This window comes from Bacillus sp. SSR7 (assembly GCF_055902415.1).
Map to the genome: position 1 here is coordinate 57,672 of NZ_JBVVXV010000008.1, position 57,671 is coordinate 115,342.

The 57,671-nt window shown below is 35.5% G+C and carries 53 protein-coding genes, 3 riboswitches and 1 other annotated feature (2 of these 57 cut by a window edge); of the genes, 14 read left to right on the forward strand and 39 right to left on the reverse strand.

What is annotated here, in order from left to right:
* On the reverse strand, nt 1-1,049 hold the 5' portion of the coding sequence (gene cax / locus AC0NJG_RS15855; protein ID WP_000482144.1) for a calcium/proton exchanger. 7 nt of this gene lie to the left of the window's left edge; the window shows 1,049 of its 1,056 coding nt (coding positions 1-1,049); the start codon lies at nt 1,047-1,049; its stop codon lies off the left edge, out of view.
* 179 nt (nt 1,050-1,228) lie between these two features.
* Between cax and AC0NJG_RS15860 the strand changes: the two genes are divergently transcribed.
* The 3 genes from AC0NJG_RS15860 to AC0NJG_RS15870 all read left to right on the forward strand — a co-directional run bounded on the left by AC0NJG_RS15860 (nt 1,229) and on the right by AC0NJG_RS15870 (nt 2,521).
* Nucleotides 1,229-1,645, forward strand: a complete 417-nt coding sequence (locus AC0NJG_RS15860) for a pyridoxamine 5'-phosphate oxidase family protein (protein WP_000550219.1) — start codon at nt 1,229-1,231, stop codon at nt 1,643-1,645.
* 155 nt (nt 1,646-1,800) lie between these two features.
* Nucleotides 1,801-1,947 carry a BH0509 family protein gene (locus tag AC0NJG_RS15865; RefSeq protein ID WP_000817786.1) on the forward strand — a complete coding sequence of 49 codons (147 nt, stop codon included), beginning with the start codon at nt 1,801-1,803 and terminating at the stop codon, nt 1,945-1,947.
* 145 nt (nt 1,948-2,092) lie between these two features.
* A complete protein-coding gene (locus AC0NJG_RS15870; protein ID WP_474063215.1) occupies nt 2,093-2,521 on the forward strand; it encodes an EamA family transporter in 429 nt (142 codons plus the stop codon).
* A gap of 8 nt (nt 2,522-2,529) precedes the next feature.
* Here AC0NJG_RS15870 and AC0NJG_RS15875 read toward each other — a convergent pair whose 3' ends face one another.
* Nucleotides 2,530-3,126, reverse strand: coding sequence for a DedA family protein (locus tag AC0NJG_RS15875; RefSeq protein ID WP_208735200.1), 597 nt, complete (start codon nt 3,124-3,126; stop codon nt 2,530-2,532).
* A gap of 462 nt (nt 3,127-3,588) precedes the next feature.
* On the opposite strand from AC0NJG_RS15875, the gene AC0NJG_RS15880 reads away from it, so the two are divergent.
* A complete protein-coding gene (locus tag AC0NJG_RS15880; RefSeq protein WP_087994755.1) occupies nt 3,589-6,351 on the forward strand; it encodes a tetratricopeptide repeat protein in 2,763 nt (920 codons plus the stop codon).
* 191 nt (nt 6,352-6,542) lie between these two features.
* On the opposite strand, the gene lepB is transcribed toward AC0NJG_RS15880, so the two are convergent.
* Nucleotides 6,543-7,079, reverse strand: coding sequence for a signal peptidase I (lepB, locus tag AC0NJG_RS15885; protein WP_173602260.1), 537 nt, complete (start codon nt 7,077-7,079; stop codon nt 6,543-6,545).
* A 186-nt stretch (nt 7,080-7,265) separates the two neighbouring features.
* On the opposite strand from lepB, the gene AC0NJG_RS15890 reads away from it, so the two are divergent.
* The gene (locus AC0NJG_RS15890) at nt 7,266-7,550 is read left to right on the forward strand and encodes a hypothetical protein (RefSeq protein WP_000867043.1); all 285 of its coding nucleotides are present in this window, start codon (nt 7,266-7,268) and stop codon (nt 7,548-7,550) included.
* Between the two features lie 53 nt (nt 7,551-7,603).
* Here AC0NJG_RS15890 and AC0NJG_RS15895 read toward each other — a convergent pair whose 3' ends face one another.
* Both AC0NJG_RS15895 and AC0NJG_RS15900 read right to left on the reverse strand, forming a co-directional pair.
* Nucleotides 7,604-8,284: a lysoplasmalogenase gene (locus AC0NJG_RS15895; protein WP_087952033.1), complete on the reverse strand. Its 681-nt coding sequence runs from the start codon at nt 8,282-8,284 to the stop codon at nt 7,604-7,606.
* A gap of 122 nt (nt 8,285-8,406) precedes the next feature.
* The gene (locus AC0NJG_RS15900; RefSeq protein ID WP_087952032.1) at nt 8,407-9,357 is read right to left on the reverse strand and encodes a DMT family transporter; all 951 of its coding nucleotides are present in this window, start codon (nt 9,355-9,357) and stop codon (nt 8,407-8,409) included.
* Nucleotides 9,358-9,627: 270 nt separating this feature from the next.
* Between AC0NJG_RS15900 and AC0NJG_RS15905 the strand changes: the two genes are divergently transcribed.
* Nucleotides 9,628-11,553, forward strand: a complete 1,926-nt coding sequence (locus AC0NJG_RS15905; protein WP_087994756.1) for a heavy metal translocating P-type ATPase — start codon at nt 9,628-9,630, stop codon at nt 11,551-11,553.
* Between the two features lie 185 nt (nt 11,554-11,738).
* Here the strand turns inward: AC0NJG_RS15905 and AC0NJG_RS15910 are convergent, their stop codons facing one another.
* The 3 genes from AC0NJG_RS15910 to AC0NJG_RS15920 are packed head-to-tail and all read right to left on the reverse strand — an operon-like array spanning nt 11,739 to nt 13,648.
* Complete coding sequence (locus AC0NJG_RS15910; protein WP_001226533.1) at nt 11,739-12,608, reverse strand: YihY/virulence factor BrkB family protein; 870 nt, start codon at nt 12,606-12,608, stop codon at nt 11,739-11,741.
* Between the two features lie 6 nt (nt 12,609-12,614).
* On the reverse strand, nt 12,615-13,130 hold the full coding sequence (locus tag AC0NJG_RS15915) for a DUF4075 domain-containing protein (RefSeq protein WP_001085393.1): 516 nt from the start codon (nt 13,128-13,130) through the stop codon (nt 12,615-12,617).
* Nucleotides 13,131-13,183: 53 nt separating this feature from the next.
* Complete coding sequence (locus AC0NJG_RS15920; RefSeq protein WP_000250910.1) at nt 13,184-13,648, reverse strand: low molecular weight protein-tyrosine-phosphatase; 465 nt, start codon at nt 13,646-13,648, stop codon at nt 13,184-13,186.
* A 173-nt stretch (nt 13,649-13,821) separates the two neighbouring features.
* Between AC0NJG_RS15920 and AC0NJG_RS15925 the strand changes: the two genes are divergently transcribed.
* Both AC0NJG_RS15925 and AC0NJG_RS15930 read left to right on the forward strand, forming a co-directional pair.
* On the forward strand, nt 13,822-14,046 hold the full coding sequence (locus AC0NJG_RS15925) for a DUF1128 domain-containing protein (RefSeq protein WP_000366197.1): 225 nt from the start codon (nt 13,822-13,824) through the stop codon (nt 14,044-14,046).
* A 189-nt stretch (nt 14,047-14,235) separates the two neighbouring features.
* Complete coding sequence (locus tag AC0NJG_RS15930) at nt 14,236-16,902, forward strand: cation-translocating P-type ATPase (RefSeq protein WP_143880749.1); 2,667 nt, start codon at nt 14,236-14,238, stop codon at nt 16,900-16,902.
* A 35-nt stretch (nt 16,903-16,937) separates the two neighbouring features.
* Here the strand turns inward: AC0NJG_RS15930 and AC0NJG_RS15935 are convergent, their stop codons facing one another.
* From AC0NJG_RS15935 to AC0NJG_RS15965, 7 genes are all read right to left on the reverse strand, one after another.
* Nucleotides 16,938-18,020 (reverse strand): toxic anion resistance protein, encoded by a 1,083-nt coding sequence (locus AC0NJG_RS15935; RefSeq protein ID WP_001064409.1) that lies wholly within the window; start codon nt 18,018-18,020, stop codon nt 16,938-16,940.
* 18 nt (nt 18,021-18,038) lie between these two features.
* On the reverse strand, nt 18,039-19,670 hold the full coding sequence (locus tag AC0NJG_RS15940) for a YceG family protein (protein WP_087952025.1): 1,632 nt from the start codon (nt 19,668-19,670) through the stop codon (nt 18,039-18,041).
* A gap of 108 nt (nt 19,671-19,778) precedes the next feature.
* Nucleotides 19,779-20,570 carry a TerC family protein gene (locus tag AC0NJG_RS15945; protein WP_000025699.1) on the reverse strand — a complete coding sequence of 264 codons (792 nt, stop codon included), beginning with the start codon at nt 20,568-20,570 and terminating at the stop codon, nt 19,779-19,781.
* A gap of 72 nt (nt 20,571-20,642) precedes the next feature.
* Entirely contained in the window at nt 20,643-21,221 is a 579-nt protein-coding gene (locus tag AC0NJG_RS15950) for a TerD family protein (protein ID WP_001007533.1), read from the reverse strand.
* Nucleotides 21,222-21,282: 61 nt separating this feature from the next.
* The gene (locus AC0NJG_RS15955; protein ID WP_000146722.1) at nt 21,283-21,867 is read right to left on the reverse strand and encodes a TerD family protein; all 585 of its coding nucleotides are present in this window, start codon (nt 21,865-21,867) and stop codon (nt 21,283-21,285) included.
* A 23-nt stretch (nt 21,868-21,890) separates the two neighbouring features.
* Complete coding sequence (locus AC0NJG_RS15960; protein WP_087952024.1) at nt 21,891-22,487, reverse strand: TerD family protein; 597 nt, start codon at nt 22,485-22,487, stop codon at nt 21,891-21,893.
* A gap of 128 nt (nt 22,488-22,615) precedes the next feature.
* Entirely contained in the window at nt 22,616-23,494 is an 879-nt protein-coding gene (locus tag AC0NJG_RS15965; protein ID WP_143880748.1) for an ROK family protein, read from the reverse strand.
* A 202-nt stretch (nt 23,495-23,696) separates the two neighbouring features.
* Between AC0NJG_RS15965 and AC0NJG_RS15970 the strand changes: the two genes are divergently transcribed.
* A complete protein-coding gene (locus tag AC0NJG_RS15970; RefSeq protein ID WP_474063216.1) occupies nt 23,697-24,671 on the forward strand; it encodes an LPXTG cell wall anchor domain-containing protein in 975 nt (324 codons plus the stop codon).
* Between the two features lie 117 nt (nt 24,672-24,788).
* On the opposite strand, the gene proS is transcribed toward AC0NJG_RS15970, so the two are convergent.
* Together proS and AC0NJG_RS15980 are read right to left on the reverse strand one after the other, a co-directional pair.
* Complete coding sequence (gene proS / locus AC0NJG_RS15975; RefSeq protein WP_087952021.1) at nt 24,789-26,219, reverse strand: proline--tRNA ligase; 1,431 nt, start codon at nt 26,217-26,219, stop codon at nt 24,789-24,791.
* A 47-nt stretch (nt 26,220-26,266) separates the two neighbouring features.
* Nucleotides 26,267-26,473: a binding site (T-box leader), on the reverse strand.
* 93 nt (nt 26,474-26,566) lie between these two features.
* Nucleotides 26,567-26,860, reverse strand: coding sequence for a YesK-like family protein (locus AC0NJG_RS15980; protein ID WP_140168513.1), 294 nt, complete (start codon nt 26,858-26,860; stop codon nt 26,567-26,569).
* Between the two features lie 154 nt (nt 26,861-27,014).
* Between AC0NJG_RS15980 and AC0NJG_RS15985 the strand changes: the two genes are divergently transcribed.
* Nucleotides 27,015-28,328, forward strand: coding sequence for an alkaline phosphatase family protein (locus AC0NJG_RS15985; protein WP_087952019.1), 1,314 nt, complete (start codon nt 27,015-27,017; stop codon nt 28,326-28,328).
* A gap of 108 nt (nt 28,329-28,436) precedes the next feature.
* Nucleotides 28,437-29,720 (forward strand): MFS transporter, encoded by a 1,284-nt coding sequence (locus AC0NJG_RS15990; protein WP_087952018.1) that lies wholly within the window; start codon nt 28,437-28,439, stop codon nt 29,718-29,720.
* A gap of 36 nt (nt 29,721-29,756) precedes the next feature.
* Here AC0NJG_RS15990 and AC0NJG_RS15995 read toward each other — a convergent pair whose 3' ends face one another.
* From AC0NJG_RS15995 to AC0NJG_RS16030, 8 genes are all read right to left on the reverse strand, one after another.
* Nucleotides 29,757-30,149 (reverse strand): hypothetical protein, encoded by a 393-nt coding sequence (locus tag AC0NJG_RS15995; RefSeq protein WP_131101333.1) that lies wholly within the window; start codon nt 30,147-30,149, stop codon nt 29,757-29,759.
* Nucleotides 30,150-30,161: 12 nt separating this feature from the next.
* Complete coding sequence (locus tag AC0NJG_RS16000) at nt 30,162-30,413, reverse strand: helix-turn-helix transcriptional regulator (protein WP_087952017.1); 252 nt, start codon at nt 30,411-30,413, stop codon at nt 30,162-30,164.
* 56 nt (nt 30,414-30,469) lie between these two features.
* On the reverse strand, nt 30,470-31,702 hold the full coding sequence (locus AC0NJG_RS16005; protein WP_087952016.1) for an MFS transporter: 1,233 nt from the start codon (nt 31,700-31,702) through the stop codon (nt 30,470-30,472).
* 65 nt (nt 31,703-31,767) lie between these two features.
* Nucleotides 31,768-32,349, reverse strand: coding sequence for a TetR/AcrR family transcriptional regulator (locus tag AC0NJG_RS16010; RefSeq protein WP_087952015.1), 582 nt, complete (start codon nt 32,347-32,349; stop codon nt 31,768-31,770).
* Between the two features lie 80 nt (nt 32,350-32,429).
* Nucleotides 32,430-32,573: a histidine kinase gene (locus tag AC0NJG_RS16015; protein ID WP_087952014.1), complete on the reverse strand. Its 144-nt coding sequence runs from the start codon at nt 32,571-32,573 to the stop codon at nt 32,430-32,432.
* Nucleotides 32,574-32,698: 125 nt separating this feature from the next.
* Complete coding sequence (locus AC0NJG_RS16020; RefSeq protein ID WP_087952013.1) at nt 32,699-32,941, reverse strand: hypothetical protein; 243 nt, start codon at nt 32,939-32,941, stop codon at nt 32,699-32,701.
* Between the two features lie 13 nt (nt 32,942-32,954).
* Complete coding sequence (locus AC0NJG_RS16025; RefSeq protein ID WP_087952012.1) at nt 32,955-33,269, reverse strand: thioredoxin family protein; 315 nt, start codon at nt 33,267-33,269, stop codon at nt 32,955-32,957.
* A gap of 10 nt (nt 33,270-33,279) precedes the next feature.
* Nucleotides 33,280-33,651, reverse strand: a complete 372-nt coding sequence (locus tag AC0NJG_RS16030; protein WP_087952011.1) for a DnaJ family domain-containing protein — start codon at nt 33,649-33,651, stop codon at nt 33,280-33,282.
* Nucleotides 33,652-34,172: 521 nt separating this feature from the next.
* Here AC0NJG_RS16030 and AC0NJG_RS16035 point away from each other — a divergent pair.
* Nucleotides 34,173-36,197, forward strand: coding sequence for a glycosyl hydrolase family 18 protein (locus AC0NJG_RS16035; protein ID WP_087952010.1), 2,025 nt, complete (start codon nt 34,173-34,175; stop codon nt 36,195-36,197).
* 451 nt (nt 36,198-36,648) lie between these two features.
* Here AC0NJG_RS16035 and AC0NJG_RS16040 read toward each other — a convergent pair whose 3' ends face one another.
* The 7 genes from AC0NJG_RS16040 to AC0NJG_RS16070 form a co-directional block, all read right to left on the reverse strand.
* Nucleotides 36,649-38,199, reverse strand: a complete 1,551-nt coding sequence (locus tag AC0NJG_RS16040) for an ABC-F family ATP-binding cassette domain-containing protein (RefSeq protein ID WP_087952009.1) — start codon at nt 38,197-38,199, stop codon at nt 36,649-36,651.
* Between the two features lie 304 nt (nt 38,200-38,503).
* Nucleotides 38,504-39,277, reverse strand: coding sequence for a hypothetical protein (locus AC0NJG_RS16045; protein ID WP_087994762.1), 774 nt, complete (start codon nt 39,275-39,277; stop codon nt 38,504-38,506).
* A 66-nt stretch (nt 39,278-39,343) separates the two neighbouring features.
* Nucleotides 39,344-40,093: an ABC transporter ATP-binding protein gene (locus AC0NJG_RS16050; RefSeq protein ID WP_062822011.1), complete on the reverse strand. Its 750-nt coding sequence runs from the start codon at nt 40,091-40,093 to the stop codon at nt 39,344-39,346.
* Nucleotides 40,090-41,088: an ABC transporter substrate-binding protein gene (locus tag AC0NJG_RS16055; RefSeq protein WP_087952007.1), complete on the reverse strand. Its 999-nt coding sequence runs from the start codon at nt 41,086-41,088 to the stop codon at nt 40,090-40,092. The genes AC0NJG_RS16050 and AC0NJG_RS16055 overlap by 4 nt, the downstream gene beginning before the upstream one ends.
* Nucleotides 41,085-41,858 (reverse strand): ABC transporter permease, encoded by a 774-nt coding sequence (locus tag AC0NJG_RS16060; protein WP_001057149.1) that lies wholly within the window; start codon nt 41,856-41,858, stop codon nt 41,085-41,087. The genes AC0NJG_RS16055 and AC0NJG_RS16060 overlap by 4 nt, the downstream gene beginning before the upstream one ends.
* Complete coding sequence (locus tag AC0NJG_RS16065) at nt 41,830-42,150, reverse strand: MTH1187 family thiamine-binding protein (RefSeq protein ID WP_000082897.1); 321 nt, start codon at nt 42,148-42,150, stop codon at nt 41,830-41,832. Before AC0NJG_RS16065 ends, AC0NJG_RS16060 begins: the two co-directional genes overlap by 29 nt.
* 100 nt (nt 42,151-42,250) lie before the next feature.
* Nucleotides 42,251-42,352: riboswitch (TPP riboswitch) on the reverse strand.
* Between the two features lie 61 nt (nt 42,353-42,413).
* On the reverse strand, nt 42,414-44,153 hold the full coding sequence (locus AC0NJG_RS16070) for a methyl-accepting chemotaxis protein (RefSeq protein WP_429680540.1): 1,740 nt from the start codon (nt 44,151-44,153) through the stop codon (nt 42,414-42,416).
* A gap of 142 nt (nt 44,154-44,295) precedes the next feature.
* A riboswitch (cyclic di-GMP riboswitch) is annotated at nt 44,296-44,380 on the reverse strand.
* Between the two features lie 283 nt (nt 44,381-44,663).
* Here AC0NJG_RS16070 and AC0NJG_RS16075 point away from each other — a divergent pair.
* Entirely contained in the window at nt 44,664-45,977 is a 1,314-nt protein-coding gene (locus tag AC0NJG_RS16075; protein WP_000498715.1) for an anaerobic C4-dicarboxylate transporter family protein, read from the forward strand.
* Between the two features lie 58 nt (nt 45,978-46,035).
* Here the strand turns inward: AC0NJG_RS16075 and AC0NJG_RS16080 are convergent, their stop codons facing one another.
* The 3 genes from AC0NJG_RS16080 to thiM form a co-directional block, all read right to left on the reverse strand.
* The gene (locus tag AC0NJG_RS16080; RefSeq protein WP_474063217.1) at nt 46,036-46,971 is read right to left on the reverse strand and encodes an alpha/beta hydrolase; all 936 of its coding nucleotides are present in this window, start codon (nt 46,969-46,971) and stop codon (nt 46,036-46,038) included.
* A gap of 79 nt (nt 46,972-47,050) precedes the next feature.
* Nucleotides 47,051-47,710, reverse strand: coding sequence for a thiamine phosphate synthase (gene thiE, locus AC0NJG_RS16085; protein ID WP_087952004.1), 660 nt, complete (start codon nt 47,708-47,710; stop codon nt 47,051-47,053).
* 16 nt (nt 47,711-47,726) lie between these two features.
* Nucleotides 47,727-48,542 (reverse strand): hydroxyethylthiazole kinase, encoded by an 816-nt coding sequence (gene thiM, locus AC0NJG_RS16090; protein WP_372514557.1) that lies wholly within the window; start codon nt 48,540-48,542, stop codon nt 47,727-47,729.
* A 64-nt stretch (nt 48,543-48,606) separates the two neighbouring features.
* Nucleotides 48,607-48,716: riboswitch (TPP riboswitch) on the reverse strand.
* Between the two features lie 275 nt (nt 48,717-48,991).
* On the opposite strand from thiM, the gene topB reads away from it, so the two are divergent.
* On the forward strand, nt 48,992-51,181 hold the full coding sequence (topB, locus tag AC0NJG_RS16095) for a DNA topoisomerase III (RefSeq protein WP_071716475.1): 2,190 nt from the start codon (nt 48,992-48,994) through the stop codon (nt 51,179-51,181).
* A gap of 40 nt (nt 51,182-51,221) precedes the next feature.
* Here the strand turns inward: topB and AC0NJG_RS16100 are convergent, their stop codons facing one another.
* From AC0NJG_RS16100 to AC0NJG_RS16115, 4 genes are all read right to left on the reverse strand, one after another.
* The gene (locus tag AC0NJG_RS16100) at nt 51,222-54,137 is read right to left on the reverse strand and encodes a YhgE/Pip domain-containing protein (RefSeq protein ID WP_087952002.1); all 2,916 of its coding nucleotides are present in this window, start codon (nt 54,135-54,137) and stop codon (nt 51,222-51,224) included.
* 305 nt (nt 54,138-54,442) lie between these two features.
* Complete coding sequence (locus AC0NJG_RS16105) at nt 54,443-55,234, reverse strand: endonuclease/exonuclease/phosphatase family protein (protein WP_087952001.1); 792 nt, start codon at nt 55,232-55,234, stop codon at nt 54,443-54,445.
* A 4-nt stretch (nt 55,235-55,238) separates the two neighbouring features.
* Entirely contained in the window at nt 55,239-56,876 is a 1,638-nt protein-coding gene (locus tag AC0NJG_RS16110) for a PTS transporter subunit IIBC (protein WP_029437299.1), read from the reverse strand.
* A gap of 205 nt (nt 56,877-57,081) precedes the next feature.
* Nucleotides 57,082-57,671, reverse strand: the final stretch of a protein-coding gene (locus AC0NJG_RS16115; protein ID WP_143880739.1) for a glycoside hydrolase family 13 protein. The gene runs 1,075 nt beyond the window's last position; only the last 590 of its 1,665 coding nucleotides appear in the window; the start codon falls outside the window, past its right edge — the gene reads right to left on this strand; it ends in the stop codon at nt 57,082-57,084.

Consider the following 57,671-nt stretch of genomic DNA (forward strand, 5'->3'; position numbering starts at 1 on the left):
AAATAAAAACCAATTCCCATAATGACATACGCTGCTAATAAAGTACCACCTTCAAACCAATTTGTATCTCCATCATTTGAAATCGCAATCGTTAAAAAAACAGCTGTAATCATAGAAACAAGTTCTGGTATCGTAAATACTAAAGGCATCCTTTGCGTGAAAAACATAGAAAGCAGTACTAATACAGGAGCAACAAACATGGCAATTTGTAATGTAGAACCTATTGCAATCTCAACTGCAATATTTACTTTATTTTTATACGCCATAATAATTGCAGATGCATGTTCCGCTGCATTACCAACAATTGCGACGATAATAACCCCTATAAATAGTTCTGACCAACCAAATGATTTTGCAACTGTCTCAAATGTATGCACGAGCGCCTCTGATACATACGCTACCGCAATTGTTGCTATCGCTAAAATGAGTAGTGCTTTCCCTTTCGACCACTCTGGTTCTTCCTCATGAGCGACTTCATCACTTTTATGCTGATATACACCACGGTGCGTAACTAACTTAAATAGCAATGCAGCAAGGTACATAATAATCATAATAATCGAAACACCAATACTTAACTGATACGTCTTTCCAGCGTCCATCTTCATTGAAAAAATCTCTGGAATAACAAATGCTACTACTACAGCAAAGATTAATAAAGCTGAATTATGCCTTGCATCATACACATTAAAACTTTGTCTTTTATATTTAAGCCCCCCTACAAAGAAGGATAGCCCTCCTACTAATAATAAATTTCCAAGTACAGAACCCGTTAAAGAAGCTAACACCACCTCAATTAATCCTGCCTGAAGTGCAAAAATTGAAATGATTAGTTCAACAGCGTTACCGAAAGTAGCATTTAATAATCCACCTATTCTAGGACCAGATACAATTGCCAAACTTTCTGTCGCTCTCCCCATAAAACCCGCTAATGCGATAATCGTAATACAATACACAGCGAACATAATTGTTTGAGGCCAATGTAGTGTTTTCCCAAGTACAGACAGTGGTACACCTATAAGCGCTACTATAAGAAATATTTTATTAAACATGCTTTTCATCCTTCCATCGTATGTATTTCTCCTCGATATTATTATTATTCTTCTCCTAACTTGTCCGATTTCATCACAATTGCGTTTAAAAAATCGGATTGAAGAAAACAGTATGAAAGATATTTAAATTATCTTGTTGAAACAGACAGAATTATAAATTATGAAAAGGGGTTAAAATTATGCACTTAAAAGAAAAAATCGCAACTATTATTCAAGGTCAACGTACCGGTGTATTATCTACAGTACGAAATGAGAAACCTCATAGCGCCTTTATGATGTTTTTCCACGAAGATTTTGTACTGTATGTTGCAACAGATCGACAATCAAAAAAGATAACAGATATTGAAAACAATCCAAATGTACATGTACTACTTGGTCGTGAAGGAAAAAAATTAGATGAAGATTATATCGAAGTGGAAGGCTTAGCCTCCATCGAGGAAGACTCCACATTAAAAAACAAGTTTTGGAATAATAGCTTAAAGCGTTGGTTACTCGGTCCTGAAGACCCTAATTATGTACTAATTAAAATCAACCCCGATACAATTTATTACATCGATGGTGCCGGCACGACGGAGCCCGAGTTTTTACGACTATAAAGTGAAACAAGCCCCCCTTTAGGTGGGCTTGTTTTGTCGAAAAGTTCTTCTGAAAAAAACAATAAAATAGGTGGAACTTTCTAAAGATTCTGTTATATAATAGCAGTAACTTAAATAAACTGTATTAAAACAGATTGAGAGGAGAAATAAAATTGATGAAAAGAGAAGAACGTAAAAACATGATTGAGTTTATCGAAAAGAAAAAAGGGATTGAGCGTGACGAATTATTGTTTATGACAGATGATGAAGTAGAACATATTTATAATGTAACGTACTTTTTATATGAAGAAATTGCAGAGTAGTATAATAATCCCCACCTTATGAAAAATATAAGGTGGGGATTATTTCGTTATCTATCCAGCTCTTTGCGAGGCGGTAAAACCCCATTTACTTTATACATGAGAATGATTTTCATGTATAATAATGTAAGATTGGAGGAATTTTACTATGAGTTCATGGCTCTTATTCGCACTATTATCAGCAATTGCTGCTGCCCTTGTATCTATTTTCGGTAAGATTGGTTTAGATGGAATCGATGCCAATGTTGCTACGACGGTTCGTTCTATTATCATGGCATTATTTATGGTAGGCGTTATTATTATACAAGGTAAATTTCAAAATATTAGCGACGTACTTCTAAATAAAAAAGCACTGCTTTTTATCACATTAAGTGGAGTTGCAGGTGCTTCGTCATGGCTATTTTATTTTCTTGCCCTTAAAACAGGAAAAGTTTCACAAGTAGCTCCTGTCGATAAATTAAGCGTCGTATTTTCTATCATTCTCGCTATGATTATACTCGGCGAAAAATTAAACTTTATGACTGGTATTGGTGTTGTCTTTATTACAGCTGGTGTACTATTTATTGCTTTCAGCTAAAAAAACCGCTACTCGCGGTTTTTCTTTTTCTTTATGTAAAACCATACGACACATGTAACAACTACTGAAATGGATAAAATCCATATTCCATAATGATGCAAACTATACTCAACGAAACGCCACTTCTCTCCTAACTTCCAGCCAAGTCCAATAAAAACACTTATCCAAATAAACGCACCACCGTAAGCGTACAAACAAAAACGCCAAAGTGTTAAATTCGACATCCCAGCAAAATATGCTGTTAAATGACGTACTCCTGGGATAAAATAACCAACTATTAAAAGAAATGGGCCATATTTTTCAAATAAAATATGTGTTTTTTCAATGTGATGTTCCTTAATTCTAATTTTCGGTCCATATTTTTTTAAAACAGGGAGTCCAAGTTTTAAACCTAATATGTAGCTTAATGTAATGCCTAACATCGCACCAGCCATCCCACTTAAAAAAACAGCAGTTCCTGACATAACTCCTTTTGAAACGTTATAACCAACGAAAGTCAATAAAAACTCGTCTGGTATCGGTAATCCAACAATCCCACCGGCCAAAGCTATAATAATTCCAAAATACCCATAATGTGCGATTAACTCGCCAATATGTTGTTCCATTCGGAAGACACATCCTATACACGATCGTTATTCCATATTGTGCCCTTTCTATCTTTCAGACAAACATGGTATACATATTCACTATACATTGTTTTTATAATGAACTCTACTTCTATCCATTCCTTTAGCAGGAGGAAATTGAACTATTAATCAGTGACCTCTCTCATTCTTAGTACACATCAATCATGCGCTAGACTCCCGCCTTCTTCCCTTATATCTATCTCTTCTTGAAGGGCTAATCTTACTATCCACAAATACCGGGATTAAAAAATAAAAATTCATATGCTTATTTTTTTGTTACAATAAAGGAAAGTTACTTTTCGCAACGGTTTAACTCTCAGGAAAAATGATATACCTAGCAAAAACATAGTTTGGTCGATATAATGCAACTTCTACCTATTAAAAGAACATGCACCCTTTACATACAACATCATTTTTCTAAATTATACAGGGGGAACGAACATGACCATTGAAAATCAATTTATCCAAAAGGTTTACTATAAAACATTTTTAACAGAAGAAACTTCTACTCCAGTATCAGAAGTACTCGGTGAAGCATATATAAATGAATCTACAAATGAATTCTCCAACATTTCTAATATTCGCTTTGCTCAAGGTGAATTGTATTACCAAAATAAAGACTTTGAAGCAGCGATATTTAAATGGGAGAAAGTAAATAACGAACTTGCACTTTGGGCAACCAAAAATATTGCAGATGCTTATTTTGAACTAGGATTCTTACCAAAAGCAGAAGAAATGTATCAATCTATCCAAACGGAAGATACCACTCTTACAATGGAAGTTTCCTTACAACTTCTTTCTCTTTATATCGAACAAGATCGTTTAGGTCTAGCATTTAAGACGATTAGTGAAGCTGTTGCATTTCAACCTGACTATCCAAATATTACTTCAATTGCTCGCTCGTTCTATGAAAAACAAGAAGATTGGAATAACGCCATCGAACTTGCCGTTCAAGAAGGAATTCGAACAAAATCATTACATTGGTTCGATACTTTAATTAATTATGTGAATCAAGGATTTACGAAACAAATCAAACCAGAATATTTCTATGAATCTTTAAAAGCTTTATATGCAATTGATCAAGTCCAATTTAAGGAACTTGTTATCGCTCTTTGGAATAGCTATCAAAATGAAAAATCGCATCTACCTTGGATTCAAACAATAAATCATTTATTCTTACATATTGAAACAGACAACAATGACGATTGGCATGAAATTGTTGAACGCTATCAAGATACGTACTTTGAATTAATTACTGGTGAACATTTCATGCATGAAATGCAAGGACTTGTACCTGACTTATTAACAAATTGGTTTAGTTTAACGAGAGCAAAAGACGCCCTATTCGTCTCTGCTGCAGTGTTAGCGTGGAATGAAGTTTCACCTACAACTTTAGAGTCATTACTCGTAAAAAGTGCAGGAGCCCTACTCTCTAATTCAACAGCTGAAACAAATGTGAATATGGAAACTGTTTCTCATTTATTCGAAACAATTGCTGTATGGGCTGAAAAAAATGATGTAGATTTAAGTCATCAATTTACGTTACTCGTTCATGAACTATGTGATTTAAATGTTACAAAATTACTAATTGCGGGAACTAGTGACCATGATAAATTATCATTCGTCAATTCAATATTAGGAGAGAACATCTTAACTGAAACTATAACAACTCCTATTCTATTTAAAGATGATAGCCAAACTGAAATAACAGAATTCACTGCGTTAGATGTGCACAATATACCAAACTTTGATGAATTCCATCAAATAATGGCTACACCTGAACAATCAGAACTTGAAAACAAATGTATAGAAATTAAATTACCAAGTAGATTTTTGAGAAAGAATAAATTTGCATTTCTTGTTACACCATCTGTTCAAGGACAAGTGGATAAAAACAGCTCATATTTTGAATACTTACAAGCCGCAGATAGCCTTATTTACGTATTAAATTCTGCTTCATCGTTACATGGTGAAGAACTTGATACATTACTTTATTTACGTGAACAAGTACCGAACTTACAAATTCATTTCGTATTACACACAAATAGTGCGGATACGAACGAAAAACTAATGAGTAAGATGAAAGTCCATTTCCCAAATGCGCAGTTCTTCCCATACTCTCCTTCACAAGAGGGGAGCCAACAACTTGGGGACGTGACAGAGTCTATTCTTTCTAATCTAGCAGAACGCGATATAGAACAAGAACGTATCGAAAAACTAATATGGTTTACTCAAAAGACCATCGCATACCTTGTAAATGAACGTGTGGAATTAGAAAATACATTAGTCAAATCAGTACGTTGGAATAAACATATCTCAGTAAAACTAAACGGATTTATTAACAATCTCACTGCTCTTGAAAAAGATAAAATTCGTTCTATTACAGAATCTTATCTTTTAACGAAAGAAGAAATCACACGAGATATTCATTCTCAAATTCCTGAATTATTACAGAGCTGCTCTGACCTTGTTCAAGAAGATAGTGATTTCAAATTAGTTCATGAAGAATTAAATACTGCGATGAACGAACGAATTCAAAAACATGTACAGCAAGTGCTTCTCCCTAAATTTACTGGATTTATTCAAGAGTGGATTGAAACAGCTCATAATGAATTTATTCAAGCTCAATCTTATTTAGATGAAATGAGTGAAACGTTTAATAAATTATATAAAGAAGAACGTATGAAACTTCCTTGCGATTTCAAATTACTAGATGATTGGCATCGAGATGTTGTACGTATGACAAATAGAATTACAGTATCGAACATCAATATTTTATTACGCTTTACACCGACACAATTTTTCTTAAAGAGTGCAGGAAAACTGTTTGGTAACATGCAAAAAAATCAATCTATGCTTGCAAACAAATATAAACAATACATTGAAACGGAAGATTATACGGAAATTGCTCAAACAATCTCAAAACAATTCTTCCTTCAATTTGAAGTATTTGAAGGCGCATTAGAACGAGATATCATGATGTTCTTTAAAGATCCACTTAGCATATTGAAGCAAAATGTAGAAGCCGCTCAACTTGAAATACAGGAAGACGAGCAAACATTAGCAACGCTAAGAAGCAACCCAGAAACTTATCACGATCCGTTAGCATTCTTTAAACTGCAACTATTGCAGCACAAATTCGTTTTAAGTACGAACAAAAACAATGAAGACGTCTATGAATTTAATGAGTCTCCTACGATTTAACATAAAGTGAAACTTTAATCAGTGGGGGGCTTCATCCCCCACTGATTATTAGTTGAACCAATCGGACTTTAATGGGCAGCCCGACCCCCACCTAACTTCCTTGCTTTCACTGAATTTTGAGGTGAGGGTCTTACTGCCCATTAAAGCGGGATAAAAAACCAAGCAAACTGAAATTTGCTTGGTTTTTTACTTTAATTCATTATTTTCATATGTTCAAATGGATAATAAATTGCCGCTAATTCTCCTAATACATCCGCTTTATCAATGAGTCCTAAACCATTTCTACTATCTCTGCTTATTAAGCGATTATCTCCCATAACAAAAATCTTATTTTTAGGAACTGTAATCGGTCCAAAGTCCTCCGTTAAATTCATAAGTTTTTTTTCAGCCTGTTTTTTATTACTATACAAATACGCTTCCTCTATCACTTCATGATTCACATATAATTGATCATTTCTCACCTCAATAACATCGCCAGGCAAACCAATAACCCTTTTCACATAAAAATTATCTGTCTTTACAACAATAATATCTTCTCTCCCATAACTTTCAAATTGCTTTGCCAACTTATTCACAATCACCTTATCCCCATCTTGTAACGTTGGCTTCATAGACGCCCCTTTTACAGTCGTAGGAAAAAACACGAAAATTTTCGCCAAAGACACGAGCAAACAAGCAATTGCAATTGTTCCAAAGAATTCACGCAAACGTTTTTTCTTTTGCATCATTCCACCATCTCATTATCTTTTTACTTTTATTATAAAGACTTCAACCATGTATTTTCCACAAAATTCTGAATTACACAATTATAATATTACAAAAATACAAATAATAATATTCAAGAATGTATTATTTTGATATACTATATCTTGCATTTATCATTATATTTTTAGTTACTTAGGAGGATTTTTTCTATGAAAGTTATGCTTAAAAATGAAAATACCGGTCAAATTAAACAAGCAAAAATTGGTTTTAGTTGGACTGTATTTTTCTTTGGTTTCTTCCCTGCTATATTCCGTGGAGACTGGAAATGGTTTTTAATTATTTTAGTCGCTAGTATGTTTACATTCGGATTCTCTAACTTAGTCTTCTGCTTTATTTACAACAAGCTTTACATCAATGATTTATTATCCCAAGGTTATAAAGCAGCAGATGAATACAGCCTTTCTGCTCTACAACAAAAAAATATTGTAGCATAGTAACAAAAAAGATACCCTTCAAATAGTCTATACACTATTCGAAGAGTATCTTTTTATATTCCCACATATACAATACACATTTGAGCCGCTACATATGTAAACCAAATCCAAAGTGGTTCATACTTTAATTTGCGCCCTCCAATATCTGTTACGCCAATAATAAAATCAGAAATGACAAATAGTAAGCCACCAAAAGCTGGTATCCACCATATTCCTGTATTCTCATAGTATAAGGCGAACGCAAAGCAAGCCATTCCTCCAACCCACAATCCGTAAATTAGCGCTCCTATCGTAAACAATTTATCTTGTTTCTCATTTCGAATAAAGAAGAACCATCCTATAATGAGAAAAAGTCCGTATACGAGTAAACCAATCCAAAAACCATTCCATGAAATGCCTGTTTGCAAAAATGCTTTTACATAAAAACAATGCGCAAGCGCGAAAGTAATCATCCCTCCAATTAGCCTGTGACCAATTGGAATTAAACCTGCCATAAATAAATCCCCTACAGTTGATAACGTCATACCTAGTGCAACCCACGTACTATAATCTACTGATGGATCTTGTAACCATATCCAAATTGCACTTGCTGTTAAAGAAAAACTAAGAATAAGACGTACCGCTAAAGGTAACGGCATATTATTTCTTGTCTTTTTTGTCTGCCCTATTGCGTACATTGCACCCATTAAAAAAAGAATGATTTGTCCAATTAACACCATGTAAAGTAGATTCATAATATGTTCTCCCCAATAAATGCTTTTTGTATCTTTTTTCGTGACACCTAGTCTATTATCCTTTTTCTATACAAAAAAAGAAGAACAGTACTGTTCTTCCATTGTAATCGTCTTCCCTTTGTCTATGCTACTTGTTTTTCTTGCTCTATTTTTTGCTTAGCTGGTGTCCGATTCACCACAATAATTCCCGCAGCTACACACGCTAAACCGAATAGTACGAATGAATGAATCGCTTCTCCTAAAATCATGCTCGATAATAACACACCAAATACGGGTATGAAGAACATGTACATTGATACTTTTCCAACCTTGTTATACTTCATAATTGTATTCCAAATGCAAAATCCTGCTGCGGATAAGAAAGATAAGTAAATCAGCATAAGTATTGCATGTATATTAAATGTAAATGGCATGACTCCAACTTGCAAAACACCTATACATAATAGTCCGATAGAACCAAAAATCATTTGGTAGGCTGTCATATAGCCAACATCTAATGTTTTACTTCCTTCTTTCGCTAATATATTCCCATATGAATACAACATTGCTGCACTAAGAAGTAATAAACTACCGATTCCGAAATGGAATGACAAACTACCATCACTCGGTACATTTACTAAAACGACACCACAAAATCCGATAGAGACTCCAATTATTTTTCTCATATTGAGAGCATCATCTTTATATAAGAAGTGCGCGAGTAAAATTTGAAAGAATGATGATGTTCCTGAAATGATAGCTCCTTCAATACCAGAGCTATAACTCATCCCAATATAAAAACATATATATTGAAGAAATGTTTGAAATAAACCAATTTGTACTAACTGCTTCCCCGTTCCTTTTTTAAAGTTCATATCTTTTCCTAACACTTTAAAGAAGAATAAAAGCATAACCCCAGATAAAAAGAAACGATAGCCAGCAAATAATATTTGCTCCCCAACTTCTTGTGGCTGAATTCCAAGTTCAGCATAACTTAATTTAATAAAAGGAAATGCGCTTCCCCATAAAAAAGTTGCTACTATTGCAGCAATAAACACGCCAATCGGATGGGTAAAAAATTTCTCTGTCTTCACTTGTTGTCTTCCTTTCCGACCTTTTTATGAACAGTATTCATATATACCAAAGGAATTGAGAAAACACAAGTTTTCAGTTTCTAAACAAACAAAAACATATCATCTAACGAAAACATGTGCTATACTATAGAATAATTACAACATAATAACTATTAAAATCAGTTTCAACAGAAATGCTGCTATCCATTATGGATGGCAGCTTTCGTCGTTTTATAGGGGTTTCGATTTTGATTCTTTTTCTCAATAAGAATTTGGAAGGAGCGAGTAGTAATGAACTCAGAAGTAAAAACATTACAAGTACAAAAGTCTATTTCTCATCCCTCTTTATGGGATACATTAAAGAAACATTATGAACTTATATTTGCAATCGCATCTGGTATTTTCATTTTAGCTGGCTGGTTATTCACAAAGAACAATGTAATGAATGTAGGCATTACTTGCTATATCCTTGCTTATATAGTTGGTGGATATGCAAAAGCGAAAGAAGGTATTGAAGATACCATCGAAGAGAAAGAGCTAAATGTCGAAATGCTTATGCTCTTTGCTGCTATCGGCGCTGCAATCATTGGCTACTGGGCAGAAGGTGCAATTTTAATCTTTATCTTCGCACTAAGCGGTGCGATGGAATCTTATACATTAAGTAAAAGCCAAAAAGAAATTTCAGCGCTTCTTGATCTACAACCTGAAGAAGCATTACGTATTTCAAATGGAACCGAGGAACGTGTTCCTGTTGGACGATTACAAATTAACGACATTATTCTAATTAAGCCAGGTGAGCGCGTTCCTGCTGACGGTACGATTCATAGCGGTGAAACAAATATCGATGAGGCGGCGATTACTGGTGAACCTATTCCAAATGAAAAAAAATATGGTGATGAAGTATTTGCTGGTACTGTAAATTTACGCGGTGCTATCGAAGTTAAAATTACCAAGCCGAGCGATCAAACATTATTCCAAAAGATTATTCGTCTCGTTCAAAGTGCACAAAGTGAAAAATCACCATCACAACTATTCATCGAAAAGTTTGAAGGAACATATGTAAAAGGTGTACTACTCGTTGTTGCGCTTATGATGTTCGTCCCTCATTTCTTGCTGGATTGGAGCTGGAATGAAACGTTTTATCGCGCTATGATTTTACTTGTAGTCGCATCTCCTTGTGCACTCGTTGCTGCCATTACACCAGCAACGTTATCTGCTATTTCTAACGGCGCAAGAAACGGAATTCTCTTTAAAGGTGGCATACATTTAGAACGTCTCGCTTCAGTAAAAGCAATTGCCTTTGATAAAACAGGAACATTAACAGAAGGAAAACCTACTGTAACAGATGTATATGTTAGAGAAAATATGACAGAAAAAGAAGTACTTTCTATTACAGCAGCAATTGAAAGTCATTCTACACATCCTTTAGCTGAATCTATCGTGAAATATGCAAAACATGCGTATGACATTACATTACAAAAACCAGAAAACGTTGAAGATGTAACTGGTTTTGGGCTAAAAGGAATATTCGAAAACAAAGCTTATAAAATAGGTAAAGCTGATTTTATCGGTGAAGAAACAAAGACATTTCATAATGGTATTTCTGCCTCACTTGAAAAAGAAGGTAAAACTGTCGTTTATATTAGTGATGAGGATGGCATCCTTGGACTTATCGCTTTAAAAGATACTCTTCGCCAAGAGACAATAGCTGCTATTCGCGAATTACAAAGCATCGGTGTCGAAGCCATTATGATTACTGGAGATAATGAAGAAACAGCAAAAGCTATTGCCTCTGAAAGTAACATAAAGGAGTATTACGCATCATGCTTACCAGAAACAAAGGTTGAAACGATTAAAAAGCTAAAAGGAAAATACGGGACAGTAGCAATGGTCGGAGATGGTATAAATGATGCCCCTGCACTCGCTACCGCTAGCATTGGTGTAGCGATGGGAGAAGGAACAGACGTAGCTTTAGAAACGGCAGACGTTGTACTTATGAAAAATGAGTTATCTCGACTTTCACAAGCAATCCGTTTATCAAAGCGAATGAACCGTATTGTAAAGCAAAACGTGATCTTTTCACTAGCTGTAATTGCAATGCTCATTTGTTCAAACTTCTTACAATTTTTAGCTCTTCCATTCGGTGTTATCGGGCATGAAGGAAGTACGATTCTTGTTATTTTGAATGGCTTACGATTATTAAAAGGAAATAAATAAGAACGGGTCCCTCATAGAGGACCCGTTTTTTCTAATGGTAGCTATTATGCCCATTCGCACTACCACTCGTTTTATGCTTTGGATGCGAACTACTCTTTTGTTTATTGTTATTTTTATTGTTGTGATTCTTTTTATTATTACTCATGAAATATCCCCCCTGTTCCTTATTATTATGGAACAAAAGCTCACTTTTCATTACGGGAATTATTGTCACCGGTCCTATAATGATGGAGTAAACCATTAATTTCACCGCCAAGCAAAATTACCCATCCAGTTAAATAAAACCATAACATTAAAATAATAATACCACCGAGACCACCATATGTATTCGCGTAATTCGCAAACTTATCTACATAATATGCAAATGAGTACGATACCACAATCCATCCTACAGTAGCAAATGTTGCTCCTGAAATGACTTCTCTTCTTTTCAACTTTCGATCTGGTGCAAATGTATATAAAAAACTAAACAACGCAAATAGTACGAAGAAACTCGCTACTAATCGTGTAATGCTCCACACGTAAGAAAAACTATCCGATAAACCAATTGCTTTAAATACCGCTGCCCCAATGACTTGTCCAAACACTGGAACAATTAACGCAAACACAATCATAAAAATAATCGCTAATGTAAACACAATTGATAACGCTCTCGTTTTAATAAAAGAACGCGTTTCTGTTACATCATACGCACGGTTAAAAGCATTCATAACCGCATTTACCCCGTTTGAAGCAAACCATAACATCGATAATAAACCAAATGATAATAAACCACCATTTTGCTGGTTTACAACTTTATCAACGTTTACTTCAATTAAAGACATTGCATCTTCGGGTACGTACGGTTCTAATAAATTGAGCACACTTTCTGTTTGAAGGTCAATGAATCCAAGAAGCGTAATTAAGAAAACAAGCCCAGGAAAAATCGCAAGCAAGAAGAAATAAGCGAGCTGTGCTGCCAAGCCCGCTACATCATCGCGCATCGTCCGGTCATACAAATCTTTACCAAACGAATACGTACGATTTCTTCTCACCTTTTCTAAAATTTTTCTCATATATGGTTAAACGCTTTTCTTCTCTTCTTTATCTTGTTTCAACTCAATGTACGCTTCAGTTTTTTTTTCCTCTACATTGGAGTCTTTCATAAATAGTTCACGCGCTTCTTTCATACCGCCATCTTCAGCAACTACTGGCTCTTCTTCTGCTTTCAATTCATCTACTTTTGGAGATACAGCTTGAATTTCAATCGTTTCTGGCTTCTCTGCTGGCTCAACCTTTTTCTTACTAAAAATTTCTTTCGTTTCTTTTAACGTCTCTACAACAGACGGCGTCAATTTTTTAATTTCTGCTACTTTCGCTTTCACTACATTTAAATCAGCAAGTTCGCGCCCTTTATCTGTAACAGTTTGCACTTTTTCTTTGATCTTTGCATTTTCACCAATTTCAATCATCTTTGTTTTTGCTTTTTCTGCAGTATTTTTTACTTTTTCACGGTTTTCTTTCTTCAACATAGATACAGCTACACCTGCAGCTACACCAATCGCAATGTTTCGAGCAATATTATTTTTCTTTGCCATATTCCTTCACCCTTTCATTTCTTATGTTAGAAAGTATTTCTTTCTAAGCTTCCTCATATTCCTTGTTCATTTCGAATGAAAGCTAATAGCTTTGCACACCCTTCTGTTACAAGGTCATACACTTCTTGGAAATTCCCTGTATAGTAAGGGTCGGGAACGTCTGTCCAGCCACCGTCTGGAACAAAATCGGACAGCCTACCAATATAGCCTCCAGTTTTACCTAAACTTTTTAAATCTGCTATATTCTTGTTGTCCATGGCAATAATATAATCAAACTTTGTTAAGTCTTCTTTTTCTACTTGCCTTGCTTTAATTCCTTCAAAAGTGACTGCATTTTCTTTTAAAATTTTTTGTGTTCCTTTATGTGGCGGATGGCCAACATGCCAATCTCCAGTTCCTGCAGAATCAATGACAATTTTCTCTTCGAGTCCCTCTTTTACGACAAGATCTCGAAAAATCGCTTCTGCCATCGGAGAACGGCAAATGTTCCCAAGACAAACAAACAATACTTGAACCATATTTTGTTTCTTCCCTTCTTGGTGCATTTCTTTATATATACTTATAGTATAAACAACCAATTAGTGAATATAAAGGAAATTCCTACTAATTTAATAGGATTGAAAAGATTCATTAACGAAAATGATAAAAAATGTTAAGATAGCCTTATGTTATTTTAAAGGGGGACACTTCGGTGGATTTATCCGTAAAGTCAGAAGAAAACGTTGAATATATGGTCGAAGCTATTAAAGAAAAATTACGTATGGTTAATGCTGGAGCGATGAGAGCTGCTAGCTTTAATGAAGAAATGTACGAAGACTTACGTGACATTTATGAGCATGTTATGAAACGTGAAACATTCAGCATTAGTGAAATGCAAGCTATTACAGAAGAATTAGGTACATTAATTAAAAAGTAAAAAGCCTCCTTATGAGGCTCTTTTTTATTTCCAACAAATTCATGACAACTCTTCTCTTTCCCTCAACCAACTGTAAAATATTGTACAATAGAAGTAGAACCCCACCTTAGATTTTTTCCTCCATACATACTACTCACAAATAATAGCAACACTACCATTGCTAACTGTTTTTACTGGAGGTGCTTACTTATGAGCAATTGGTACAGTAAGACGAAAGATCAAACATTAATCGACCTAGAAACAAATGAACAACACGGTTTAACAGATGAAATTGTAAATGAACGTTTAAAGCAATATGGTTTTAATGAATTAGCTACAAAACAAAAACGCACTTTATGGCAGCGTATTTTCGCTCAAATTAATGACGTCCTCGTATATGTCCTTATTATTGCTGCCCTTATTTCAGCCTTTGTAGGTGAATGGGCTGATGCAAGTATTATTGCGCTCGTTGTCGTTTTAAACGCTGTTATTGGCGTCGTCCAAGAATCAAAAGCGGAACAAGCTTTAGAAGCATTGAAAAAGATGGCGACACCTAAAGCTATCGTCAAGCGAAATGGTGAACTAAGAGAAATTCCATCTGAGCACGTCGTTCCAGGTGATATCGTTATGCTCGATGCCGGACGATATATCCCATGTGATTTACGCCTAATCGAAACCGCAAATTTAAAAGTTGAAGAATCTGCTCTAACTGGTGAATCTGTCCCTGTTGATAAAGATGCAATCTACCACCCTTCCATGCAAAGTGATGAACAAGTACCACTCGGCGATCAAAAAAATATGGCCTTTATGTCTACTCTTGTAACATACGGAAGAGGCGTCGGTATTGCTGTTGAAACTGGTATGAAATCACAAATTGGTAAGATTGCAACCCTTTTACATGAAGCAGACGATGATATGACACCACTTCAAAAAAGCTTAGCACAAGTCGGAAAGTATTTAGGCTTTGTTGCTGTAGCGATTTGTATCGTGATGTTTCTCATCGGCTTTTTACAAGGACGAGATACACTAGAAATGTTTATGACTGCAATTAGTTTAGCCGTTGCAGCTATTCCGGAAGGTTTGCCAGCTATCGTTTCCATCGTTCTTGCAATTGGTGTGCAGCGCATGATTAAACAAAACGTTATTATTCGTAAACTACCAGCTGTTGAAGCTCTCGGTTCTGTCACAATCATTTGTTCAGATAAAACAGGTACGTTAACGCAAAATAAAATGACCGTTACTCACTTTTATAGTGATAACACATATGATTATTTAGAAAATTTAAATGCAAATAATGATGCGCAACGTCTATTGTTAGAAAATATGGTGCTATGTAACGATGCGTCTTACAATAACGAATCACAAACCGGAGACCCGACTGAAATTGCTCTTCTCGTTGCTGGAAGCACTTTTAACATGCAAAAAGATCATTTAGAAAAGATACATGAGCGCATTAACGAGATGCCTTTCGATTCAGATCGTAAAATGATGTCAACCGTGCATACATATAATGAAAGCTACTATAGCATGACGAAAGGTGCTATCGATAAACTCTTACCTCGATGTACCCACATATTAAAAAACGGTAAAATCGAGGTTCTAACAGATGCTGATAAAGATCAAATATTAGAAGCCGCTGGGTCAATGTCTCAAGAAGCTTTAAGAGTACTTTCATTCGCATTTAAACAATACAATTCAAACGATGTGGATATAGATCATCTCGAAGAAAATCTCATCTTTATTGGTCTTGTCGGTATGATCGATCCACCGCGAACTGAAGTGAAAGATTCCATTACAGAATGTAAAAAAGCCGGTATTCGCACAGTTATGATTACTGGTGACCATAAAGATACCGCCTTTGCAATTGCTAAAGAACTTGGCATTGCTGAAGAAATATCTGAAATTATGATTGGAACTGAATTAGACAACATTTCAGATACAGAACTAGCAAACAAAATTGATCGCTTACATGTATTCGCTAGGGTCTCTCCAGAACATAAAGTAAAGATCGTAAAAGCATTACGCGCGAAAGGAAATATCGTTTCTATGACTGGTGATGGTGTCAATGACGCTCCATCTTTAAAGCAAGCGGATGTTGGCGTAGCGATGGGCATTACAGGAACAGACGTTGCAAAAGGGGCAGCAGATGTCGTGTTAACAGATGATAATTTCTCATCTATTGTGAAGGCTGTTGAGGAAGGTAGAAATATTTATCGTAACATAAAAAAATCAATCCTCTTCCTACTCTCTTGTAACTTCGGAGAAATTATCGCTTTATTTTTAGCCATTTTACTTGGCTGGGCAACACCTCTACGACCTATTCACATTTTGTGGGTGAATTTAATTACAGATACACTTCCTGCATTATCACTTGGGGTTGATCCTGAAGATCCTGATGTGATGAAGGAAAAACCACGACATGCGAAAGAAAGCTTATTTAGCGGTAGCGTTCCTTTTCTTATTTTCAATGGAGTTGTCATTGGACTTTTAACGCTACTAGCCTTTATCGCCGGAGCAAAGTTCTATACTGGAGATACAAATTTATTCCCTCTTTTCCCAGAGCGAATTGATGAGGATGCTCTATTACACGCTCAAACGATGGCATTTGTCGTTCTTAGTTTTTCTCAGCTCGTTCATTCATTTAACTTGCGTTCAAGAACGAAATCAATCTTTTCAATTGGGATTTTTACAAATAAATATTTAGTCTTCTCCCTTCTTATCGGTGTTCTTATGCAAGTTTGTATCATCTCCATTCCGCCCCTTGCAAATATATTCGGTGTGCATGCATTAACGATGCGAGATTGGGGATTTGTTCTCTTATTAAGTATCATTCCACTTATTGTGAATGAGATTATTAAATTAGTGAAGAGAAACTAAAAGGCAATGAGGACTCTTCCTCATTGCCTTTTCATTTACCCTTGTAATTCTTTTTTAATGTTTTCAGTTAATGTAGCCATACGCTTGCGGCTTTCTTCACGCTCACGTTTGTTTTGCTCTTCAATTTGTTGTGTTTCTTGCATACCTCTTGAAATAATGTTCCAAGTTTCCTCAAGTGTTTCCATCTTAATACTAGAAGAACCTGATAACCTCGCTACTTCCACACTTTGCGTCGCAATATTTTGTGCATTTTTCTTAAGTAATTCATTTGTACGGCGATCCAGTTCAGCCATAGAATCTGCAACAAGCTTTTGACGCTTCGCATTTACCGCTTGAATGATACCATTTTTAAAGATAGGAATCGTTGTAATAAATGCTGTATTGATTTTACCAATTAATTTATTATTACCACGTTGAATCATACGAATTTGTGGTGCTGTAAGTAACGCAACCATACGTGCTTTTTCTAAATCATCAATACGCTGTTCTAAAATTTCAACAGAGTTTTTAAGCGACTCTAATTCAATACCTGCTAATTGATCATTATTACGTACACGCTCTTCATACATCGGAACTAACTCTGTATTTAAACGCTCTAATAACATTTCTCCTGCTACTACGTATTTTTCTAAGTCTAAATAATATTTTAAGTTTTGCTCATATAAACCATCTAACGTACCAATTGATTTTTTCATTTCATCTTGATACTTTGTAATTTCCACATACACTTTATCAATTTCACGGCCCATCGTTTGATATTTGCTAAAGATTTGTTCAATCATTTTATCCGCTTTTTTGAACATACGTGAGAAGAAACCGCTTTTCTCTTCCGCAAAGTCTTTGCTATCGAATCGGTCCATAATTTTACCAAGCTGTTTTAATAATTCACCAGAATCTTCTATCTTTGATAATGACATCGTATGTAAGATTTGATCAGCAAAACGTGAAATTTCCATAGAAGGTTCTTTTCCAAGTTCAATTAATTCTAATTGATCTTTAATATCTACCGCATTATAAATACGTTGTACATCCGCATCTTGTCTCAGTTGCAAGCGAACATCTTGTGCTGTTTGCTCATTTAATTCTGTTTTCGGATCTAGTACGACTGGGTTATTCATATGGTATTCTCCCTTTCCTTATAAAAATGGACGAAATAGTCCTTTTATTGTTTGTGATAAATTTTTATAGGCTGATGAACCATGAAACTCAAGATCGAAATTAACTTCTTCAAGCCAATGTGAATCAAATGCCTCCGCTTCAATATATGGTTCAATATCGTTTCTTCCCGTTGGATTGAAATGGAATACATCTACTCCAATTTGATTTAAAAATAGTAATAAAACAGCATCAGAACGAGTTAACTCTCCACTCTTCTCATTATTAAATATAACAATTTTCGGTACATCTTGTGAATAATCAAATTTCTCAAGCTGTTCCAAAATATTTGGTGGTATTTGAGAAAGTTGCGCGAAAACATATAGCGCCACATCTTGTTTCGTCTCTTTTGCAATTGGTTTACATATTTCACTTTCACACGTATGGATAATCGCTTCTGCAATACCATGTTGTAATCCTTCTGGCAATCGTTTGTGTGGCCACCAATGACTGTTCATAATTAAATCTGGATGCAATTTTCCCCCGCGGTCTAATGCATCTCGATAATGGTATTGGAAATTTGCTTTTTGTTCTTTCGTAAACGGAAATGTATTAATTAATAAACTGTTATCAAATGATGTAACAGCCTTTAATCTTTGAAAATACTCTTTATCATTCTTTGAAACACCTGATATTTTCGCAAATAAAGAAGGGATATAAATGTGTTTATTTTCAACAAAGAATGTCGGGCGTACAAACGCCTTTTCTTTCGTAATTAAAAAGAGTTCATCATATGTTGTTTTTAGTGTACGAGCTACAGGCGTATAGGAACGGAATTGCCACGGCTTGTACAGCAGTGAATTATCGTGGTGAAGTACTTGCTCAATTTCTTTTGAAGCTTGATACGCTACTGTTGCCACACGCTCGCGGCGACGATCTGGGAATGGTTCAAGAGCAATGCGGCCTGGATGAGACACAATAAAAGTTCTTCCCTCTTCATCAACATTCTCAAATCCATCTTTTCCTTCTGGGTGATAATAAAGCACATCACAACCGAGCATAATAAGAAAGTATAAGAAATATATACGGCTTTCCTGTGCATCACCGTACCAAATGATACGCGGCATCTGTTTCTTATAGTTAATCGTAGAGAACCACTTCGCTACGTAATTTTCGCTTAGTTTAATTATGTCGATTAAGAAACGCCGGAAGCCTTCTGTCTTTAACGACTGATTATGCTGTTTCTCATATAATTTCAATACTGAAATAAAAGTCGTATGTATATAATGCTGTAAGTCAGGATTGTCTACTTTCGGTAAAAGTTGTTTCCCAGATAAATGTGCCACTAACCTATTTACTGTCAGACCATTTGGTGCTTCTTGGTGTAATCCGAACACTTCTTGAATATGACGAAGTTTTTCCGAATCGATCACTTTGTTTAAATTTTGTTCGTGTAAAACTTCGATTCCTTTCGCTTCACTATAATCAAATAGTTCATTAAAATATTCATCTACATCATTAGGAACGCCAAGGATTCGACATGCTATATAACTAAATTTCATCTCATTCTCTGTCAGCTCATATTGTGGACGTTTTTCTAAAAGTGTTTCAAATTGCTTTAAATCTGATTCATCTTTTAATGCATATGGTTGAAGTGTAAAACGTGAAAACACAACAGTTCACCTCCAAAAACATTTACTTTTTTCTAAGTCTTTCTTCTATTATAAACTATTTTTGGTTATAAAAAATGGGCGCTCGTAAAACGAGCAAACCCATTTCAATTATTTATTGTCTTCTTTAGTAGCTGCAACTTCTTCTTTAGCTTGTCCAGAATTCTTCATGTAGTGAAGTATAAATGTTGCTCCAAATGCTACAACTAAAATAATGAAGAACACTGTATGGCTTATTTCAATATGAATAACCGACAATAACATTTTTGCTGCAATAATTAGGATTAAAATGTATGCTGTCGTTTCAAGCTCTGGAATACGCTCTAACAATTTTAAGAATACACCAGCAATACCACGCATCATTAAAATACCTAGCATCCCGCCTAATAGTAAAATCCAAACTTCATTAGATACACCAAATGCAGCAAGTACGCTATCTACAGAGAATGCGATATCCATTAATTCAACCATCGCAACTGTTCCCCAGAAGACACCAAACATTCTGAAGAGAACACTGTTTTGGTTCATACCATGAGCTTCCTCTTCTTCTGCATTCCCTTTTCTTTTATCAATGAAGTATTTAACTGAAAGCCATGCTAAGTAAAGTGCACCTAACACTTTTACCCATGCTAATTTAATTAAGAACATTCCAATTCCAATCGCAATAAAGCGGAACACATAAGCTCCAATAAGTCCATAGAATAATGCTTTTTTACGTTTTTCTTCCGGAAGGTGTTTTACCATTACCGCTAATACAAGTGCATTATCAGCAGATAACAATCCTTCAAGTACAACAAGTGTACCTATTAATCCCCAAGATACTGGATCCTGTAACACTTTAATCCACATGTCCAAGTCGAAAAACTGAGCATACGTATCAAGGATTCCTTGCAAAATACTCATCTTACCTTTATCCCCTATTCTTTGCTAGATTTATAGAAAGGTCAAAAAAAGGAAACGAATATCGTTTCCTTTCTATGCATCCAAGCCATACGCTCTTACAAGCGCACCTAAACCACCTTGGAATCCACTTCCTACTGCATTAAACTTCCACTGTCCATTATGACGATATAATTCACAAAAGACAACTGCTGTTTCGATAGAGAAATCTTCCCCTAAATCGAAGCGAAGAACTTCTTCATTCGTTTCTTCGTTTGCTAAACGAACGAAAGCATTTCCTACTTGTCCAAAATTTTGACTACGACCTTCCGCATCATAAATCGTAACTGTAATAGCAATTTTGTGCACATCTGCTGGAACTTTCTTTAAGTCCACAACAAGTTGTTCATCATCGCCTTCACCTTCACCTGTGCGGTTATCCCCTGTATGTAGAACAGATCCACAAGGAGACTGTAAATTATTATAGAAGATAAAATCAGTTTCCTTCGTACATTTTCCGTTCGCATCTAATAAAAAGGCAGATGCATCTAAATCGAAATCAGATCCACCGTCATAAGATTTAATATCCCATCCAAGACCAATTACTGCTTTTGTTAAGCCAGGGCTTGTTTTACCTAAATCGATTTTCTGTCCTTTTTGTAACTGAATGGCCATGTATATTCACCTCTATATTTTAATCTTTAAAAATATATTTACTAATGGATAGCTAAATCTATTACTCTACATCTAAACCGAAATTGTTACATAGAGACGCTAATCCACCTTGGAATCCACTTCCGATTGCATTGAACTTCCAGTCACCTGCATGACGATATAATTCACCTACTACAACAGCTGTTTCAATAGAGAAATCTTCTCCTAAATCGTAACGAATTAATTCTGCATTCTTTTCTTCATCTAAAATACGTACGAAAGAATTAGAAACTTGTCCGAAGTTTTGGCTACGACCTTCTCCATCGTAAATTGTAATTGTGAAGCAAATACGTTCAATATGTGCAGGTACGTTTTTCAAATCTACTTTAATCGATTCGTCATCGCCTTCACCTTCGCCAGTTCGGTTATCTCCTAAATGCTCTACAGCACCATTCGCACCTTTTGGGTTATTATAGAAAACAAAATCTTCTGCTCCTGAAACTTTACCGTTCGCACCTACTAAAAAGATACTAACATCTAAATCAAAATCAGCTTGTCCATCATAACGATTTGTATCCCAACCAAGTCCTACAAGAACTTTTGAAAGACCTGGATTCGTTTTTGTTAAGTCTACCTTTTGTCCTTTTTTCAACGAAATTGATGCCATATACAATTCCTCCTCGGTTTATTTTATTGATAACGTGATACAATCTCACTTAAGTTTTTATCTTGTGTACCTTCTCCAACTGCTGAGAACTTCCATTCACTTCCGTGTCGATACATTTCCCCTGCAATTAGAGTCGTTTTTCCAGCATAGTTATCTGATAAGTTGTAACGTGCTAATTCTTCACCGGTTTGTTGGTTTTGAATACGAATATATGCATTGCGAATCATACCAAAGTCTTGACGTCTGTTTACACAATCATAAATATTTACAACGAATACTAAACGGTTAATACGACTTGGGACTTTATGTAACTCTACAAAGATTGTTTCATCGTCACCTTCGCCTTCACCTGTTAAATTATCTCCTGAATGAATAATACTACCACAAGTAGAAAGTTTGTTTCCAAAGTATACCAAATCGTTTTTATTAACAAAACGATCCCCTTCTAACATAACAACAGATGCATCACAATCTACATTTGGTTTACTTCCAAATAATGAAGACAGAAACCCACCTGATTGCCCAATTGGATCCCAGCCTAAGCCAACCTGTAGTTTTGCTACTTTTGGTTGTCCTTTCGTTAAATCGATCTTTTGACCTTTTTCTAAAATAATAGGCATGCAGTTTCTTCCTTTCTACAAAGCATTTTCCAAGGCGGAAAATATTGTATTCTTCCTTTATATTGTAGCATTATTTACCTAGTGATAAAAAGGATAAATTCTCAGTTATATGAAAACATTCATATAACTTACTTATGATGATGTAAGAAGTGGTAAATAGCACCAATCATTCCTGCACAATTCCCGTTTTGTGCAAGTTCAATCTCACAATTATTATAAATCTCTTTGTGTAAATATTTTTCCACTTCTTCTTTTACTTCTTTTAAGAACTGATTTCCTCTATCAGTAATTCCGCCACCTATAACAATCATTTCTGGATTGAAAATATAAGCAAGATTACTAATTCCGATTGCCAAATGTTTAAAGAAGATCCCAACTGCTTGAGCAACTTCCTGATCTCCTTTATCATACAACTCAAAAATTCTTTTCCCATTCCACTCGCCTTTGCCTTTATATTTTCTTACAAGCCGAATTAATCCTGAAATCGAAGCAACCTCTTCAAACGTTTTTCCTTCTATTAACATATTTCCCCATTCACCAGCACTAAACAAATGCCCTCTATATAACTCTCCATCTATAAAAATTGCTCCTCCAATACCAGTTCCAAGGGTGAGCATAATAAAGTTTCCTTTCTCTCTTCCACTACCATTCCACTTTTCTCCGAACGCTGCACAATTCACATCATTATCAATGGATACAGGAACTTTTAATACCTCTTGCAATCTATTCATAATAGGAATCGTACTATAACCCGGAATATGATCCGCACCTCCCGTGACAATTCCTTTATTAATATCAACAATTCCCGCCGTACTAATGCCAATTCCCAAAATCGTATGTTCACCCATTAATTTTTTTGATAAAAGAATGAGTTTTTGAATAATTTGTTCCCCACCCAAATGAATTTCTGTTGGAACTGTTTTATGCTTTAGTACTGTTCCTGTTTCTGAAACAATTCCATATTTAATTTGTGTACCACCAATATCAAATGCAATATATTCTTTCATCTGCTGTCACTTCCTCTACTGTAATGAGTGTAAAATTCTCACGCTCTACTATTTACAAAGAGTTTACACTAACTCTTTTCTCTCTTTAGAAATATACCATCTTTTTCTATATATAGTTTTTTTTGCATAAAACTCTTTTTCCTATGAAATATTACAAAGGGATGTATTTTAGATGGAATATTAATTTTTCAGGAGGAAATCAATGACGAAAATTTTCATTTTAGCATCAACTCTTTCTTTATCTTTTTTTAGTGGTTTAAATATCGGTAATGCAGCAACAGAAAACTTCTCTCCAGTAACAAATGCGATTGTACAAAATAACGATCATTTTGCAGAAGGTAACTCAAAAGATAATAATAAACCACCAGGAAACGGTGGTTCTCAGGACGATAGTGGTTCCGGTGGCAACGGTTCCGATGGTAGCGGTTCGGGTGACAATGGCTCTAGCGGCAATGATTCCGGTGGTAACGGTTCTGGCGGTAGCGGTTCTGGTGGCAGTGGCTCGGGCGGCAATGATTCCGGTGGCAATGGTTCCGGTGGTAGCGGTTCCGATGGTAGCGGTTCTGATGGCAATGGTTCCGGTGGTAGCGGTTCTGATGGCAATGGCTCTGATGGCAATGGTTCTGGTAGCAATGGTTCCGGTGGCAATGGTTCCGGTGGCGATGGTTCCGGTGGCAATGGTTCCGGTGGCAATGGTTCCGATGGTAGCGGTTCGGGTGACAATGGCTCTGGTGGCAACGACTCGGGCGGCAGTGGCTCTGGTGGCAATGGTTCTGGTGGCAATGGTTCCGGTGGCAATGGTTCCGGTGGCAATGGTTCCGGTGGCAATAGTTCCGGTGGTAGCGGTTCTGATGGCAATGGCTCTGATGGCAACGGCTCTGGTGGTAGCGGCTCTGGTGGCAATGGTTCTGGTGGTAGCGGCTCTGGTGGCAATGGCTCTGGTGGCAATGGCTCTGGTGGCAATGGCTCTGGTGGCAATGGTTCTGGTGGCAATGGTTCTGGTGGCAATGGCTCTGGTGGCAATGGTTCTCAAGGTGGTAACGTAAAAGATAACGCGAAAAAACAAGGCGAGAAGTTACCGAATACTGCAACACATTATCCTGCATCTATTTTAATGGGAATTTCAACATTCCTAATTGGTATGTTACTATTCATTCGCCGTAAAAACGCAAAATAAAAACATATCCCTCCATCTAAAAAATACATGAAACAAATTGTAAAATTAAAAAGGACTTTGGATTGCATTTTATTATGCAACCCAAAGTCCTTTTCATCCTTCCTATCCAAAAGAGCATTAATACGCTTTTCCCCAATACACCATTTGTTTAGCTTCTTTACCACAACAAATACATTCGTCAGCTAAATGCTCTTGCTCAAAAGGCATACACCGAGAAGATACTCCAACTTCTTCTTTTAGTTTCTCTTCACAAGCTAATTCCCCGCACCACATTGCTTTAATAAATCCTTGCTTTTCATCAGCTACTTTTTTCATCTCTTCAAAATTCGTCACACTATACGTATTCTCATCGCGAAATACTTTTGCCTTATTAAATAAAGAATGATGAATTTCCTCAAGTAGTGCTGGAATACGCTTTTCTAATTGATCCATTGCTATAAATTCTTTTTCTTTCGTATCTCTTCTTACGAGTACAACTTGATTCTTTTCAATATCTTTCGGACCAACCTCTAATCGAATTGGAATGCCCTTCATTTCATACTCATTAAATTTCCAGCCTGGTGTTTTATTACTAGCATCTATTTTTACTCGTGCAACCTTTTGAATATGTTCTTGTAACTCAGTTGCTTTCGCTAAAACGCCTTCTTTATGCTGCGCAATTGGTACAATAACAACTTGCACTGGCGCAACTTTTGGTGGCATTACAAGCCCATTATTATCACTATGAACCATAATCAGTCCACCTATCATTCTTGTTGATACGCCCCAAGATGTTTGGTGTACATATTGCCACTTACCGTTACGATCTAAAAACTTAATATCAAATGCTTCAGAGAAATTCGTTCCAAAGTTATGGGATGTTCCTGTTTGAAGTGCTTTCCCATCATGCATTAAGCTTTCAATCGTATAAGTCGCCTTTGCGCCCGCAAATTTTTCTTTTTCTGTTTTTTGTCCTTTAATTACTGGTATCGCTAAGTAGTCTTCACAGAAAGAAGCATATAGATTTAAAATATTTAATGTTTCAGCTTGAGATTCTTCTGCTGTTTCATGAATTGTATGACCCTCTTGCCATAAGAATTCCGTTGTACGAAGAAATGGCCTCGTTGTCTTTTCCCAACGAACTACTGAACACCACTGATTATATAACTTTGGCAAATCATTATAGGATTGCACAATTTTTGAAAAATGCTCACAGAATAAAGTTTCGGATGTAGGGCGTATACAAAGTCTTTCTGCTAACTTTTCATCCCCTCCATGTGTCACCCATGCTACTTCAGGAGCAAATCCCTCTACATGATCCTTCTCTTTTTGCAATAAACTCTCTGGGATAAACATTGGCATATACACATTTTCGTGACCTGTTGCTTTTAACTTTTCATCCATCACTTTTTGCATATTTTCCCATAAGGCATAACCGTACGGACGTAGAATCATACATCCTTTTACACTTGAATAATCAACAAGTTCTGCTTTTTTTACAATATCTGTGTACCACTGTGCAAAGTCCTCTTCCATTTTCGTAATCGCTTGTACTTGTTCTTTTGCCATAGTCAGTCTTCCTCCTTCTAGAAAATACAAAAAAGCCCGCGCCCCTAAATAGGGACCGAGCTTTGCCGGCGTTACCACCCTGATTCATGCACAAAAATTGTGCATGCTCTCTTTTTGATAACGGGAAATTCCCGCTGCATATGCAGAACGCAAAGGTAGGTTCCATATCGCCTTTTTAAGAATCTTTCAGCCTGCTGGATTCTCTCTCTGCTAAAAAGGTTGAACATGTACTAATCCTTTTTCATCGTTATAACGAAATAAATTTGTTGATTATCATAATACAAATTCTTTTTTAAAACAATAGCTAATTTTCTTACTTTTATATATTCTTTTCATTTTTTACAGTTTTATACGTAGCTTTTCCGCGTAATTTTCACAAGTTGATGTGCAATCATACCGATAAGTGTACCAAGCAGGACAAAGAAACTAATAAATCCATATCCCATTCCTTCCCATCCACCAATAACCATCATTGTAACGGGAAAGGATGCTAAGCAAAGAAGTATTAAACTAAGTGCAAATATAATATCAAACTGCTTGTCTGGAAACCGTTTCTTTAGTAAATACGAAATAGCAAATACAAGAATAATCGTAATTCCGCCAATGATGTAAAAGATACTAAATCCATCTAGCAGATCCATAGTATTCCCTCCTTTCATTCATTCCCTTATACTTAATTATATGTTTAACTTTTCTGAAAATAAATAATAAATTTTATTTAAAAACATATTTTTATTACTAGGTATTAATAGTAATATATAGTAATAGGTTTCATATAATTAGGAGGATTACTTTATGGATAAAGCATTAACGAATCGTGTCATTATTTTGTCATTCGACTGTTTATCAGCTTTAGATTTTCCTATACTACAAAAATTACCTCACTTCCAATCTCTAATCAAAAAGGGTACGGTTGTCGAAAAAGTAGAGCCCATCTATCCTTCTGTAACCTATCCAAGTCACTCAACAATCGTAACTGGTAATTACCCTAATAAACATGGTGTTGTTAGCAATACGTTACTTCAACCTGGACGTGAATCCCCCGATTGGCATTGGTACCGAAAATCAATACAAGGAACAACATTATATGATGAAGCACATAAAGCAAATTTAACGACAGCTGCCCTTCTATGGCCTGTTACCGGCAGAGCAAATATTGATTACAATTTACCAGAAATCTTTCCAAATAGACCGTGGCAAAATCAAGTTTTAGTTTCATTATTTAGCGGTAGTCCGCTATACCAATTAGATTTAAATCGTCGTTTCGGCCATATACGAAATGGATTGTCACAACCTGAACTCGATGATTTCGTACTTGCTTCTGCTGTGCATACAATCCAGACGAAAAAGCCTAATGTCATGTTTGTACATTTCACCGATTTAGACACCCAAAGACACTATCACGGCTTTGAATCAAAAGAAACAATAGCGGCAATTCATAGACATGATGAGCGACTAGGGAAAATTATTCAAGCTTTAAAAGACAGTGGACTATACGAAGAGAGCACCATTATCGCTCTTGGTGATCATAGCGCTTTAAGTGAAAACAAAGCCATTCAATTAAATGTACTATTTCATCAAAAAGGGCTTATCTCTATAAATTCAAAAGGAAAATTAGTAGACTGGAATGCTTATTGCCAAAGTTGCGATGGGTCCGCCTATGTATATGTGAAAGACAAAAACGATACAGATACAATTCGAGAAGTACAACTACTCCTTGAAGAACTGCTTCAAAATAAACAAAACGGTATTGAATTTATACTTCATGATGAGGATGCAAAGGAATGCGGTGCAGATGGTAATTGTTTATTTATGTTGGAAGCACGAGAAGGATATTATTTCACTGAAAACCATACAGGAGATTTTATAAAAGAAATTACTGAAAAAGATGTTACACCTAGTAAAAAATATACGTTTGGTACGCATGGATACTCTCCAACAAAACCTAACTATGAAACAATTTTTATAGCTGCTGGGAAAGGGATACAAAGCGGCATTACCATACCGTATATGAGACTTATTGATGAGGGCCCAACTATCGCAAGACTACTCGGTTTATACTTAGGTGAAACAGACGGATCAATTGTAGAGGATTTACTCCAATTGTAAAGAACTGTGTATATATGTAAAAGTTATGTAAAATTCATCATTGTTTCTCTTTTTATAATTTTTATTTTTGTACACTGTTAGTAGAACAAATTCGAGGGGGAACATTATATGAAAAAAATGTCCAGACAAGAAAAAAGCTGGATATTATACGATTGGGCGAACTCCGTATATTCGCTCGTCATTACAACTGCATTATTTCCAATTTACTTTAAAGCAGCTGCAAAAGAAGCTGGACTATCTGGTGCAACTTCAACAGCCTACTGGGGATATGCAAACTCATTCGCTACACTTTTAATTTCTATACTTGCTCCTATTCTCGGCACAGTTGCTGATTATAAAGGGTTTAAAAAACGATTTTTCACATTCTTCTTTGGACTCGGTATCGTATTTACAAGTATGCTAGCAGTCGTCCCAACATCTCAGTGGTACTTATTACTAGGCTGCTATATGCTCGCATTAGTCGGTTTTGCAGGAGCAAACATTTTTTATGATGCATTTTTAGTAGATGTTACCTCTAAAGATAGAATGGATCGAATTTCTACGAGAGGTTTCGCTTTAGGCTATATTGGGAGTACTATTCCATTTATCGGTTGTATTGCTCTTATTATTCTTGCTCAAAAAGGAACTATCCCTTTATCAGTCGGCATTGCTAGTCAAATTTCATTCGCAATAACAGCTCTTTGGTGGGGATTATTCACCATTCCAATGCTAAAAAACGTAGAGCAAACGCACTATATTGAACGCCATCCAAGACCAATTGTAATGAGCTTCAAACGCCTTGCTGATACTTTTAAAAATATTAAAGAATATAAAACGGTCTTTATGTTCTTAATTGCTTACTTTTTCTATATTGATGGGGTCGATACAATTATTACTATGTCTACCGCTTACGGAACAGACCTCGGTATTAGTGCAACGAATCTATTAATCATATTATTTGTCACACAAATTGTCGCTTGCCCATTTGCTTTATTGTATGGAAAACTATCAGAAACATTTACCGGTAAAAAAATGCTATATGTTGGTATTATTATTTATATCATTATCTGCACATATGCTTATTTCTTAAAAACGACACTCGATTTCTGGATTTTAGCAATGTTAGTTGCCACTTCTCAGGGCGGGATTCAAGCACTGAGTCGTTCCTACTTTGCGAAACTAGTGCCTAAAGAATCTGCAAATGAATTCTTCGGATTTTATAATATATTTGGCAAGTTTGCCGCGATTATGGGTCCAGTATTAGTCGGTGTTACAACGCAATTAACGGGAAAAACAAACGCTGGTGTCCTTAGTATTATTGTACTGTTCGTTATCGGTGGATTCTTACTAACTAGAGTTCCAGAAAATCCTACATCCGTTACACCACCTAGTCCAAAAACGAAAACGCTATAAGAAAAAGATCCTCTTCACCCAAGAAGAGGATCTTTTTTATCTATAACGTCTTACAATTAAAAATTCTACAGCTGGCTTTACAACTATTGCAGCGCATAGTGCAAACAATAACGGTATGTTATGAAAATCAATCCATCTATTAAAGCCTACCGATGCGAAAAACAGACCAAAAATGAATACAACGAGTACATAATATGTAACATTGGCACTTGTTTTTAATACATGTTTTTCTAAATCTTCGTTCTCCTCAGTATCCCCTTCAACGCTATGTGATGCCAAACTTTTAAATAGATAATGTAACGCGATGCTACAAATAAATAGTGCATACCAATTTACTTGAAGTTCAGTTAACCAATAGTAAAGTGCAAACACTAACGTACTTATAGCCACTAATGCCGTAACTACAAGGTTTATTTTCTCTTTCCCCAACAACTACTCCCCCTACTGCTTGTACAAAAATAGTTTATCAACAGTTGTTCCTAATACTTCCGCTAAACGAAACGCTAACGCTAAACTTGGATCATATTTATTATTCTCAATTGCATTTATCGTTTGTCTTGAAACTTTACACTTATCAGCTAATGCACCTTGTGAAATATTATTTTCAGTGCGTAATTCATAGATTTGATTTTTCACACCATTTCTCCTAACATGTAAAATCGTTTTTACATCATCAGTATATAATTGGGGCATTTCATTGTCAAAAGATCGCCATGAAAAAAGGGAGCAATTCAGCCCCCCTGCAATAGCTATTTCGAAGCCAATGAATTCGTCATTTCCTCTTGATTAACAACATCTTCTTTCTTTATTTGCATACGTAAAACCGGACCTATTGCTAATAAAATAAGTAACATTGCTATACAAAATACGGTAACTAGTGAGGTCATCTCCTTCAATCCTCCAGCTAGTGAAGTTCCAATTAACATTGCTCCCATAAACAGCGGTAAAATCGTCCCATTTACTCTTCCAATCATATTTTCTGGTACAAGTTGAATCATAAGCGTACCGACAACGATATTCACACAGGCTAAACAAATGCCTGTTCCAAACCTCATAAAACTAGTAATCCAAAATGATGTAGATAGCCCTTCTACTAAAAATGACATCGCTAATATGCTCATACCGAATACGAACATCTTTTTCGGGTTCACTTTTGAAGCGAAAATCGCAGCAACAATACCACCAATTAACATACCTATTCCATCAGCTGCAGCTAAATATTGAACTGCTTCCTTTTCCATTCCAAGGCGTTCTATTACAAGAAACACCTCTAATGGCATTGTTAATCCAACAGCTAAGCCTATAATGGTGAAAGTGATTGTAATCATACGTAAATTTTTCGTATGAAGAACATATTTCCAACCTTCTTTTATATCATTTTTTAATGAATCTCTCGCCACTTGCTCTTTTTCAACCCATTTTGGTAAAAATGAAAGGGCGATAGCAGATAACAAAAATAAAATGATTAAGCTATATAGTGACGTAAATAAACCAAGTTGTGTATACACAAGCGATCCTACCACCGGTCCAAAAATCAGAAATAATGACTGTAATGTTTGGTTAAATGCAATCGCATTTGCTACCTGTTCTTCTTTTACATAGCGCTTAAATATACGCGAAGATGATGGCTGAGAAAACTGACCTACAATCGCGGAAATGAGTGTTGCAAAAAATATAGCCTGCCAATAATCCAGTTTTAACAACAGGACAATTCCTATAATAGACAGGACACTTAATACATCTCCAGCGACCATTGTTCTTTTCGGATTCCAGCGATCAGCTAGCGCACCACCGATAAACGAGAAAATAAAAATAGGTGCATATTCCATAACTGATAACAACGACACGGAAACTGGATCATTATTCGTTCGCTCCATTATGAAATATAGAAGGGCCATATTTCTGATCCAAATTGCAAATTGTTGTAAAATATCAGACGCCATAACGAGCATAAATGCTCGGTTTTTAAATAAAGCGTTCATTTACATTCCCCTTTCATAAACCGACCGTTCGGTCTATTTTGTTTTGTAAGAAAGCAACTGACCTATTATTCAGCTGCCATTCCCTTTAACAATACATCTATTGCCTTTTTATAAATACGTTGTAGCTCTTTATAATCTAACTCGTAGTAAAGTACTCCAAGCCCTGATAATAATCCATTCACAATATACATAAGATCGCGCGTATTATCTTCACGAAACTCTCCAGACTGTATGCCTGCTTCAATTAGTTTCTCAAACATAACATATGATTCTCTAGTTAAAGCTAATAGTTCATCCAAAATCTCTTTACTTACAACTTGGCTCATAGAGAATTCCTCTATTGCATTTGAAATTGGTTGCTGTATGTCCTCTACATGATATTCCGCGAGACCATATAGTTTTTCAGTATTCGTACTATACAACTTCTCTTTTTCATTCCATTTTTCAAGCCAATCATACGTATGCTGTTTTACTACAAATAAAAATAATTCTTCTTTACTTTTAAAGTGATAATAAATGCTTCCTTTACTTCTCTCTGTAATTTCACAAATTTCTTCCATAGATGTAGCTGAATAGCCCTTCTGTGAAAACAGACTTTCTGCTTTATATGCAATTTCTTTCTTTATCTCTTCTGCGCTTCTTCTCATATTCACACCTCTTTAAACCGACCGTTCAGTCTAATGATAACAAATCAAAAACCTCTATCGCAAGAGGCTATATTCCTTATTTAAGAAAACGTACTTTCAAACCAAGTTCGAATCGTATGTATTGTTCCAAATTTAAATGCTAATTTAACTAGAAATACGCCTCCCGCAGCTAATAAAAATAACACTACTTTCCCCTTGTTTTTCACTTTCGGCTCCCTTTTCATTTCCATTCCCCTTAGTATGTTAAAAATATTAATCAAACGTTTGTTTAACTGTGTTTATGCATATGTAAGCCGACTAATCAAACGTTTGTTTAAAAAGAAATACGCCTATATAAGGCGCATTTTCATCAATCACCACCACCGCAGCTTCCCCCGCTATCTCCCCCAAAAGACCCTCCACAATCATGTGAACCTCCATCATGCGAGCTATCATTATCAGATCCAGCAAAGAAAAATAATGGTGATGAGTTGTTAGATGAATTATGAATGTTATTTTGTTTCGCAAGATTTACCTTCTTTTTGTTTGATCGAACTGCTGTTACGATCGTTCCGACTACAACAAATAATAGTATGACAATAATAAATTCCATATAAAATCCTCCCTTATTCCTTGAATAATTGAATGGTTCTCTCTAGATTTTCAAGTGAAATGAAGCGTGATTCGCGAAGGATCTCTTTTCCTTTATAAAATAATAAAACTGTTGGCCCTGTAAATACTCCATATCGCCCTGCAATCTCTTGCATGTCTTGTAGTAATATCTCTATTTTCTCTACATAATCATAATTCTCTAATACGCAATTTACTTTTCTTAGCATAACATCACAAACACCACAATTTTCCGTTTTAATAAACAGAAGTACCAATTGTTGTTCTTCAATATAGGTCGCTAATTCTTCTATCGTTTTAAATGTAGTCATCTTATCCCTCTTAGCGTAATTTACGAAATACTTTGTCTTGATACATACGAAAAGCTGAACTATCTTTCATCTTTCTCTTTTCCATTACCTGCTGAAAACGAAGCGTTTTTGCTGTTAACTCTTCTCTTAATTTCTTTCTCTCTTCTTCATCATAACAGCAAGCAATTAGATCCTCTATTTTTAATATATCTTTTTGTAGTTCCATTTCTGGTGGAATCATTCCCGCATTTTTTAAAATTTTATAACTCATTCTAAGTTCTGGAGGTACCATTGAAAGGTCTTCTAATTGTAGTGGTTTTCCTTTTCCCGGAATATGATTAAGGTCTCCATTCCGTATTGCTTGTCGAATTTTTTCTTCAGCAATGTTCAAAAAGACATCCACACCATTCGCTCCTTTACATATTTTTACTATTATTTTACATGATATTTTCTCATCTCGCTACGCTATTACAAATTGACTTCATACAATTTTTTCTCAAATTTAATTACAAGAAGCCTTTTCCTCCCCAATCAATATTTTATTTTCATGTGTAATCTGTATTAGAGCCACTTCATATTGAGAAAGTCTTTTCGAATTCAATAAAGCGTTTACACCAAATCTTACATTTGCTACGATTTAATCACCCCAGCTCCCTTGTATAGACTTCGTGATGTCTGATCATTTTTATCCCGCTTTAATGGGCAGTAAGACCCCCACCTCAAAATTTAGCGAAAGCAACGAAGTTAGGTGGGGGATCAACTGCCCCTAAAAGTCCGATTGGTGAGGGCTGATAATCATTGGGGGATGAAGCCCCCCACTGTTTAAAGTTTCACTTTATCTAAACGTTTCATACGTCTAGATTCATTGTGATTTATTGGCGCATGCCTTTAAATATATCTTTTATTTTGAAAGGAGAAATGACTATGAGATTAAAAAAATTCACACCGCTATTACTATCCCTACTACTCTTCTTACCTCTTTTTCTCACGAACTTTATTACTCCAAATTTCGCATTAGCAGATTCACCAAAGCAAGGTCAAAAAATTGTTGGGTATTTTCCTTCGTGGGGCATTTACGGACGTAATTATCAAGTTGCAGACATTGATGCATCAAAGCTAACTCATTTAAACTACGCTTTCGCTGATATTTGCTGGAATGGAAAACATGGAAACCCTTCTAATCACCCCGATAATCCAAATAAACAAACGTGGAACTGTAAAGAATCTGGTGTACCACTGCAAAATAAAGAAGTCCCTAATGGTACTCTCGTACTCGGTGAACCATGGGCCGATGTCACAAAATCTTATCCTGGCTCAGGTACAACTTGGGAAGATTGTGATAAATACGCACGCTGCGGAAATTTCGGCGAACTGAAACGATTAAAAGCTAAGTATCCTCACTTAAAAACAATTATTTCTGTTGGTGGCTGGACTTGGTCTAACCGCTTTTCTGACATGGCCGCTGATGAAAAAACAAGAAAAGTATTCGCTGAATCTACAGTCGATTTCCTACGCGAATATGGATTTGACGGCGTTGATTTAGATTGGGAATATCCGGGCGTAGAAACGATTCCTGGTGGTAGTTATCGTCCTGAAGATAAGCAAAACTTCACCCTACTCCTTCAAGAAGTTCGAAATGCATTAACGAAAGCTGGTGCAGAAGATGGCAAACAGTATTTACTAACAATCGCATCAGGTGCAAGCCAACGTTATGCCGATCATACAGAGCTAAAGAAAATCTCTCAAATACTTGATTGGATTAATATTATGACATATGATTTCCACGGTGGATGGGAAGCTACTTCTAACCATAATGCAGCTCTATACAAAGATCCAAATGACCCAGCAGCGGATACGAAATTTTACGTAGATGGTGCGATAGACATTTATACAAATGAAGGGGTTCCAGCAGATAAACTCGTATTAGGTGTACCTTTTTACGGACGTGGATGGAAAAGTTGCGGAAAAGAAAATAATGGACAATACCAACCTTGTAAACCAGGTAGTGATGGAAAGCTCGCTTCTAAAGGTACTTGGGATGATTATTCTACCGGTGATACAGGTGTGTATGATTATGGTGATTTAGCAGCTAATTATGTGAATAAAAATGGTTTTGTTCGCGGGTGGAACGATGTAGCGAAAGTACCTTATTTATATAATGCAACTACAGGCACATTTATTAGCTACGATGATAATGAATCTATGAAACATAAAACAGACTATATAAAAACAAAAGGTTTAAGTGGCGCAATGTTTTGGGAGCTTAGCGGAGATTGCCGTACAAGTCCAAAATATAGTTGTAGTGGGCCAAAATTACTTGATACGTTAGTAAAAGAATTACTAGGTGGACCTATTACTCAAAAAGATACTGAGCCACCAACAAACGTAAAAAATATTGCTGTTACAAATAAAAATTCAAACTCAGTTCAATTAAACTGGACTGCATCTACTGATAACGTAGGAGTTACGGAATATGAAATTACTGCTGGGGAAGAGAAATGGAGTACAACAACAAATAGCATTACAATTAAAAACTTAAAAGCTAATACAGAATACAAATTTTCAATAATAGCAAAAGATGCCGCTGGGAATAAATCACAGCCTACTTCTATTATTGTAAAAACAGATGATGCTAACACAACACCTCCTGGTGGAAATAGCAATGCTACCTTTTCAGTAACTTCAAATTGGGGAAGTGGTTACAACTTCTCGATTGTAATTAAAAATAGTGGAACAACCCCTATTAAAAACTGGAAATTAGAATTTGATTATAACGGCAATTTAACACAAGTTTGGGATTCTAAAATTAGTAGTAAAACTAATAATCATTACGTAATTACGAATGCAGGATGGAATAGTGAAATTCCTTCTGGTGGATCGATTACAATCGGAGGGGCAGGAACAGGCACTCCTGCTGAACTTGTAAATGCATCCATTAGCGAAAACTAAACGTAACTCCCACTAATTATTTCACTAAAGTTTGAATTTAGGTTTGATTCCTCTCTCCTAAATTCAAACTTTTAATTTTATGAAAAATCACAAATGAACATTATAATAACCTATTATAATTATATTTAGTTTCCAATATGAAGTTCGCGTGAAGTTCATCTGAATTTTACATGAATTTCCTTTAAGCTCTATTGTCTTCCTATAGTAATCACATTATCCTTTACATATAGGAATTATTTTAATTCCATTTCAAACTATCTATATATATAAAGAAAGATAGTCGCCTATTAGGGAAAGGCATCTAGTATTATTATAAATATAACAAAAGAAAAAGCACGCTTATAAGCGCACCATAAGAGTGCTTCTTCATACAATTCTCATGTAAAAGTTCTCGAAAATCATGTTAATCACAAAGAAAAGGCATTAGCTTATACAAGCTAATGCCTTTTCTTTATTCATATTGTTCAGCGTTCCATTCTTCTATATTCCATACTTTTGTTATCCATGCTTCATAGAAAGAAGACTCATGTGAGACAAGTAAAACTGTTCCTTTATATTGTTGTAACGCTTCCTGCAAAGCCTTCTTCGTTTCTATATCCAAATGATTAGTTGGTTCATCTAAAATTAAAACATTACTTTTCGCTACGATAAGTTCACATAAACGTACTTTCGTTTGTTCTCCGCCGCTTAATAAACGAATAGGTTTTAATACGTGTTCTTCTTTCAATCCACACTTCGCTAATGCTTGCCGTACTTCTTTCTTTGTCATATCTGGTCTTTCTGTCCAAACTTTCTCTAATGGTGTTGTTTCTGAAGCAAACTCTTCCTGTGCAAAATAAGCAGGATTTACTCGTTCTCCAACAGAAATCGAACCGCTTAGTGGCCTTATTTGACCTAATAACGTTTTTAACATCGTCGTTTTTCCAATTCCATTATGACCAACAATCGCTATCTTTTCTCCTTTTTTCACTTGTAAATTCAGCTCTGGAAATAACGGATCACTATAACCTATCCTTAGTTTCTCAGCTTGCAATATACGACTCACTGGCTCCTCATACACATTGAAATCAAAACGGGATCGAGTGACATGATTAACCTTTTCAACCCGTTGCATTTTCTCCAATACTTTCTCTCGACTTTTTGCCTGTTTCGCTTTTCGAATTTTATTTTTTTGAATAAATGTTTCTAGCTGAGCAATTTCTTTTTGTTGTTTCGCATACGCCGATTGCAATTGTTTCGTTTGCACTTGATAACTTTGCATAAACTTTTCATAATTTCCTACGTATCGCTTCACTTTCCCTGCTTCTAGATGATAAATAACATTCGTAATACTGTTCAAAAATACTTCGTCATGTGAAATGATTACATAAGCTTTTTCATACAGTCTCAAATACGATTGCAACCATTCTATATGAGCTGTATCTAAATAGTTTGTTGGCTCATCTAGCAATAAAACATCAGCCTTTTCTAAAAGGAGCTTCCCAAGTAATAACTTTGTTCGCTGTCCTCCACTTAACTTTGAAACATCCTTTTCCAAACCTACTTCAAATAATCCTAAACCAGTTGCTACTTCTTCAATTTCTGTATGAATTTGATAGAAATTAGAACTTTCCAATATAGTTTGTAATTCTCCATACTTTACTAACAATTTTTCTAATTCTACTTCTCCTGCTCCATTCATTTCTTCTGCTATTTTTAACATCTCACATTCAACCGCATACAAATCAGAAAATGCACTTTGTAAGTAGCCTTCAATTGTTATCCCCTCTTGTAAATCCATATGCTGCTGTAAAAAACCTATCTTCACATGCGGGAACCATTCAATGTTCCCGTCATCATGTATAAGTTCTCCTGTTAAAATCCTTAACAATGTTGATTTTCCGATTCCATTTTTCCCTACTAACCCAACATGCTCGCCCTTTAATAGTCGAAAGCACGCATTATATAAAATGGTTTTCTCACCATACGAATGACTTACATTTTCTACTGTTAATATACTCATTTTTTTCTCTCCTTTACTTATGGTTCATAAGCTAAATAGAGAGAGCAACAGTATAAAGCCTTATTTAATTTTGCATATAAAAATGGGTAAGGTGAATACACCTTACCCATTACATATTATCGTAAAAAAGGATTAAGGTTCTTTACCTGCTGTCTTCAATTTAGCTTAATCGATAAAAATGGGCAGACTTCTCCCATATCAAGCTAAAACCATTTGAAGAACAGTTGATAAAGTCATTTTATCCTTTCACTCCTTTAACATTTGTTATATTAAGAGTATAAACTACTCTGTTATATTCTATTCTCTACTTTTCCTTTTGTTCCTTCCTCGTTTTATCGTTTTCTGCATACATTTCTTTATACATCTTTTCTAACGCATATGGACTTGTAAAGATGAGCGTTAACGATTTCCACATATAAATTCTTCTTTGTAATTCTATTCCGTATCCTTTATTAACCATACTTTTCACTTCTTGAATATGGTCCTCAGTTTGAAATTGTTGTACAGACTTCAATTCATCCGTTTTAAAATCTGTTAAAAGACCTATCACAACTCGTCCATGCTCCTGTGACCTTTCTTCTAAATCAAACTGAATTGAATGAACAAAACCTAAAACGTGAAAAATTTGAGCATGTAAACCGACAACAGCACGTTGTTCCATTAAGTTGTAACACTCTCGTTTTAACACCTCTACCATTTCCAATGAATTTCTATTAACTTTCATTTTGCCGACAAACATAATTTTTACAATATGAGCGACTGCCCCCATACTTTTTAATACACTCTCTAGAATTTCTACCGCGTCTTCTATATAACCATTTGAAATTATAGAATGAATAAATTCATCTAATACCGCTTGAAACTTTTTAATTAAATGTAAATCACGTAACTCCGGAACATCTTTTCTCAATTGATCTCGACCTTGAACCCACTTTAAAATTTCTGTCATTTCTTCTTCTTTTAATTCATGATGTTCCATACCATACTTCATTAATAAAATATGATTTTTTAATAAAGCTTTTCTTTCTTCAAGATTATCTGCCGTTAATTCATCTACTATTTTCTCTATAGTTTTCATCTTCCTCCCCCTAGATAAAAAAGCCTCTTAACAGTAATTATACCAAAAACTGTTAAGAGGCTTTTTCTATTTTTTCATATAAGGAGCTAATACTCTCAAAATTTCTTCCTTATCTTTCTTTAACTCAAGTGATGTTAACATATCCATCGTTCTCGGCCTAGGTAATTTCACTTGTACCTCACCAACTATCGATGCTGGTCTTTGAGATAAAATAAATACGCGATCCGAAAGCAAGATTGCCTCATCTAAGTCGTGTGTAACCATAACGATTGTTTGCTTCTCTTGGTGCCAAGAGTTTAAAAGCCAGCTATGTACTTCCATTTTTGTAAAAGCATCTAATTTACCAAAAGGCTCATCAAGTAGCATAATTGGCTTTTCACATAAATATGTGCGCAGAAAACTAATTCTTTGACGCATACCACCAGACAATTCATCTGGATAATGGTCTGCATATTCATCTAGTTCAAACTGCTTTAATGCTTCCATTCCTTCTGTCAGCCTTTGTTTTTTCGGTTTCCCTTCGATTTCCAATGGAAGAACTATATTTTGTAAAGCTGATCGCCACGGTAGTAATAAATCCTGTTGCGGCATATAACTTACAACATCTTGTTCTTGTACGTGTTTATCGTTATACGTTACATTCCCACTTGTTGGATTTTCAACATTTGCAATCATATTTAATAATGTGCTTTTCCCGCAACCACTCGGTCCTACGAAGGAAACGAACTCTCCCTCTCGTATAGAAGCACTAATATTTGCTAATACATTCTTTCCATCGAAAGATTTCACAATATCTTTTATTTGTAATCCACTCATTTTTCACTTGGAAGGAACTCATTCGTAAAGGCATCTTTCACATCAATTTTCTTCTTAATAACTTTGTTATCATATAAGAAATTCATGTAATTCGTCCAAACTTCTTCCTTCTGTACTCCCCACGCTTTTGCATCATCTTGATACTTCGTACTTAACCATTTTTGACTTTCTTGTACTAAATCTTTATTTACATCTGGAACAGCTTTAATTAAAATATCAGCAGCTTCTTTCGGTTCTTTAATTGCAAAATTATAACCCTCTGTCGTTGCACTCATAAACTTTTTCACAAAGTCTTTATCTTGCTTCGTATGTTTTTCACTCGTAATAATAACAGGACTATAGAAATCAAGCGCTGGATCTAAGTCTTTCACCATAATCGTATTTAACTCTTTTCCTTGGCGCTTCGCTTCAATTCCATCCCATCCGTAATAAATCCATTCAAAGTCTGCATCACGACCAATTGATTTAAAGAAATCTGTTTGTCCCAAGATGATTTTTTCCACTTTATTAAAATCGGCTTGATTTTTCTCCATAATTGTCTTTAATGTAGCTTCTTCCGCTGGTCCTCCCCAGCCCCCATAACGTTTACCTTCAAAATCTTTCGGCGAAGTCATGTTATCTTTCTTAAGCGATGCAAAAGCTGAAGTGTTATGCTGAATAATCGCTCCTACAGATACAACAGGAATACCTTCTACACGAGCCAACGTTACATTTTCTTGCGCGCTTATTGCGAAGTCAGCTTTTCCAGAAGCTATCATTTGCTCTGCCGTCACATTATCACCAGGCTGAATAATTTCTACATCTAAGCCTTGCTTTTTATAATAATCTTTCGCTTGCGCTACATATAAGCCAGTATGATTCGTATTCGGAAACCAATCTAATACGACTTTTACTTTTTGATCTTTACTTGCACTTTCTTCTTTCTTCGCCGGATTACATCCAGCCACACTTACCGCTAATAAGGCAGCCAACATAACTTTTAAACCTTTTTTCATTTTCTGCCGTCCTTTCTATATATCCATGGTGCTGTTATTCTTGCCATAAACTCCACGATAAAATACAGACATAATGTCACCATAACAATAATTGCTGCCACACCAAATACTCGGGCTGTTAAAAAGGATTTTGTAGCTCTCGTAAGCATAACTCCTAATCCTTCGCTTGCACCGAGCCATTCTCCAATAATCGCTCCCATTACGCTATATGTAACTGCAATCTTTAACCCTGAGAAAAAGTATGGAAGCACTGCCGGAAACTTTACTTTCTGGTAAACTTGCCATTTCGTTGCCTTCATCGTTTGCAACAACTTCAACATATTTTTATCTACCGTTTGGAAACCTTCTAAAATGCTAAGCGCAATTGGAAAGAAACAAACGAGTATGACTACCATTACTTTCGGTAGCATTCCATATCCAAACCAAATAATAAATAACGGTGCAAGTACAACGATTGGAATCGTTTGCGAAATAACAAGTAACGGATTTATTAAAATACGAAATAAAGGGATAACGTCCATAAGAATTGCAATACTTGTCCCAATTAAAATCGCAAAGAAAAGTCCAATTATAACCTCCTGCAGCGTCTGCATCGTATTCGGTAATAGTAAATCTTTCATTCCAATTAATTCTTGAACAATGGCAGAAGGCTTCGGTAAAATCCACGGTTCAATTTTAAATAATGAAACAGATCCTTCCCATATCGCAATGAGAAGGATAAGCCAAATTGCTGTAATTATTTTAGATTGCTTCTGGTTTTGCATATTCATCACGGTACTTCCAAACTTTTTCATCTATCGTTACACCAGTGCTTGGACGATAATGGATTTTAATAGAAGTAATCACTTCTTCTGCTCCAGCATCTACACAAGCTTGTTGTGCACGTTTAATGATATCAAGAAGTACATCTAATTCTCCTTCCAGCGTTGTTTCCATTGCCCCTACTTCATAACGAACTCCCGATTGTTGTACAACCTCAATTGCTTTATCAACAACAGAATACACATCTTTGTTCTTTGCTTGTGGTACTACTGAAAACGAAATTGTAACTTGTTGTGACATAGTAAAATCCCCCTTATGAAATTAAATTTTAAAACAAGAAAAGGCTTTCCTACGCAGTAGGAAAGCCTTGTATGCAAGTTATTATAGAATAACATATGCTACATCACTTTAAGTAACTCCCTACGCTGGCATTATCCAGATCAGGTTGAGGGTCGATGTTTGCTCACATCCTCTCAGCCAATTGGCTCCCCGGTCCTTAATTCGTTTTCATTGTAGCATGATTTATTTTATTGAACAAACAAAAGCATGTATAATCATTTCATTTAACTTTTGAATTCCCCAATTAACTCTTGTAACTCCTGTGAGAGCCAGCTTAAAGAACTGGCTAATTCAGCAATATCCTGTACAGACATTTCCTGTTCTTTCATACTTTTTTCAACATTACTACTACTATTCGCATACTTATTTGCAATAAGTGATAGTTCATTTACAACACGAACAATATTTTGGCTATTTTGCAATATATTATTTGAATTGCTAGAAACAACTCCAACTTGATTGGTAACAGTTTGTGCTGATTTCGAAATTTTTTCAAAGAAAGCACCACTACTTTCAACAAGTTTCATTCCAGACTCTACTTCTTTTGAGGTTTTTTGCATTGAAACAACAGCTTCTTCCGTTTCGGCTTGTGTGTCCCCTATTAATTTTGCTATATCTTTTGCTGATGCTTCCGTCTGCTCTGCTAATTTACGCACTTCATCAGCAACAACGGCAAATCCCTCTCCAGTTTCCTCAGCATGTGAAGCTTCAATAGTAGCATGTAAAGCTAGCGAATTCGCTTGATTTGAAATACTTGTAATTACAGTTACAATATCACTAATTTCTTTTGATCTTACTTCCAAAGAATAAATGATAGAAGATAAATCTTGTACTGCATTTTGTATTATGTTCATTTGATTCATCGTCTGTTCAATAATACCATTTCCTTTTTCTGAATGATGCTTCGTACCTTCAGACTCTTTCGTCATTTGTTTTGCAATATTAGTTATCTCTTCCATCCTATCTTCCATTTCATATACAATATCTAAATACTTTGGTACTGACGTTTCTTGCAATTGAACGCCAGCCCTTAACTCAACTATAGAACTTACGATTCCTTGGACTGCCATGCTATTTTCTTTCGTACTCACTGACAATTCTTGTGAAGATGAGGAAACCTGTTCTGCCGTCTGCTTCAATTTATCTATAATTCCTTTAAACTTCTCGATGGTATTATTAAAATACGCATTAATAATACCAATATCATCTGGTCTTTCCTCTAATTTAATACTTAAATCACCTTCACCAACTCTGCGCAATCCTTCACGTAAATCCCGCAATGGAGCAAGTGCGTTACGTACGATTAAGAATTGAATAACAGTTGCAATTAAAACAGAAATACAAATAAACATTAAACCTTGTATAATGAACTTTTCCTTTGTAATAGGAACAATAGAAGCATCTACATCGGCTGCAACAATTGCCACAATATTTCCATCTCCATCTTTAATTGGCTCTAATATCGTTACCCATGATCCTAATAGATCTTCATATACTACTGTCATATTTGCTTTTTTCGTGCTCATTACCTTATCGTATGCTTTCATCCAAAGGTCTGGTTGTTTATAATATTCTCCCGGCCTTACTTCAACAACATTTGCTAACTCTGTAGACAAATCGACGATTAGTAACTCACCTTTTTCGTTTTCTTTTGCTCCAACAATATAGATTTGTCCAACGCTATTCAATTCTTCCGTTGCTTCATCTAATTTCTCTGTTAACTTCTCTCTCTTTTCTCTTTGTGCCACTGGGTCTTTTGTAACATCTCTCACTATTTCTTCGTCTAATTTATGTAATACCGTATCTCCTGTTTCAAAAGAATGCCTTTCAAATATAGACATCATGCTATTTTGAAACATGTTAAAACTTAACGCTCCCATAGTACCAACAAGCGTCAAAATAACTAGCACAGTTAACAATACATTCTTTTGAAGAAATGATAGCTTGTGCCAATATTTTTTCATCAACATCACCTTTCTTAATTAACTTAATATAAAGGAAAACTATTAAAATAGAAACCTTATCAACAGCTGATAAGGTTTCTCATTTGTTCACAAATAAAAAAAAGACCAATGAAAAAGCATTGGTCAAGACCAACCCTATCCGTCCGGTAACTGGCTAGCTTAGCCTTTCGGCCTTAGCTCCTGTAGTTTTGCGTCCTAATGTTTCCATCAGTTTGCCTTTCTCGCTGAACGAGTTGAACGATATGGGAGTTCTATGAGAATGTAATTATTCTCTATCAAAGATTACAACATAAAAATTAAAATGTCTACCTATTTAGAGATATAAATGTAAATTTTTAACGTATTATTTTTTCGAAATAATTTAACAAAGTACGTGAATGTTACATTTCTTGTGTTATATAATAAAAAATGTATATAACACAAGGATTGTTTTGAGTATTTATTTTAATTTTCATTTAAATTAAATTATTCGAATATATCTTAACTAATGAATTTCGGAGGTAGTTTATCATGTTTTGGCTACAATTTCTTACGTTACTACTCTGCATTTTTATTGGCGCACGCCTAGGCGGAGTTGGTCTAGGAGTAATGGGTGGCGTTGGTATGGCAATACTTGTTTTCGTCTTCCACTTACAACCTACAGCTCCTCCTATTGATGTAATGCTTATGATTTTAGCAGTAATTACAGCTGCTGGTGCACTCCAAGCCGCTGGAGGAATGGACTACCTTGTTCATCTGGCTGAGAAAGCATTACGAAAAAATCCAAAACGTATTACATTCTTTGCTCCAATTGTTACTTATTTATTTACACTCTGTGCAGGAACTGGTCACGTTGCTTATTCTGTACTTCCCGTTATCGCTGAAGTCTCTCGCGAATCCGGAATTAGACCGGAACGACCAATGTCAATCGCTGTAATTGCTTCCCAACAAGCAATTACAGCTAGTCCTATATCAGCTGCAACAGTTGCACTTTTAGCAATGTTAGCTGACTATAAAATCACCTTATTAGATATTTTAAAAGTAAGTATCCCTTCTACTTTCATCGCTTGTATGGTAGCTGCATTTGTTGCTAGCAAAATGGGGAAAGAATTAAATGAAGACCCTGAATACTTAAAACGATTAAAAGAAGGAATGATTCCTAAGATTGAAGAGAAAAAAGAATTTGTTGGTGTAAAAGGTGCTAAATTATCAGTTATCCTTTTCCTAGTAGGAACTTTTCTTGTCGTACTTCTCGGTTCATTTGAAGCACTTCGTCCAGGATGGATAGTTGATGGGAAGTTAGCCCGTCTTTCCATGCCAAATACAATTGAAATGGTTATGTTAACGATTGCAGCTCTTATTATTATTTTCTGTAAACCAAATGTAGAAAGCATCGTGTCTGGTAACGTCTTTAAAGCAGGGGCAACAGCAGTTGTTGCTATTTTCGGGATCGCTTGGATGGGAGATACTTTCTTTAACGGAAACTTAAATATGATTCAAGGATCCATTCAGCATCTAGTAACAAGTGCACCATGGCTATTTGCCATCGCATTATTCATTCTATCTATTTTACTATATAGCCAAGCCGCAACAGTACGCGCTTTAATGCCTCTTGGATTATCACTCGGTATTCCACCAGCACTACTAATCGCGATGTTCCCTGCAGTAAATGGATACTTCTTCATTCCAAACTATGGAACAATCGTTGCTGCCATTAACTTTGATCGTACTGGTACAACTGGCATTGGTAAATATGTTTTAAATCATAGCTTTATGATTCCAGGACTAATCGCAACATTCACTTCTATCGGAATTGGAATGCTCTTAATTTCAATTATGTTTTAAAGAAAAAGCACAAACCCAAAGTTTTAAAGGGTTTGTGCTTTTTTAATCAAACGTTTGTTTAAATATTTTTAACTGTCCATTCTTCCATTATGTTTTTTAATATTTGTTTAAAATCCTCTGGGAAAAGATGACCTAAACCTTCTCTCACAATTAATTTACAGTTCACATTATATTCCTCGAACATTAACATTAATTGAAGTGTGTTTTCGTAAAATAGATCTTTGTCTCCCGTAACAATATATCCTTCTACATTCGTTATATCATTTGATGCAACTATACTTTCAATTGCCTTAACATCTCGAATAGCAGGTATAACTGCAATGAATTTTTGAGTCGCTAACATATTCTTTAGCGCTAACTCTATCGCTATATTTCCCCCTTGAGAAGCTCCCGCGATGATGATGTCCTCCAAGTTATATTTATTTACAAAATCATTAAAAGTTTTCATAACGTCTTTTATAGCTATTTCATGATTATCCCAGCTATACGACTTCATTCCATGTATTTGTGAGGATTGGGAAAAACCTAATATATACTCATGTAGTATTTCTTCTTCACACCAATATGGTGCAAAATCATCTATATGTGATCCTCTCCAATGTAAAGAAAATAGTCCAGCCTTCGCTTTTTCATTTCCATAAGTAAATAACTTCGGGTTAGCTGTTAGCTGCTGTTTCTTAAAGATTTCTTCACACTTTTTCACTATCATTTTAAAAGCTGTCTTCTCTCGTAATCCCTTTAAATCTTCATCCTGCATAAGTGTATGTGGATTCCACCAAATCCCCTTTTCTAAAGCTTCGTTTAAACTAACAATTGCTTCCTCATACTTACCTTCTGCCGAAAATGCACACGCTTCCCAAAAACTAGTTTTTTCTATTCTTTCAGGAAACTCCCTTTTTGCTTTATCTATGCATCTATAAATCGCTTCGAATTCCCTTTTTTCGAATAAACGAAACAACTCATTTTGCAACTCTACAAACCGTTTCCTTTTCAAACAATCCTCCCCCTTTTTCTAACTACCGATATCAAAAAATAAAAAGCTATGTAGCGTTTTAATACTACATAGCCTTCTTCTACAAACTCTTACTTACTTCCTCTACTAGCTTCTTCGTACTTTCATACGCAGATTCCGCTAAACTAATCGCAGAAATAACTGAAACACCGTCCGCACCCGCTTCTATAACCGAAGCTGTATTCTCAATTGTAATCCCACCAATTCCAACAATCGGCATTGTAATTCCTTGTTCTCTAAAGTGAGCTAAACCTTTCGTTCCTTGCACCGCTTTCGTATCTTTTTTCGTACTCGTTGGGAAAATAGGGCCAACACCTAAATAATCCGCTCCATTTTCAATTGCCCAGTGTGCTTCTTCAATTGTATGTGTAGATACACCAACAATTTTATCACCCATTTTTTCACGAACAGAAGTAATTCCTTCATCATCTTGTCCAACATGCACGCCATCTGCATCTAACTCAAGAGCTAGTTCCACATCATCATTTACGATGAATGGTACACCGTACTCCTTACAAATTGCTTGTAGTTCTTTTGCGAAACAAATGCGTTTCTCTCCCGTTAAAGCGCCTTCTCCCTTTTCACGAAATTGAAAAATTGTTATACCGCCTTCAAGTGCATCTCTCAATACTTGTAGTGGCTTCTTCGTACAATTGTTACTTCCCATAATAAAATATACTGATAACAACCTAGACATTTCAGCCTTTGTAATACGTGACATCTAATTCCCCTCCTTACTATATAATCTCAATCTTTCCATACTCCTCAATATCACCTGAAGTGGTATTTGCTAATTGATTTAAAAATTCAATTTGGAAACTACCAGGTCCCTGCTCCACTGTCTTAGCAGCTGCCAGTTCCGCAGCTACACCATAAAACGTTAATGCAGCTACCGCTGCCTTTACATAATCCTTTTCTACTGCTACAAATGCTCCTATTACAGAAGTTAGTAGACAACCAGTTCCCGTAACTTTCGTTAAAATAGGGTGACCATTTTGAATAAGAATCGTTCGCTCTCCATCTGTAACAACATCTTCTTTTCCAGTAATCACCGCAACTGTATTTAATTCATCAGCTGCCTGTTTTGCAATACTTACGACATTTCCATTTCCAGCACCGGCGTCTACCCCTTTAATTTCCCATCTCTCATTAATAACGTTCGCTATTTCAGCTGCATTTCCGCGAATAATTGCTAAATCGATTTCGGCTGGAATATGTCTCGCAACTTCTGTTCGATACGATGTTGCTCCTGCACCAACTGGATCAAACAATACTGGTACATTGTTCACATTTGCTGATTTACCCGCAAGTAACATCGCTTCTACTTCTTCAGGACGAAGTGTCCCCATATTTATTACTAACGCTCCAGCAATGCTAGCCATTTCTGCCACTTCTTCTTTTGCATACGCCATTACAGGCGATGCTCCTAGCGCTAACAAACCGTTAGCTGTAAAATTCGTTACAACAACATTTGTAATATTATGAACGAGCGGATTAGATTCTCTCACCAAATCCACTACTTTACTAATTTCTTTCATATTCATCTTTCTCATCCCCTAACTATAGTGATGGGAGATACACAAAAAGGCACTTTGCGCGTACGCAAAGTGCCTGAACATGTGCTTTTACACTTCTCCCTACGCTGGCATTATCCAACAGGTTCAAATGGTCAATGACGGATTAGTCATACTCTCAGTTTGTATCCACAAACTCCCATGTGCTTATTATTCATCTACTTCAAAGTCTACTCTTATTCTAGTAAAATAACAAGTTCTTTACTTTTCTATTTCATATAGAAGAAACTGATAAAACAATAAGCATAATAAATAAGTATCTTTTTTCATAGTCTCATCATGGTGCATACTATGTTCTGTCGATATCATTTGATTTCGAACAGATTTTGTTCACTCCACTAAAAAGCGTTCAAATCTAGAGTGAAACTGAATCTCAAGAAGATGTATGCTATAGTTAACGTATGGAAATTTGAAAGGATGTTTTTAATATGTCAAAAAGCGTTGTAATCGCTGAAAAGCCTTCCGTTGCACGAGATATTGCTCGCGTACTGAAGTGCGATAAAAAGGGAAACGGCTACCTTGAAGGTAGTAAATATATTGTGACTTGGGCTTTAGGTCACCTCGTTACATTAGCAGATCCAGAAAGCTACGATGTGAAATATAAAAAGTGGAATTTAGAAGATTTACCGATGCTACCTGAGCGTTTGAAATTAACAGTTATTAAACAAACAGGGAAACAATTTAATGCTGTAAAAAGTCAGCTACTTAGAAAAGATGTAAATGAAATTATTGTAGCGACAGACGCTGGACGCGAAGGAGAATTAGTTGCTCGTTGGATTATTGATAAGGTTCGAATTAACAAACCAATCAAACGTTTATGGATTTCATCTGTTACTGATAAAGCAATTAAAGATGGTTTTGCAAATTTAAAACCAGGTAAGGCATATGACAATTTATATGCTTCAGCAGTTGCACGTTCAGAAGCTGACTGGTATATCGGTCTTAACGCAACTCGAGCTTTAACAACTCGCTTTAATGCCCAGCTGAATTGCGGCCGCGTACAAACACCTACTGTTGCTATGATCGCTAATCGTGAAGATGAAATAAAGAACTTCAAAGCCCAAACTTACTACGGCATTGAAGCGCAAACTACGAATCAGTTAAAACTAACTTGGCAAGATGCAAATGGCAATAGCCGCAGTTTTAATAAAGAAAAAATTGATGGTATTGTAAAAGTTTTAGATAAACATAATGCTACTGTTGTGGAAATTGATAAAAAACAGAAGAAATCATTTTCTCCTGGTCTTTACGATTTAACTGAATTACAACGTGATGCCAATAAAAAGTTCGGTTACTCTGCGAAAGAAACATTAAACATTATGCAGAAATTATATGAGCAACACAAAGTGCTAACGTACCCTCGTACAGATTCGCGCTATATTTCATCTGATATCGTTGGAACACTTCCAGAACGTCTAAAAGCATGTGGTGTTGGAGAGTACCGTTCCTTAGCACATAAAGTATTACAAAAGCCTATCAAGGCTAATAAATCATTTGTTGATGATAGTAAAGTAAGCGATCACCACGCAATTATTCCGACAGAAGGATACGTTAACTTCTCAGCCTTCACAGATAAAGAACGTAAAATTTATGATTTAGTTGTAAAACGCTTCTTAGCTGTTTTATTCCCAGCATTCGAATACGAACAACTAACGTTACGCACAAAGGTTGGTAATGAAACATTCATTGCACGCGGAAAAACAATTTTACATGCCGGCTGGAAGGAAGTATACGAAAATCGCTTTGAAGATGATGATGTAACTGATGATGTTAAAGAGCAGCTTTTACCTCGCATCGAAAAAGGCGATACATTAACTGTAAAATTAATTATGCAAACATCAGGCCAAACGAAAGCACCTGCACGTTTTAACGAGGCTACTTTACTTTCAGCAATGGAAAACCCTACAAAATATATGGATACGCAAAATAAACAACTTGCTGATACATTAAAATCAACTGGTGGATTAGGTACTGTAGCAACGCGTGCTGATATTATCGACAAGCTATTCAATTCGTTCTTAATTGAAAAACGTGGTAAAGATATTCACATTACTTCAAAAGGCCGTCAGTTACTTGATTTAGTACCAGAAGAGTTAAAATCACCTACACTAACTGGTGAGTGGGAACAAAAGCTAGAGGCAATTGCAAAGGGTAAACTGAAAAAAGAAGTATTCATTTCAGAAATGAAGAACTATACGAAAGAAATTGTTTCTGAAATTAAATCGAGTGATAAAAAATATAAACATGACAACATTTCAACAAAGTCTTGTCCAGACTGCGGGAAACCAATGCTAGAGGTAAACGGCAAAAAAGGAAAGATGCTCGTTTGCCAAGACCGTGAATGTGGTCATCGTAAAAACGTATCTCGTACAACAAACGCTCGCTGCCCTCAGTGTAAGAAGAAGTTAGAATTACGTGGTGAAGGCGCAGGACAAATCTTCGCATGTAAATGTGGCTATCGCGAGAAATTATCCACATTCCAAGAAAGACGTAAAAAGGAATCTGGAAACAAAGCTGATAAGCGTGATGTTCAAAAATATATGAAACAACAAAACAAAGAAGAAGAACCATTAAACAACCCATTCGCAGAAGCATTAAAAAAATTAAAATTTGATTAAACAAAAAAGTTCCTACCTCTATCGGTAGGAACTTTTTATTTTAGTGAATGATTTTACTTCCTTTTGCATTCTCAACAAATTTTTCACTTGATTTGTTAATTGGTGTTTTCAATAATAACGCAGCAACAATCATAACTACTACGAAAGCACTTAACACAAGTAAATCTCGCGTTACAATATCCCAAAGCATTCCGCCTACTGTTTCACGAATTGCGCTAATTGCGTATGTGAATGGTAAGAACGGATAAATCGCTTGGAAGAACGCCGGTGTCATTTGAATTGGGAATGTTCCGCCCGATCCTGCTACTTGTAGTACAAGTAAAATGATCGCCATCGATTTCCCAACGTTTCCGAAAATAGAAACGAGTGAGTATACGATACAAACGAAGACTCCACCAATAAATAAACTAAATAACACAAACCAGAACTTATCGACTACGTACGTACCAAGTAAGAATATATCTCCCATTGATACGATAAACGCTTGTGAAAGACCTATCGTTAAGAATGTTAATAAACGTCCGAAGTAAATTTCATGGCTCTTATAATTCGCGCCTTCTTCGTGTACTTCTACTGTTAATAATGAAACCATTAATAATGCGCCTACCCATAATGCAAGCACTGTATAGAATGGTGACATTGCTGAACCGTAGTTCGGCATCGCAAATAATTTATTCTCTTTTAAATTGACTGGATTTGCAAAGTAATCACTTTGCTTCTCAACATCGTTTTTCAATAAGCGGATAATGTCTTTTAAATCCTCTTCAGATTCAAAATCACGAATTTTATCTGCCAATTCTTTAATCTTTTTCTCAGTCTCCGGCATGTCAGCTTTAATGTCTGTTAATTTCTTTTTACCGTCAACTAAGCCTTTTGATGAATCTTCTAGTAACTTTTTAACATCTGGAAGCTTTTTGTCTGCTTCTTTTAAAATTTGAGATGTGTTTTTAGACATCTCTTTTGTACGAGCAATTGCTTCATTAAAGTTTGGAACGATTTCTGAATCGTATTTAGCTAAGATGTCACCTATTTGACCCGAAACATTTTTAGATACTTCATTAATACTCTCAATAACATCTGCCGCTGGTTTTTGACCTTTATTAATAGCGTCAATTCCTTTATCAGTTAAATTGATTCCTTTTTGAAAACCATCTTTAACTTTATTCAATTTAGAAATCATGTTGTTCATGTTCTTATCACTATTTACATCTGCTAAAACTTTATTCGCATTTTCCATAACGGGAATCATATCGTTAACTAAATTTCGCCCCGCTTTGAACTGCCCATTTAAATCATTTAAAGCTACTTTTGTCGAATCTAGTCCGTTGACACCTTTATTATTTAAGTCTTCTCTCGCTTTTCCAAGCTCCGTTTTTAATCTGCTGTAATCATTTACAGCCTTATCATATTTTTCTCTACCATTGTCTAATATCTGATTAGTTTTGTTTATTTCTTGATTTAAATTCTGTTGCGCATTTCCAGCCTTATCTTTTAATTGTTCAGCCGTACTTACCGCTTTTTCAAAATCTGCTACGAACGTTGCATTATAATCTGCCTCCGCTTGGTTTACCAAATTATTTATTGCATCTAACTTTTTATTAGTAGCATCCCTTACATCTTGTTTCACTTCTTGCCCTGTACCTATAATATTAGCGATATCTTTAACGCCGCCATTTGCATTTTCTATAGCTGATTTAAGATTCGTTAATTTATCTATTCGTTTTTGGAAGAAGTCTTTTCCAGAATCAGTTGGTGCAGATTCTTTAAATTTAGTAAAGACATCAATTAAATATGAAACACTATCCACACGACCTTGAAGGTTCTCAGAAACCTTATTAAGATCTTGTTTCGCTTTTTCCGGGTCAAAATTACCATTTTGTAACCCGTTTATAACTCCTTGTGCATAAGTTGTTCCAACACGTATTGAGCCAAATACATTATTTACAGTTTGATCAATATTTTTAGCAATATCTTTATACAATTGACCATTCACCTGCGGTAGTTCTGGTATCTGTGGAATAGTTATATCAGGCAACACCGGGAATGTAGCCGGATCTGGAAGCGCCAGATTGAAATCAACAGATGGATTTTTTAAGAAATCCGTAATCGCCGCCGCACCATTCAAACCTGTTTGCATTGCAATTAGATTATTCTTAATAGTTCCCGGAGCACGATTCAATGTTCCATCATTTCTCGCAAAGAATGCATCTAAACTCTTAAGTGTATCCTGCCCATCATTAATAACACTCTCTACAACCGGCAACTCTTTCTGCGCTACTTTCACAACATCTTCTGCTCGAGTCGCATCATCTAACGCCTTATCCATCAGTGTATTCATTTCTGGGAACTGCGCTTCTAGCTTAAAGACAAGATCTTTTACTTTCTCGATACTTGGTAAGTTTGTTTCTAAATCGATTCCAAGGTCATTGAAGATTTTAAAAATCTCACCGTTCGCTGTTTTAACAAAGTTTTTACTAATTTCTTCTGTAATACCTGATGCACCTTTTGCTGTAATTTTCGGCGCAATCGCATTTACCTTTTCATTTACATAGTAATCAAGTTCTGGCTTCTGCGGATTTTCATCCAGAACAGTTGCAATCTTTTCAGAGAAATCTTTTGGGATTGTAATGCTTGCATAGTAATCCCCGCGTTCAACTCCATAAATTGCTTGTTTTTCATCTACAAATTTCCACCCAAGATTTTTGTTTTTCTTCAGGGAATCTACAATTTCTTTCCCAATATTAATATCTTTCCCTCTTAAGTTAGAGCCTGCATCTTGGTTAGAAACTGCAATGGGAACTTCTTTTGTATTTCCATATGGATCCCAAGAAGCCTTAATGTTAAACCATGCATATAACGATGGTAAAATCATTAACCCTACAACAATAACAATTGCAGCCCAATGTTTAGCTACATTCCGTAAATCTGTCTTATAAATACGCCAAATTTGTTTCATAGAAGTTATCACCTAATTATATATTTTTCCTTCTTTAGAAAATGATACATACATTTTGCAATTATATCACTTTCTACACCGTGGATTAACCAAAAACGAACTATTTTTTCCCATTAACTTTAACTTACTACATTATATAACGAAGTAAGTCAAAGTATGAATACAAAATGACCAAATCGGTTTTACATTCAATAATAACAAATATATAGGAAATGTCATAAAAAATACAAGTATTTTCTCTTGGAAATACTTGTATTCCTAAAAAAATCCTCACAGCTTTTTATCATCTGTGAGGATTTCTTCTATTATATATCTACTTGTACTTCTACACCGAAATGATCTGAAATTACATTTCGGTTTATACCATTAAAAATAACTTTTGAAGAACGAACTTTTTCACTTCGGTTACACAATATTAGATCGATTCGCAAATTATGTTTATTTTCATCCCAACCAGCAATCTCACCTTGGACAGTTGTTCCTTCATCCTTCTCTATTGCTAGTTCATATGTGTCATACAAACCTTTTTGCATCATATATTCATAACCCTCCCCTTGCAAACGGGCGTTATTATTAAAATCACCCATTAAAAAGGAAAGTTCATCGCTATCTACACGCTCCATCAAACGATTCACTTGATCTTTAAATGATTCTTCTTCATCATTCCACCAACCGAGGTGGCAAGAGTAAAACGTGATGTTCTTCCCATTGTAAGCAATTGTTGCACTTACAATTTTGCGTGTTTTCCAATACGTTGTATCCTTATTTTCTGAAATAAAGAATGTATCTTCTTTTACAACATTATGCTTCGTTATAATCGCTAATCCTTCTTCATACACATCATAACCAATATGAGAGAAATCCCAAGTAATATTGTAATCTTTTACATGTAACGCATTTAACTCTTCTAATAGTAAAAGCCCAAAATTATCTTCTTTCTTGTTACCGCATACATTTTTAGCCCCTATCAACTGACTTACTTCTTGCAATGCGATAACATCGTACTCTTCTTCTTGAATGACTTTAGCAAGATATTTTATCTTTTCTATTTGATTTTCTTCTTGCCAAGAGTGACAGTTTAAAGTTAGCAATTTCATATTATTACGCACCTAACATATCTTGAATGTCTGACTTTAATACGTCAGCTTTCGGGCCATATACCGCTTGTACACCTTTATCTTTTACGATCAGTCCTAAAGCACCATTTTGTTTCCACTGCGCTTCTGGTGCAACAACATCTAAATCTTTTACTGTTACACGTAAACGTGTCATACAAGCATCTACGTCAGCAATATTTTCTTTTCCACCTAATAGATCAATAACCTTTGTTGCTAATGAACCATCTTGTACATTTCCTGTTCCTTCTGATGCCTCATCTTCATTATCAATATAGTTACCTGCACGTCCTGGTGTTGGTAAGTTGAACTTTTTAATTAAGAAATTGAATAATGTAAAGTTCAGACCGAAGAATACTAATGAAACGATAACGAAATTGATTAAATCTCTAGTAAGTCCTGCATTAACCATCATCGGTGTACGAGTAATTAACTCAATAAATCCGAATGCGTGAACACGTAAGTTAATTAAATCTGCTAATGCGAATGCAAGTCCTGTTGTAATTGCATATACAACATATAATACTGGAGCAATAAACATGAACATGAATTCAATTGGTTCTGTTACACCTGTTAAAAATACTGCTAATGCTGCTGATAAGAACATTGGTTTATATTTTGAACGTTTTTCTTTATCAACATTACGGAACATCGCGAAAGCAATACCCATTAATGCTGCTGTTGAACCGATAACTTGTCCAGCTTTGAAACGAGCTGGTACAACGTTATTTAATAAATCGTTATATGCTTTTGTATCTCCATTTGCTAATAAGTTATTTAAATCTGTAATCCATGCAAGCCATAAAGGATCTTGTCCTGCTACAACTTGTCCAACTTTTGAGCCAGTTAACATCGTATATGTTCCACCTAGCTCTGTATAGTTCATCGGAATTGTTAACATATGGTGTAAACCGAATGGTAATAGTAAACGCTCTAACGTTCCATATACAAATGGTGCAACAATTGGTGCACTATCTTTTGAAGCTGCAATCCAGCGACCAAATTCATTTAATCCACTTTGGATGAATGGCCATAAAAGTGATAATACAATTGCAGTTACTGTAGACCAAACAATTACAACGAATGGTACGAATCGTTTTCCGTTAAAGAATGCTAATGCTTGTGGCAGTTTGTTATAGTTATAATATTTGTTATATAAAGTAGCTCCTAGGAAACCTGTGATAATCCCTACGAAAACCCCCATGTTTAATGCTGGTGCACCAAGTACAGAAGTAAAGTAATCTTTTACAATTAAGTCCCCTGCTAATACTGAAGAAACTTTCGCTTTTGAATCCGCTAACATTTCAGCGTTTACGCCAAATATAGCTCCTGTAATTCTGTTTGTTAAGACGAATGCTAATAGCGCTGCAAATGCACCACCTGCGCGATCTTTCGCCCAAGATCCCCCAATTGCTACTGCGAATAAGATGTGTAGATTAGTAATAATTGCCCAACCGATGTCTTCCATTACGCGAGCGATTGTATGAACTGCGTTAATATCCCCAGCAGACATTCCAATTAACTTACCGATAGAAATCATTAAACCAGCTGCTGGCATTACAGCTACAACAACTAATAACGCTTTCCCGAACTTTTGCCAAAAATCAAAAGACGTAATTTTCATCTGTTCTTCCTCCCCTTTATTTATAACAACATAATGATTTAAATTATAATTTCTATTTCTGTTATGAAAACGATTCCTTATGTTACTTCATTTTTATCTTTACGCAACCGTTTTCATAAATCTATTTTAATAAAAGCGTTTTCACTTTGCAATAGAAATTTATTATTTTTCATAAAAAAAGATGCTCTAAGAGCATCTTTTTTTATTATGAAATACGATAAACCCTTGTTTCATAAGGCTTTAACGTGATTGAATTTACTTGTTCATGTTCCGCAACTTCATAGTTATTTAAAAGCAAACGTTTGCGTTCTAGTGCAAATGAATCCTCATTATATACAGCTTCCTCTTTTGAGATATTACTAATTACAATGATTTTTTCATCATTTAATGTACGAGTATATGCATAAATTTGCGGATCATCTTCTAAAAGTAAATCGTACGTACCATAATTCAGTACATCGTGCTCTTTTTTCAAGGCAATCATTTTCTTATAGAAATTGAAAATAGAGTTCTCTTCATTCTTTTGCTTTTCAACATTAATTTCTTTGTAGTTTGGATTCATCCCAAACCAAGTTGTACCTGTTGTGAAGCCAGCATTCACCTCATCGTTCCACTGCATAGGTGTACGTGAATTATCGCGGCAAGAAGCCCATATAATTTCCATCATATCTTGATGAGATACACCCTCTGCAATTTTCTCACGATATAAATTTTTAATTGCTACATCATCGTAATCTTCAATATTTGGGAATTGAACATTTGTCATCCCAATTTCTTGTCCTTGATAAATAAACG

Excerpts from the sequence above, each read along its gene's own strand:
- AC0NJG_RS15960 (WP_087952024.1), bottom strand. The coding sequence starts at position 22,487 with ATGCCTATTATTTTAGAAAAAGGTCAAAAGATCGATTTAACGAAAGGA.
- AC0NJG_RS16010 (WP_087952015.1), bottom strand. The coding sequence starts at position 32,349 with ATGAGAAGAAGCGCAGAAGAGATAAAGAAAGAAATTGCATATAAAGCA.
- AC0NJG_RS16000 (WP_087952017.1), bottom strand. The coding sequence starts at position 30,413 with ATGCCCCAATTATATACTGATGATGTAAAAACGATTTTACATGTTAGG.
- AC0NJG_RS16070 (WP_429680540.1), bottom strand. The coding sequence starts at position 44,153 with ATGAAAAAATATTGGCACAAGCTATCATTTCTTCAAAAGAATGTATTG.
- AC0NJG_RS15980 (WP_140168513.1), bottom strand. The coding sequence starts at position 26,860 with ATGGATCTGCTAGATGGATTTAGTATCTTTTACATCATTGGCGGAATT.
- AC0NJG_RS15860 (WP_000550219.1), top strand. The coding sequence starts at position 1,229 with ATGCACTTAAAAGAAAAAATCGCAACTATTATTCAAGGTCAACGTACC.
- AC0NJG_RS15910 (WP_001226533.1), bottom strand. The coding sequence starts at position 12,608 with ATGAGAAAAATTTTAGAAAAGGTGAGAAGAAATCGTACGTATTCGTTT.
- AC0NJG_RS15875 (WP_208735200.1), bottom strand. The coding sequence starts at position 3,126 with ATGGAACAACATATTGGCGAGTTAATCGCACATTATGGGTATTTTGGA.
- AC0NJG_RS16040 (WP_087952009.1), bottom strand. The coding sequence starts at position 38,199 with ATGAGTATATTAACAGTAGAAAATGTAAGTCATTCGTATGGTGAGAAA.
- AC0NJG_RS16045 (WP_087994762.1), bottom strand. The coding sequence starts at position 39,277 with ATGAAAACTATAGAGAAAATAGTAGATGAATTAACGGCAGATAATCTT.
- AC0NJG_RS16035 (WP_087952010.1), top strand. The coding sequence starts at position 34,173 with ATGAGATTAAAAAAATTCACACCGCTATTACTATCCCTACTACTCTTC.
- AC0NJG_RS15945 (WP_000025699.1), bottom strand. The coding sequence starts at position 20,570 with ATGAGTATTTTGCAAGGAATCCTTGATACGTATGCTCAGTTTTTCGAC.
- lepB (WP_173602260.1), bottom strand. The coding sequence starts at position 7,079 with ATGATGCAAAAGAAAAAACGTTTGCGTGAATTCTTTGGAACAATTGCA.
- AC0NJG_RS15985 (WP_087952019.1), top strand. The coding sequence starts at position 27,015 with ATGGATAAAGCATTAACGAATCGTGTCATTATTTTGTCATTCGACTGT.
- AC0NJG_RS16110 (WP_029437299.1), bottom strand. The coding sequence starts at position 56,876 with ATGAAAATTACGTCTTTTGATTTTTGGCAAAAGTTCGGGAAAGCGTTA.
- AC0NJG_RS15920 (WP_000250910.1), bottom strand. The coding sequence starts at position 13,648 with ATGGTTCAAGTATTGTTTGTTTGTCTTGGGAACATTTGCCGTTCTCCG.
- AC0NJG_RS15880 (WP_087994755.1), top strand. The coding sequence starts at position 3,589 with ATGACCATTGAAAATCAATTTATCCAAAAGGTTTACTATAAAACATTT.
- AC0NJG_RS15990 (WP_087952018.1), top strand. The coding sequence starts at position 28,437 with ATGAAAAAAATGTCCAGACAAGAAAAAAGCTGGATATTATACGATTGG.
- AC0NJG_RS16015 (WP_087952014.1), bottom strand. The coding sequence starts at position 32,573 with ATGAAAAGGGAGCCGAAAGTGAAAAACAAGGGGAAAGTAGTGTTATTT.
- AC0NJG_RS15905 (WP_087994756.1), top strand. The coding sequence starts at position 9,628 with ATGAACTCAGAAGTAAAAACATTACAAGTACAAAAGTCTATTTCTCAT.
- AC0NJG_RS15965 (WP_143880748.1), bottom strand. The coding sequence starts at position 23,494 with ATGAAAGAATATATTGCATTTGATATTGGTGGTACACAAATTAAATAT.
- AC0NJG_RS15890 (WP_000867043.1), top strand. The coding sequence starts at position 7,266 with ATGAAAGTTATGCTTAAAAATGAAAATACCGGTCAAATTAAACAAGCA.
- AC0NJG_RS15915 (WP_001085393.1), bottom strand. The coding sequence starts at position 13,130 with ATGGCAAAGAAAAATAATATTGCTCGAAACATTGCGATTGGTGTAGCT.
- AC0NJG_RS15895 (WP_087952033.1), bottom strand. The coding sequence starts at position 8,284 with ATGAATCTACTTTACATGGTGTTAATTGGACAAATCATTCTTTTTTTA.
- AC0NJG_RS16050 (WP_062822011.1), bottom strand. The coding sequence starts at position 40,093 with ATGAGTGGATTACAAATAAAAGATATTGTGAAATCTTTCGATGGAAAG.
- thiM (WP_372514557.1), bottom strand. The coding sequence starts at position 48,542 with ATGAGAAAGATGAATATGAAAGAAATTAGTAAAGTAGTGGATTTGGTG.
- AC0NJG_RS15870 (WP_474063215.1), top strand. The coding sequence starts at position 2,093 with ATGAGTTCATGGCTCTTATTCGCACTATTATCAGCAATTGCTGCTGCC.
- AC0NJG_RS16060 (WP_001057149.1), bottom strand. The coding sequence starts at position 41,858 with ATGAATATGCAAAACCAGAAGCAATCTAAAATAATTACAGCAATTTGG.
- AC0NJG_RS15950 (WP_001007533.1), bottom strand. The coding sequence starts at position 21,221 with ATGGCCATTCAGTTACAAAAAGGACAGAAAATCGATTTAGGTAAAACA.
- AC0NJG_RS15865 (WP_000817786.1), top strand. The coding sequence starts at position 1,801 with ATGAAAAGAGAAGAACGTAAAAACATGATTGAGTTTATCGAAAAGAAA.
- AC0NJG_RS16005 (WP_087952016.1), bottom strand. The coding sequence starts at position 31,702 with ATGAACGCTTTATTTAAAAACCGAGCATTTATGCTCGTTATGGCGTCT.
- thiE (WP_087952004.1), bottom strand. The coding sequence starts at position 47,710 with ATGTCACGTATTACAAAGGCTGAAATGTCTAGGTTGTTATCAGTATAT.
- AC0NJG_RS16075 (WP_000498715.1), top strand. The coding sequence starts at position 44,664 with ATGTTTTGGCTACAATTTCTTACGTTACTACTCTGCATTTTTATTGGC.
- AC0NJG_RS16100 (WP_087952002.1), bottom strand. The coding sequence starts at position 54,137 with ATGAAACAAATTTGGCGTATTTATAAGACAGATTTACGGAATGTAGCT.
- topB (WP_071716475.1), top strand. The coding sequence starts at position 48,992 with ATGTCAAAAAGCGTTGTAATCGCTGAAAAGCCTTCCGTTGCACGAGAT.
- AC0NJG_RS15955 (WP_000146722.1), bottom strand. The coding sequence starts at position 21,867 with ATGGCATCAATTTCGTTGAAAAAAGGACAAAAGGTAGACTTAACAAAA.
- proS (WP_087952021.1), bottom strand. The coding sequence starts at position 26,219 with ATGGCAAAAGAACAAGTACAAGCGATTACGAAAATGGAAGAGGACTTT.
- AC0NJG_RS16065 (WP_000082897.1), bottom strand. The coding sequence starts at position 42,150 with ATGTCACAACAAGTTACAATTTCGTTTTCAGTAGTACCACAAGCAAAG.
- AC0NJG_RS15970 (WP_474063216.1), top strand. The coding sequence starts at position 23,697 with ATGACGAAAATTTTCATTTTAGCATCAACTCTTTCTTTATCTTTTTTT.
- AC0NJG_RS16105 (WP_087952001.1), bottom strand. The coding sequence starts at position 55,234 with ATGAAATTGCTAACTTTAAACTGTCACTCTTGGCAAGAAGAAAATCAA.
- AC0NJG_RS16020 (WP_087952013.1), bottom strand. The coding sequence starts at position 32,941 with ATGGAATTTATTATTGTCATACTATTATTTGTTGTAGTCGGAACGATC.
- AC0NJG_RS15930 (WP_143880749.1), top strand. The coding sequence starts at position 14,236 with ATGAGCAATTGGTACAGTAAGACGAAAGATCAAACATTAATCGACCTA.
- AC0NJG_RS16025 (WP_087952012.1), bottom strand. The coding sequence starts at position 33,269 with ATGACTACATTTAAAACGATAGAAGAATTAGCGACCTATATTGAAGAA.
- AC0NJG_RS16055 (WP_087952007.1), bottom strand. The coding sequence starts at position 41,088 with ATGAAAAAAGGTTTAAAAGTTATGTTGGCTGCCTTATTAGCGGTAAGT.
- AC0NJG_RS15935 (WP_001064409.1), bottom strand. The coding sequence starts at position 18,020 with ATGAATAACCCAGTCGTACTAGATCCGAAAACAGAATTAAATGAGCAA.